Source organism: Plantactinospora sp. BC1 (assembly GCF_003030345.1).
Lineage (GTDB): Bacteria > Actinomycetota > Actinomycetes > Mycobacteriales > Micromonosporaceae > Plantactinospora.
Map to the genome: position 1 here is coordinate 1,266,348 of NZ_CP028158.1, position 56,851 is coordinate 1,323,198.

At 72.0% G+C, this 56,851-nt stretch carries 53 protein-coding genes and 1 pseudogene (2 of these 54 only partly in view); 30 read left to right on the forward strand and 24 right to left on the reverse strand.

Annotated features, from left to right (window positions below; translation table 11 throughout):
• On the forward strand, window positions 1-310 hold the 3' portion of the coding sequence (locus C6361_RS05205) for an extracellular solute-binding protein (RefSeq protein WP_159079187.1). It extends 1,352 nt beyond the left edge of the window; 310 of the gene's 1,662 nt are visible here — the last part of the coding sequence; the start codon falls outside the window, past its left edge; the stop codon is at window positions 308-310.
• A 17-nt stretch (window positions 311-327) separates the two neighbouring features.
• Here the strand turns inward: C6361_RS05205 and C6361_RS05210 are convergent, their stop codons facing one another.
• Entirely contained in the window at window positions 328-1,569 is a 1,242-nt protein-coding gene (locus C6361_RS05210; protein WP_199853251.1) for an MFS transporter, read from the reverse strand.
• A gap of 124 nt (window positions 1,570-1,693) precedes the next feature.
• Here C6361_RS05210 and C6361_RS05215 point away from each other — a divergent pair, with 124 nt between their 5' ends.
• From C6361_RS05215 to C6361_RS05250, 8 genes are all read left to right on the forward strand, one after another.
• Window positions 1,694-2,434 carry a helix-turn-helix transcriptional regulator gene (locus tag C6361_RS05215; RefSeq protein ID WP_107266946.1) on the forward strand — a complete coding sequence of 247 codons (741 nt, stop codon included), beginning with the start codon at window positions 1,694-1,696 and terminating at the stop codon, window positions 2,432-2,434.
• 179 nt (window positions 2,435-2,613) lie between these two features.
• On the forward strand, window positions 2,614-4,029 hold the full coding sequence (locus C6361_RS05220) for an aminopeptidase P family protein (protein WP_107266947.1): 1,416 nt from the start codon (window positions 2,614-2,616) through the stop codon (window positions 4,027-4,029).
• Between the two features lie 264 nt (window positions 4,030-4,293).
• A complete protein-coding gene (locus C6361_RS05225; RefSeq protein WP_234359333.1) occupies window positions 4,294-7,452 on the forward strand; it encodes a glycosyl hydrolase 115 family protein in 3,159 nt (1,052 codons plus the stop codon).
• Window positions 7,453-7,682: 230 nt separating this feature from the next.
• Window positions 7,683-8,897 (forward strand): ABC transporter substrate-binding protein, encoded by a 1,215-nt coding sequence (locus C6361_RS05230; RefSeq protein WP_107266949.1) that lies wholly within the window; start codon window positions 7,683-7,685, stop codon window positions 8,895-8,897.
• A complete protein-coding gene (locus tag C6361_RS05235) occupies window positions 8,894-10,072 on the forward strand; it encodes an ABC transporter ATP-binding protein (protein WP_107266950.1) in 1,179 nt (392 codons plus the stop codon). The genes C6361_RS05230 and C6361_RS05235 overlap by 4 nt, the downstream gene beginning before the upstream one ends.
• Window positions 10,069-11,025 (forward strand): ABC transporter permease, encoded by a 957-nt coding sequence (locus C6361_RS05240; protein WP_234359334.1) that lies wholly within the window; start codon window positions 10,069-10,071, stop codon window positions 11,023-11,025. Before C6361_RS05235 ends, C6361_RS05240 begins: the two co-directional genes overlap by 4 nt.
• The gene (locus C6361_RS05245) at window positions 11,025-11,885 is read left to right on the forward strand and encodes an ABC transporter permease (RefSeq protein WP_107266951.1); all 861 of its coding nucleotides are present in this window, start codon (window positions 11,025-11,027) and stop codon (window positions 11,883-11,885) included. The genes C6361_RS05240 and C6361_RS05245 overlap by 1 nt, the downstream gene beginning before the upstream one ends.
• A gap of 136 nt (window positions 11,886-12,021) precedes the next feature.
• Entirely contained in the window at window positions 12,022-13,053 is a 1,032-nt protein-coding gene (locus C6361_RS05250) for a DUF4331 family protein (protein WP_107256050.1), read from the forward strand.
• 18 nt (window positions 13,054-13,071) lie between these two features.
• Here the strand turns inward: C6361_RS05250 and C6361_RS05255 are convergent, their stop codons facing one another.
• From C6361_RS05255 to C6361_RS05275, 5 genes are all read right to left on the reverse strand, one after another.
• A complete protein-coding gene (locus C6361_RS05255; protein WP_159079188.1) occupies window positions 13,072-15,270 on the reverse strand; it encodes an AMP-binding protein in 2,199 nt (732 codons plus the stop codon).
• Entirely contained in the window at window positions 15,192-16,412 is a 1,221-nt protein-coding gene (locus C6361_RS05260) for a beta-ketoacyl synthase N-terminal-like domain-containing protein (protein WP_107266953.1), read from the reverse strand. Before C6361_RS05260 ends, C6361_RS05255 begins: the two co-directional genes overlap by 79 nt.
• Window positions 16,399-17,628 (reverse strand): beta-ketoacyl synthase N-terminal-like domain-containing protein, encoded by a 1,230-nt coding sequence (locus C6361_RS05265; protein WP_107266954.1) that lies wholly within the window; start codon window positions 17,626-17,628, stop codon window positions 16,399-16,401. Before C6361_RS05265 ends, C6361_RS05260 begins: the two co-directional genes overlap by 14 nt.
• Window positions 17,618-17,878 carry an acyl carrier protein gene (locus C6361_RS05270; RefSeq protein ID WP_107256054.1) on the reverse strand — a complete coding sequence of 87 codons (261 nt, stop codon included), beginning with the start codon at window positions 17,876-17,878 and terminating at the stop codon, window positions 17,618-17,620. Before C6361_RS05270 ends, C6361_RS05265 begins: the two co-directional genes overlap by 11 nt.
• A gap of 270 nt (window positions 17,879-18,148) precedes the next feature.
• Window positions 18,149-19,264 (reverse strand): L-dopachrome tautomerase-related protein, encoded by a 1,116-nt coding sequence (locus C6361_RS05275; protein ID WP_107256055.1) that lies wholly within the window; start codon window positions 19,262-19,264, stop codon window positions 18,149-18,151.
• Window positions 19,265-19,602: 338 nt separating this feature from the next.
• Here C6361_RS05275 and C6361_RS38035 point away from each other — a divergent pair.
• Both C6361_RS38035 and C6361_RS38040 read left to right on the forward strand, forming a co-directional pair.
• Window positions 19,603-20,001: pseudogene (locus C6361_RS38035) on the forward strand (hypothetical protein); the annotation flags it as partial.
• A 30-nt stretch (window positions 20,002-20,031) separates the two neighbouring features.
• Entirely contained in the window at window positions 20,032-20,448 is a 417-nt protein-coding gene (locus tag C6361_RS38040) for a M23 family metallopeptidase (RefSeq protein ID WP_234359563.1), read from the forward strand.
• A gap of 63 nt (window positions 20,449-20,511) precedes the next feature.
• Here the strand turns inward: C6361_RS38040 and C6361_RS05285 are convergent, their stop codons facing one another.
• Window positions 20,512-21,546, reverse strand: a complete 1,035-nt coding sequence (locus C6361_RS05285) for a TRM11 family methyltransferase (RefSeq protein WP_107266955.1) — start codon at window positions 21,544-21,546, stop codon at window positions 20,512-20,514.
• Window positions 21,547-21,777: 231 nt separating this feature from the next.
• Between C6361_RS05285 and C6361_RS05290 the strand changes: the two genes are divergently transcribed.
• Entirely contained in the window at window positions 21,778-24,153 is a 2,376-nt protein-coding gene (locus tag C6361_RS05290; protein ID WP_107266956.1) for a M64 family metallopeptidase, read from the forward strand.
• A 69-nt stretch (window positions 24,154-24,222) separates the two neighbouring features.
• Here C6361_RS05290 and C6361_RS05295 read toward each other — a convergent pair whose 3' ends face one another.
• The gene (locus C6361_RS05295; RefSeq protein WP_199853252.1) at window positions 24,223-25,074 is read right to left on the reverse strand and encodes an SAM-dependent methyltransferase; all 852 of its coding nucleotides are present in this window, start codon (window positions 25,072-25,074) and stop codon (window positions 24,223-24,225) included.
• Between the two features lie 95 nt (window positions 25,075-25,169).
• Entirely contained in the window at window positions 25,170-25,973 is an 804-nt protein-coding gene (locus C6361_RS05300) for a hypothetical protein (protein ID WP_234359335.1), read from the reverse strand.
• A gap of 392 nt (window positions 25,974-26,365) precedes the next feature.
• On the opposite strand from C6361_RS05300, the gene C6361_RS05305 reads away from it, so the two are divergent.
• From C6361_RS05305 to C6361_RS05320, 4 genes are all read left to right on the forward strand, one after another.
• The gene (locus C6361_RS05305) at window positions 26,366-26,827 is read left to right on the forward strand and encodes a (2Fe-2S)-binding protein (RefSeq protein ID WP_234359564.1); all 462 of its coding nucleotides are present in this window, start codon (window positions 26,366-26,368) and stop codon (window positions 26,825-26,827) included.
• Complete coding sequence (locus C6361_RS05310) at window positions 26,824-27,801, forward strand: xanthine dehydrogenase family protein subunit M (RefSeq protein WP_107256059.1); 978 nt, start codon at window positions 26,824-26,826, stop codon at window positions 27,799-27,801. Before C6361_RS05305 ends, C6361_RS05310 begins: the two co-directional genes overlap by 4 nt.
• A complete protein-coding gene (locus C6361_RS05315; RefSeq protein WP_107266957.1) occupies window positions 27,798-30,014 on the forward strand; it encodes a xanthine dehydrogenase family protein molybdopterin-binding subunit in 2,217 nt (738 codons plus the stop codon). Before C6361_RS05310 ends, C6361_RS05315 begins: the two co-directional genes overlap by 4 nt.
• Before the next feature lie 122 nt (window positions 30,015-30,136).
• On the forward strand, window positions 30,137-30,487 hold the full coding sequence (locus C6361_RS05320) for an MmcQ/YjbR family DNA-binding protein (RefSeq protein WP_107266958.1): 351 nt from the start codon (window positions 30,137-30,139) through the stop codon (window positions 30,485-30,487).
• 123 nt (window positions 30,488-30,610) lie between these two features.
• Here the strand turns inward: C6361_RS05320 and C6361_RS05325 are convergent, their stop codons facing one another.
• A complete protein-coding gene (locus C6361_RS05325) occupies window positions 30,611-32,098 on the reverse strand; it encodes an MFS transporter (protein ID WP_234359336.1) in 1,488 nt (495 codons plus the stop codon).
• A gap of 353 nt (window positions 32,099-32,451) precedes the next feature.
• Between C6361_RS05325 and C6361_RS05330 the strand changes: the two genes are divergently transcribed.
• Window positions 32,452-33,042, forward strand: a complete 591-nt coding sequence (locus tag C6361_RS05330; RefSeq protein WP_107266960.1) for a TetR/AcrR family transcriptional regulator — start codon at window positions 32,452-32,454, stop codon at window positions 33,040-33,042.
• Window positions 33,043-33,141: 99 nt separating this feature from the next.
• Here the strand turns inward: C6361_RS05330 and C6361_RS05335 are convergent, their stop codons facing one another.
• The 3 genes from C6361_RS05335 to C6361_RS05350 form a co-directional block, all read right to left on the reverse strand.
• Window positions 33,142-33,471, reverse strand: coding sequence for a multidrug efflux SMR transporter (locus C6361_RS05335; protein ID WP_107266961.1), 330 nt, complete (start codon window positions 33,469-33,471; stop codon window positions 33,142-33,144).
• A gap of 325 nt (window positions 33,472-33,796) precedes the next feature.
• Complete coding sequence (locus C6361_RS05345) at window positions 33,797-35,104, reverse strand: polysaccharide lyase family 1 protein (protein WP_199853253.1); 1,308 nt, start codon at window positions 35,102-35,104, stop codon at window positions 33,797-33,799.
• 443 nt (window positions 35,105-35,547) lie between these two features.
• Complete coding sequence (locus tag C6361_RS05350; protein ID WP_107266962.1) at window positions 35,548-36,366, reverse strand: phosphotransferase family protein; 819 nt, start codon at window positions 36,364-36,366, stop codon at window positions 35,548-35,550.
• Between the two features lie 67 nt (window positions 36,367-36,433).
• On the opposite strand from C6361_RS05350, the gene C6361_RS37500 reads away from it, so the two are divergent.
• On the forward strand, window positions 36,434-37,102 hold the full coding sequence (locus tag C6361_RS37500; protein ID WP_199853254.1) for a hypothetical protein: 669 nt from the start codon (window positions 36,434-36,436) through the stop codon (window positions 37,100-37,102).
• 86 nt (window positions 37,103-37,188) lie between these two features.
• Here C6361_RS37500 and C6361_RS05360 read toward each other — a convergent pair whose 3' ends face one another.
• From C6361_RS05360 to fabG, 3 genes are read right to left on the reverse strand one after another with little or no spacing between them, the layout of a single operon-like run.
• Window positions 37,189-37,665 (reverse strand): MaoC family dehydratase, encoded by a 477-nt coding sequence (locus tag C6361_RS05360; RefSeq protein ID WP_107256066.1) that lies wholly within the window; start codon window positions 37,663-37,665, stop codon window positions 37,189-37,191.
• On the reverse strand, window positions 37,662-38,834 hold the full coding sequence (locus C6361_RS05365) for an acyl-CoA dehydrogenase family protein (protein ID WP_107266963.1): 1,173 nt from the start codon (window positions 38,832-38,834) through the stop codon (window positions 37,662-37,664). The genes C6361_RS05360 and C6361_RS05365 overlap by 4 nt, the downstream gene beginning before the upstream one ends.
• A 26-nt stretch (window positions 38,835-38,860) precedes the next feature.
• The gene (gene fabG / locus C6361_RS05370; RefSeq protein ID WP_107266964.1) at window positions 38,861-39,619 is read right to left on the reverse strand and encodes a 3-oxoacyl-ACP reductase FabG; all 759 of its coding nucleotides are present in this window, start codon (window positions 39,617-39,619) and stop codon (window positions 38,861-38,863) included.
• A gap of 196 nt (window positions 39,620-39,815) precedes the next feature.
• Between fabG and C6361_RS05375 the strand changes: the two genes are divergently transcribed.
• Window positions 39,816-40,496 carry a TetR/AcrR family transcriptional regulator C-terminal domain-containing protein gene (locus C6361_RS05375; RefSeq protein ID WP_107266965.1) on the forward strand — a complete coding sequence of 227 codons (681 nt, stop codon included), beginning with the start codon at window positions 39,816-39,818 and terminating at the stop codon, window positions 40,494-40,496.
• Window positions 40,497-40,584: 88 nt separating this feature from the next.
• Here the strand turns inward: C6361_RS05375 and C6361_RS05380 are convergent, their stop codons facing one another.
• Together C6361_RS05380 and C6361_RS38045 are read right to left on the reverse strand one after the other, a co-directional pair.
• Window positions 40,585-41,328, reverse strand: coding sequence for a GH25 family lysozyme (locus tag C6361_RS05380; RefSeq protein ID WP_107266966.1), 744 nt, complete (start codon window positions 41,326-41,328; stop codon window positions 40,585-40,587).
• A gap of 93 nt (window positions 41,329-41,421) precedes the next feature.
• Entirely contained in the window at window positions 41,422-41,802 is a 381-nt protein-coding gene (locus tag C6361_RS38045; protein WP_234359337.1) for a hypothetical protein, read from the reverse strand.
• Window positions 41,803-42,269: 467 nt separating this feature from the next.
• Here C6361_RS38045 and C6361_RS05390 point away from each other — a divergent pair, with 467 nt between their 5' ends.
• Together C6361_RS05390 and C6361_RS05395 are read left to right on the forward strand one after the other, a co-directional pair.
• Window positions 42,270-43,136: a helix-turn-helix transcriptional regulator gene (locus tag C6361_RS05390; protein WP_107266967.1), complete on the forward strand. Its 867-nt coding sequence runs from the start codon at window positions 42,270-42,272 to the stop codon at window positions 43,134-43,136.
• The gene (locus C6361_RS05395) at window positions 43,136-43,357 is read left to right on the forward strand and encodes a DUF397 domain-containing protein (RefSeq protein ID WP_107266968.1); all 222 of its coding nucleotides are present in this window, start codon (window positions 43,136-43,138) and stop codon (window positions 43,355-43,357) included. Before C6361_RS05390 ends, C6361_RS05395 begins: the two co-directional genes overlap by 1 nt.
• 48 nt (window positions 43,358-43,405) lie before the next feature.
• Here C6361_RS05395 and C6361_RS05400 read toward each other — a convergent pair whose 3' ends face one another.
• Both C6361_RS05400 and C6361_RS05405 read right to left on the reverse strand, forming a co-directional pair.
• Window positions 43,406-44,950, reverse strand: a complete 1,545-nt coding sequence (locus tag C6361_RS05400; RefSeq protein WP_107266969.1) for an alkaline phosphatase — start codon at window positions 44,948-44,950, stop codon at window positions 43,406-43,408.
• A gap of 183 nt (window positions 44,951-45,133) precedes the next feature.
• A complete protein-coding gene (locus tag C6361_RS05405) occupies window positions 45,134-46,018 on the reverse strand; it encodes a fructosamine kinase family protein (RefSeq protein WP_234359338.1) in 885 nt (294 codons plus the stop codon).
• 205 nt (window positions 46,019-46,223) lie between these two features.
• Between C6361_RS05405 and C6361_RS05410 the strand changes: the two genes are divergently transcribed.
• Window positions 46,224-47,246 carry a DMT family transporter gene (locus tag C6361_RS05410; RefSeq protein ID WP_234359339.1) on the forward strand — a complete coding sequence of 341 codons (1,023 nt, stop codon included), beginning with the start codon at window positions 46,224-46,226 and terminating at the stop codon, window positions 47,244-47,246.
• 75 nt (window positions 47,247-47,321) lie between these two features.
• On the opposite strand, the gene C6361_RS05415 is transcribed toward C6361_RS05410, so the two are convergent.
• Together C6361_RS05415 and C6361_RS05420 are read right to left on the reverse strand one after the other, a co-directional pair.
• Window positions 47,322-47,972 (reverse strand): DsbA family oxidoreductase, encoded by a 651-nt coding sequence (locus C6361_RS05415; RefSeq protein WP_107266972.1) that lies wholly within the window; start codon window positions 47,970-47,972, stop codon window positions 47,322-47,324.
• A 117-nt stretch (window positions 47,973-48,089) separates the two neighbouring features.
• Entirely contained in the window at window positions 48,090-48,581 is a 492-nt protein-coding gene (locus C6361_RS05420; RefSeq protein WP_159079189.1) for a hypothetical protein, read from the reverse strand.
• On the opposite strand from C6361_RS05420, the gene C6361_RS05425 reads away from it, so the two are divergent.
• From C6361_RS05425 to C6361_RS05435, 3 genes are all read left to right on the forward strand, one after another.
• Window positions 48,565-48,822 (forward strand): carboxymuconolactone decarboxylase family protein, encoded by a 258-nt coding sequence (locus C6361_RS05425; protein WP_234359340.1) that lies wholly within the window; start codon window positions 48,565-48,567, stop codon window positions 48,820-48,822. The two genes, C6361_RS05420 and C6361_RS05425, sit on opposite strands and share 17 nt — an antisense overlap.
• 468 nt (window positions 48,823-49,290) lie before the next feature.
• Window positions 49,291-50,280, forward strand: a complete 990-nt coding sequence (locus tag C6361_RS05430; RefSeq protein WP_234359341.1) for a glycoside hydrolase family 11 protein — start codon at window positions 49,291-49,293, stop codon at window positions 50,278-50,280.
• Between the two features lie 133 nt (window positions 50,281-50,413).
• Window positions 50,414-50,812, forward strand: coding sequence for a VOC family protein (locus C6361_RS05435; RefSeq protein WP_107266974.1), 399 nt, complete (start codon window positions 50,414-50,416; stop codon window positions 50,810-50,812).
• A 24-nt stretch (window positions 50,813-50,836) separates the two neighbouring features.
• On the opposite strand, the gene C6361_RS05440 is transcribed toward C6361_RS05435, so the two are convergent.
• Both C6361_RS05440 and shbA read right to left on the reverse strand, forming a co-directional pair.
• Window positions 50,837-52,033 carry a hypothetical protein gene (locus C6361_RS05440; protein WP_159079190.1) on the reverse strand — a complete coding sequence of 399 codons (1,197 nt, stop codon included), beginning with the start codon at window positions 52,031-52,033 and terminating at the stop codon, window positions 50,837-50,839.
• On the reverse strand, window positions 52,030-52,608 hold the full coding sequence (gene shbA / locus C6361_RS05445; RefSeq protein ID WP_107256080.1) for an RNA polymerase sigma factor ShbA: 579 nt from the start codon (window positions 52,606-52,608) through the stop codon (window positions 52,030-52,032). The genes C6361_RS05440 and shbA overlap by 4 nt, the downstream gene beginning before the upstream one ends.
• Before the next feature lie 207 nt (window positions 52,609-52,815).
• Between shbA and C6361_RS05450 the strand changes: the two genes are divergently transcribed.
• The 5 genes in view from C6361_RS05450 to C6361_RS05470 are tightly spaced (at most 23 nt apart) and all read left to right on the forward strand, a layout consistent with a single transcriptional unit that may run on beyond the window.
• The gene (locus C6361_RS05450; RefSeq protein WP_304598525.1) at window positions 52,816-53,853 is read left to right on the forward strand and encodes an ABC transporter ATP-binding protein; all 1,038 of its coding nucleotides are present in this window, start codon (window positions 52,816-52,818) and stop codon (window positions 53,851-53,853) included.
• A 23-nt stretch (window positions 53,854-53,876) separates the two neighbouring features.
• Window positions 53,877-54,680, forward strand: coding sequence for an ABC transporter permease (locus C6361_RS05455; protein WP_107270750.1), 804 nt, complete (start codon window positions 53,877-53,879; stop codon window positions 54,678-54,680).
• Between the two features lies 1 nt (window position 54,681).
• The gene (locus C6361_RS05460) at window positions 54,682-55,485 is read left to right on the forward strand and encodes an ABC transporter permease (RefSeq protein ID WP_107266977.1); all 804 of its coding nucleotides are present in this window, start codon (window positions 54,682-54,684) and stop codon (window positions 55,483-55,485) included.
• Between the two features lie 4 nt (window positions 55,486-55,489).
• A complete protein-coding gene (locus C6361_RS05465) occupies window positions 55,490-56,827 on the forward strand; it encodes an MCE family protein (protein WP_199853255.1) in 1,338 nt (445 codons plus the stop codon).
• Window positions 56,824-56,851: the beginning of an MCE family protein gene (locus C6361_RS05470; RefSeq protein WP_107266978.1), read on the forward strand. The gene runs 1,007 nt beyond the window's last position; 28 of the gene's 1,035 nt are visible here — the first part of the coding sequence; the start codon lies at window positions 56,824-56,826; the stop codon falls past the right edge of the window. Before C6361_RS05465 ends, C6361_RS05470 begins: the two co-directional genes overlap by 4 nt.

Here is a 56,851-nt window from a genome sequence, read left to right on the forward strand (position 1 = left end):
CCGCTACATCGTGGACGCCCCCGACGTGATCTTCGTACCGGGAGAGGCGGCGGCGACCCGCAAGTCATACGAGTACCAGAAGTCGATCATTCCGACCGCGGTCAAGGACCCGACCCTCGGACTCTTCTCCGACACCTGGTCCCGGCGGTCCGGTCAGCTCGGCACGATCGTCAACGACGCCCAGATGGACATCCTCAGCGGCCGCAAGCCCGTCTCGGCCTGGGGCGAGGTGCTCAAGCAGTGGCGCAGCACCGGCGGCGACAAGGTGCGGGGCGAGTTCGAGGAGGCGATCGCCAACAGCAGCGACTAGGGTCGGCGAGGCGGTGGTCAGGGGTTGACCGGGCGGTCCCGCAGGGCCCGCCGGACGAGCGCCGGAAGCAGCGCCGCGGCGATCAGGAAGATCGCGGCGACGAAGAGCCAGCCGACGGTGCCGTACGTGCCGACGGCGAGGGTGAACAGGGCGGGTCCGAAGATCTGCACCGTCGCCGTGGCCGCCTCGGCCAACCCCTGGTACGCGCCGAGCGCCCGCTCCCGGGCCAGCCCCAGCGAGAGGGTCCAGCTCGACGCGACGTACCCGAGTTCACCGGCGAGGTGCGCCAGTGCCGCGACCACCACGACGGTGACCGCCACCGGCCCGGCCCCGCCGGCCGTGGTGGCCAGCAGCAGGCAGCTCGCCGCCAGCGCGACGCCCGAGCAGACGGCGGTCCGGGTGGCCGAGGCGGGTGTGCGGGCGAGCCGGGTCGCCGGCACCTGGCCGACGGCGATGCCGACGGAGCTGATCACCACCACGATGCCGCTGAGCACGAGCGGCAGCCGGGTCGACTCCGCGATCCAGAGCGGCAGTCCGGTGGAGAGCATCGCCCAGCAGAGCGAGAAGAGCGCGACGGCGACGCTGACGCCGACGTACGGCAGGTCGCCGAGGGCGGCCCGGACGTTCGCCCGGACCGGTCGGGCCGGGCCGCCGGTCCGCCGGCCGGGGACGGTGGCGGCGACGATCCCGAAGACCGCGAAGGTGACCGCGTTGACGGCGATGGCGACCATGTAGCCGACGGGTCGGTCCACCGCGAGTACGGCGGCGCCGAGTCCCGCTCCGGCGGCGTACCCGACGTGCTGGGCGACCCGTTGCCGGGCCAGTTCCCGCACCCGTGCCCCGTTGTCGCGCACCAGCGCCGCCACCAGGGCGGTACGGACCGCGCTGCCGCCGTTGGCGAGCGCGACGAAGGCGACGGTGACGACGAGGAAGCTCCAGACCCCGTCCACCAGCAGGTAGCCGGCCATGCCGACGGTCCGGACCGCCGCGATCGCCACCAGCACCCGGCGCGGGTCGTGCCGGTCGGCGAGGGCGCCGAGCGGTACGGCCGCGGCGAGGCCGAAGGCGGCGGCGACCGCCATGCCGACCCCGACGGTGCCGGCGGGGATGCCGACGATCCGGGTGAGGTAGAGCGCCCAGATGGTGAACCACATGCCGTCGCCGAGCGCGGAGACGCCCCGGCCCCAGAGCAGCCGGCGCAGTCCGCCGGCGGTCACCTCGTCCGTGTCCGGGTCGCTCGTCACCACGGTCGTCGACACATCCACCACCCTTCAGCTAACTCTGAAAGGTGAACGTAGCGAGGTCCGGCCGGGCCCGCAACCGGAGTTCAGGAAACTATGAATGGTGCTAGGCTGCCGCTACGGACCGGAGGAGGGACGCGGCATGACCGGCTGGGTGGATCCCGACGACCCGACGCTGGCCGCCGCCACCTCGCTGGCCCGCGAACTCGCCGACCCGATCCGGCTGACCGCCCTGCAACTGCTGGCCGTCGAGGGTCCGCACACGATGACCCAGCTCGCCGACGCGCTACGGGTCAGCGCGCCACGGCTCGGCAACCACCTGGCCCGGCTCCGCGCCCGGGGACTCGTCACCGTGCAGCAGCGCGGCCGGCACGTGGTCTACCGGCTGGCCAGTCCGGACACCGTCGACGTGCTCACCGCGCTGGCCCGGCACGGCCGCCCGGAGACGCCGGGCCCGCGACCCGCCCGGCCACCGTCGCCGGCCGAGACCGCCCGCACCTGCTACGACCACTGCGCCGGCCGGCTCGGCGTCGCGGTCTTCGCCGCCCTGGTCCAGCGGGGCGCGCTGCTGCCACCCGACGGGCAGCACGACGAGCTGCGGCTCGGCCCGGACCCGACCGCCTTCGGCGACCTCGGCGTGGACCTCGACGCCGTACGGCCCGGACGGCGCAAGCTCGCCACCGCCTGCCTCGACCGCAACCATCGACTGCCGCACCTCGGCGGCGTGCTCGGTGCCGAGGTGCTCGACGCGTTCGTCGCCGACGGGCTCGTCCACCGTCAGGACGGCGAACGCGCCCTGGCGATCACCGCCAGGGGCGCCCGGAAACTCCCCGCCCTGCTGCCGGAGTTTCCCGCCCCAGCCGCCGGCGGCCGACGGCCCTGACCGCCACCGCCAGCCGGCCCGGAGCTGTCTTCGGACATCTGCCGGAACCCTCCCCCGCCGCCCCGGTACGTCCGTAGGGAGTTGCCGCAACGCCCTTGCGACACCACGGTTTCGCGGCAAAGGTGAGGTGCAGTAGGCGAACCGCCGGCCGTACGGCCGCATCGGCGAAAGGGCCAGGCATGTCGGAGCGTGTCCCCGCCACCAGTAGTCACGACCTGCCGGTGCCTCCGGCGCTCGCCGAGTTCATGCTCGGTGGCTGGGCGCCGAGCGAGGCGCCGGTCCGGGCGGATCCGGGGGTGGCGGCCTGGGCGGCGAAGCGGCGGGCCCGACTGACCGGGATGTTCCCCGGCGAACACCTGGTGGTCCCGGCGGGCGGCGCACCGGTACGCAGCAACGACCAGTACTTCCGGTTCCGGCCCGGTTCGGACTACACCTGGCTGACCGGGGACGGTGACCGGGGTGGCGTGCTGGTGCTGGACCCAGCGGGTGAGCCGACGCTCTACACCGACGAGCCGCCCCGGCCCGGCACGGCCGAGTACTGGACCGACCGGAACGCCGGCATCGTCTGGAACGGCCCCCGGGCCGACCTTGCCACTCTGGGCGAGGCGCTGGAGATCCGCTGCCGCCCGATCGGCGAACTGGCCGAGGCGCTCGGCGCGGCCGGTCGGATCCGGCTCAGGCGCAGCGTCGACCCGGCCGTGGACGCCCTGGTGCCGGTGACGGACCCGGTCGCCGACAGCGAGCTCGTGGTGGCCCTGGCCGACCTGCGGCTGGTCAAGGACGAGTGGGAGGTCGGGCAGCTCCAGCACGCCGTCGACGTCACCGTGCGCGGCTTCGAGGACGTGGTACGCGCCCTGCCGGAGGCGCTGGCCGGCGGCGGTGAACGGTGGCTGGAGGGCACCTTCGCCCGGCGGGCCCGCTCCGACGGCGAGGAGGTCGGCTACCAGCCGATCGTCGCGGCCGGCTCGCACGCGGCGGTACTGCACTGGAACCGCAACACCGGTCCGGTACGCCCCGGCCAGTTGCTGCTGCTGGACGCCGGGGTCGAGGTCGGCACCCGGTACACCGCCGACATCACCCGGGTGCTTCCGGTCGACGGCCGGTTCACCCCGGTGCAGCGGGACGTCTACGAGCTGGTACGCCGGGCGAACGACGCGGCGATCGGGCAGCTCCGGCCCGGGGCGGCGTTCCGGGACTACCACTGGGCGGCGATGTCGGTCCTCGCCGCCGGTCTGGTCGACCTCGGTCTGCTGCGCTGCTCGGTGGAGGAGGCGCTGGACCCGCAGCGGCAGCTCTACCGCCGCTGGTCGCTCTGCGGCTCCGGGCACATGCTCGGGCTCGACGTGCACGACTGCGCCCCGGCCACCGCCGCCCGGTACGTCGAGGGCGAGTTGCAGGCCGGCATGGTGCTGACCGTCGAGCCGGGCCTGTACTTCCAGCCGAACGACGAGCTGGTGCCGGCGGAGCTGCGCGGGCTGGGGATGCGGATCGAGGAGGATCTGCTGGTCACCTCCGACGGCAGCCAGAACCTTTCGGCCGCGCTGCCGCGTACCGCCGACGACGTGCAGAGCTGGATGTCCCGGCTGGCCGGCTGAGCGGAATCACCCCGGCGAATTGCACTGTCGACCGAACGTCGCTGAAACAAATCACTGCCATTCCCGGAATTTTCGCGGCGTACATCGGCGGCAACCCATCGTCTAGCGGCGGCTTCGCTCCGTACCCGAATTCCCCGCCGCACGGATCGCGGGCACTTGACCGTGCATCGATACCTGTTTAGATTGCCTTTCCGGAACTCTTCCGAAAATTTCGCTGCCACACACTCCCGGTCATGCCCACCTCCTTACGCCCCGGAGCGCGGAATGAGCAGGTCCATCCTCGCCGGTCCACCGGCACCCGTCCCCCGCCGATCCGCCGGTCCGAAGGCCTGGCGGATGCTGTTGTCGCTGACCCTCGCCGTCACGGCCACCCCCGCCCTGGTCTCCTCGGCCGCCGCCTCCTCCTCCGGCGGGCGCGGCGTCGACTCCGGACACGATCCCGCCGGTTTCGTCTCCACCCGGTCGAAGCCGAACAGCCTGCCACTGGTCGAACGCGGCCGGGCCGCGACGCTGGTGGTCAGCGCCAGCGACCATCCCGGCGTGGTCCGGGCGGCCGGCGACCTGCGCACCGACGTCGAACGGGTCACCGGGGTACGCCCGGCGGTCGTCACCGACCAGGTGCCGCGGCAGGGCGAGGTGGTGCTCGTCGGCACCATCGGGAAGAGCCCGCTGATCGACCGGCTGATCGCCGCCGGCAAGCTCGACGTACGCGGCATCGCCGGCCGGTGGGAGACCTCGCTCCAGCAGATCGTCGCCAACCCGCTGCCCGGGGTACGCCGGGCCTTCGTGATCGCCGGCAGTGACCAGCGCGGCACGATCTTCGGGACGTACGAGGTGTCGAAGCAGATCGGCGTCTCCCCCTGGTACTGGTGGGACGACGTGCCGGCCCGGCAGAGCGACGAGCTGCACGTGCTGCCCGGCCGGCACAGCCAGGGCACCCCGGCGGTGAAATACCGTGGCTTCTTCATCAACGACGAGAACCCGGCGCTCGGCACCTGGGCACCGAACTTCTTCGGCCCCGGCCTGGCCCCCGGCTACGAGGGCGGCTTCAACCGGCACTTCTACGCCAAGGTCTTCGAGACGATGCTCCGGCTGAAGGCGAACTATCTCTGGCCGGCGGTCTGGGGCCGCGCCTTCGCCGAGGACGACCCGGCCAACCACGCCACCGCCAAGGAGTACGGCGTGGTGATGGGGACCTCGCACGAGGCGCCGATGATGCGCGGCATCGAGGAGTGGAACCGGCACGCCCGGGGCGGCACCGACCCGTACGGCGGGACCGGCGAGTGGAGCTTCCGGCGCAACTCCGCGGCGCTGAAGGAGTACTGGCGGGACGGCATCGAACGGATGGAGGAGCAGGACTTCGAGGGCGTGGTCACCCTCGGCATGCGCGGCAACGGCGACGTCAGCCTGCCCGACGGCGACGGCATCGAGCTGATGGAGAGCATCATCGCCGCGCAGCGGCAGATCCTCGCCGAGGAGAGCGACCGCGAACTGCCCGACATCCCGCAGGTCTTCACGCTCTACAAGGAGGTCCAGCGCTACTGGGACCGGGGCATGCGCCCGCCGGACGACGTCACCGTGGTCTTCTGCGACGACAACTGGGGCAACATGCGGAAGCTGCCGGACCAGAGCCTGCCGGCCCGCCCCGGCGGCTACGGCATGTACTACCACTTCGACTACGTCGGCGGCGGCCGCAACTACAAGTGGGTCGACACGATCAACCTGGCCAGCACCTGGGAGCAGCTCAACCTGACCTACCGCTACGGGGTGGACCGGCTCTGGGTGGTCAACGTCGGCGACATGAAGAACGAGGAGCTGCCGCTGCAACTCTTCCTCGACTACGCCTGGGATCCGGAGAGCATCCCGATCGAGAAGCTCGACGACTGGCAGCGGGAGTACGCGGCGCAGAACTTCCCCGACCGGTACGCCGGGGAGATCGGCGAGATCCTGCACGAGTACGGCCAGCTCCAGGCGCGGCGCAAGCCGGAGCTGCTGAACCGCCGGATCACCGTGGACCCGGCGAAGGATCCGGCCACCGACTCCTCGGCGGTGGTCTACACCGACGACAACCCGTACAGCCTGACCGCCTACCAGGAGATGCGCCGGGTGGTGCGGGAGTGGGCGGAGCTGGCCGAGCGGGCGGAGCGGGTCCGGGCGCGGCTGCCGGACGGCTACGACGACGCCTACTACCAGCTCGTGCACTACCAGGTGGCGGCGACGGCGAACCTCTACGCGCTGCGCGAGGCGCAGTTCACCAACCTGCTCTACGCCGCGCAGGGCCGGGCCGCCACCAACGCGATGGCGGACCTCGCCCAGCGCCACTTCGACACCGACCAGGCGATGTCCGACTACTACAACAACACGCTGGCCGGCGGGAAGTGGCGGGGCTTCCAGACCCAACCCAAGATCGGGTACGGCGACGTCGCGCGCTACGGCCCGAACGCGCCCTGGCAGCAGCCGGAACTGAACAACCAGGCGCTGCCGGACGCGTTCTATCCGCACCTGCGCCGGATCGAGCTGCCGGCCACCGCCGAACTGGGTGTGGCGATCGACGGCTCGGAGAAGTACTGGCCGGCCGAGACCGGTCCGGCGGTACTGCCGACGTTCAGCCCGTACCAGAGCCAGCCGGGGCAGTACATCGAGGTCTTCAACCGGGGCTCGGTGCCGTTCGACTATACGGTCCGCGCCGGCGCGCCCTGGCTGAAGCTCAGCCGTACCGGCGGTCGGGTGACCGACCAGGTCCGGGTCGAGGTACGGGTCGACTGGCGGCGGGCGCCGCGCGGCGACACGACGGTGCCGATCACGGTCACCGGCCCGGACGGCGCCAGCGTGCTGGTGCAGGCCAGGGTGGAGAACCCGCAGGGTCTGCGCCCCCGGGGTCACGTCGAGGCGAACGGCTACGTCTCGATCCCGGCCGAACAGCACACCCGGGCGGTCAACACCGGCGGGGTGTACTGGAAGCGGATCCCGGACCTCGGCCGGACCGGTGACGGGCTGACCCCGTTCCCGGTCACCGCCCCGAGCCGGACGCCCGGCGGGAACAGCCCGCGCCTGGAGTACGAGCTGACGCTGACCTCCGCCGGCCCGGTGAAGGTCTCGGCCTACCTCTCGCCGCGCAACAACGTGCTGCCGACCGAGGGGCTGCGCTACGCCGTCTCGATCGACGGCGCCGCGCCGCAGATCGTCAACGTCACCGCCGCCACCGGGGCGAACGACACCTCGATGAACCGGCAGTGGGAGCGGAACACCTCACAGAACGTCAACGTCACGACGACCACGCACACGGTCGACGGGCCGGGCGTACACACCCTGAAGTTCTGGATGGTCGACCCGACCGTGGTGGTGCAGCAGCTCGTGGTGCAGACCGCCGAGCTGCCGTACAGCTATCTCGGTCCGCCGGAGAGCCGGCGGGTCGGCCGCTGAGACCCGCCTGCGTCGCAGCTGCTCCATCGGCGGTCCGCCCCGGCCCGGACGGGTCGGGGCGGACCGCCCACACACATTGAAACTTTTCAAATCAGCCAGCACGACGCACCCACCCCGACCTCCCTCTGCGGCCAAGACGGACCGCAGCGGGAGGTTGAAAAGGTTCATCAGGCAGCACAGACAGCACGCGCGACAACATAGGATCGCCGAACCGAGAGAGAGGAATGCCCATGCGTCGAAGCCAACGCCGGCTGTTCGCCGCCACGGCCCTGACCGCGCTGAGCCTGGTCGCCGCCGGCTGTGGTGCGCCGGAGAGCGCCGCGCCCGGACCGACCGGGGGCGCGGTGCCGGACAAGCCCGGCTCGCCGGTCGTACTGAACATCCTCGACGTCGCCGGCAACCTGCAACTCACCCAGGCGATGATCGACGACTTCGTCGGGAAGAACTCGGACACGGTGTCGAGGGTGACGTACTCGAAGTCGCCCTCGCCGGAGCTGGTCGGCAAGGTCAAGGCCCAGCAGGCGGCGAACCGGGTCGAGATCGACCTGGTGCTGACCGGGGTGGACGGGCTCGCCGCCGGCATCGACCAGGAACTCTGGACCCCGCTGCTGCCGACCCACGCCGACCGGCTGCCGGGGATGGCGAACTACCTGCCGGGCGCGGCCGCGATGCAGGAGCTGGCCGGCAACCACGGGGTGACCGTCACCTACTACCCGTCCGGGCCGCTGATCGAGTACCTGCCGTCGAAGGTGCCGAACCCGCCGACGACGGCGCAGGGGCTGCTCGAGTACGCCAAGGCGAACCCCGGCGCGGTGCAGTACGCCCGCCCGTCCAACTCCGGCCCCGGCCGGACCTTCCTGATGGGCCTGCCGTACCTGCTCGGCGACTCGAACCCGAAGGACCCGGTCAACGGCTGGGCGAAGACCTGGGCCTACCTGGCCGAGCTGAACAAGTACGTCCGGCTCTATCCGTCCGGCACCGGCGAGACGATGAAGAACCTGGCCAACGGGTCGGCGAAGATCATCGTTTCGACCACCGGCTGGGACATCAACCCCCGGGTGCTGGGCACCGTGCCCGCGGAGGCGAAGATCGGCACGCTGGAGGGCTTCCACTGGGTCACCGACGCGCACTACGCGGTGGTGCCGAAGGGCGTCTCGACGGACAAGCAGGCCGCGATCCTGGCCCTGCTGAACCACATGCTGACGCCGGAACAGCAGGCGAAGGCGTACGACCAGGGGTACTTCTACCCCGGTCCGGCGATCAAGGACGTGCCGCTGTCGATGGCGCCGCAGGCCAGCCGGGACGCGATCGAGAAGTACGGCCGCCCGGAGTACGAGCAGCTGATCGCGAACAACCCGCTGGAGGTGCCGCTCGACGCCAAGGCGCTGGTCGAGGCGTTCAGCCGGTGGGACCGGGAGATCGGCGGCGCGAAGGTGAGCAAGTGAGTTTTACGGAGTTGCGGTTGGAGGGCGTGAGCCGGAGCTTCGCCGGGCGTGACGCGCTGGCCGACCTGCACCTGACGGTCCGACGGGGCGAGTTCATCGCCCTGCTCGGGCCGTCCGGCTGCGGCAAGTCGACCGCGCTGAACTGCCTCGCCGGCCTGCTCCCGCTGACCCGGGGCAGCATCTGGTCCGACGAGACCCGGCTCGACACGATGCCGGCCGAGAAACGCGGCTTCGGCATGGTCTTCCAGAACTACGCCCTCTTCCCGCACATGTCGGTACGCCGCAACGTCGCCTTCGGCCTCCAGATGCGCCGGCTCCCCCGGGCCGAGATCCGGCGGCGCACCGAGGAGGCGATCCGGCTGGTCCGGCTGGAGGAGCACGCCAACAAGCTGCCCGGGCAGCTCTCCGGCGGCCAGCAGCAGCGGGTCGCCATCGCCCGGGCGGTGGTGCTGGAACCGACCCTGGTGCTGATGGACGAGCCACTGTCCAACCTGGACGCGAAGCTGCGGCTGGAGATGCGTACCGAGATCCGCCGGCTGCACCAGTCGCTCGGGCTCACCACGGTCTACGTCACGCACGACCAGGAGGAGGCGCTCTCCCTGGCCGACCGGCTGGTGGTGCTCCGCGAGGGGCGGGTGCAGCAGATCGGCACCCCCGAGGAGCTGCACACCCGGCCGGCGAACTGGCACGTCGCCGACTTCATGGGCTACCGCAACCTGCTGCGGTTGCGGGTGGAGCCCGCTGGCGGCTCCGAGGTGGTGGTGACCGGTCAGGGCATCCGGCTGGTCGGCACCGCCGTCGGGCCGGTCACCGCCGGAGCCGAGGTGATCGCCGGGGTCCGCCCCGAGGACCTGCGGATCACCGGGCCGGAGTCGGGCGTGCCGGCCACCGTGGAGGTGGTCGAGTACCAGGGCCGGGAGGTGGCGGTCGAGGCGCGTACCGCCGAGGGGGTGCAGTTCAACCTGCGTACCGACCAGCGTCCGGCGCTCGGCGACCGGATCGGGATCGCGGTGGATCCCGGGCGACTGCTGGTCTTCCCGCTGGCCGAGCCGTCCGGACGGTCCGACGGGGAACCGGGACCGGCCGGGGCGGCGCCGGACGAGCCCGCCGGCACGCCGGTGGACGACTCCGCCGACGCGCCGGTGGACGAACCGGCCACCGGAGGCTCCCGGTGAGCGCCACCGCCACCCCACCCCGGACCGGCGGGCCGGCCGACGAGCGCCCGACCGAGCCGCGCGCCCCGGCCGGGACCCGGGTGGCGTTGCGGCACCGGCTGGCCGAACGCGGCATCGACCGGCAACTCCTGCTGCTCGCCCCCGCCGCGCTCTTCGTCCTGGTGCTCTTCATCTATCCGTTCGCCTACGGCGTCGGGCTGTCGTTCCAGCCGACCGAGGGCGGGCCGTTCGCCGCGTACCAGGAGTTCTTCTCCGACCCGTACCAGCGGGACACCATCTGGACGACGCTGAAGCTGTCGCTGCCGGCGGCACTGCTCAACGTCGCCGCCTCGGTGCCGATCGCCTACCGGATGCGGGGGCGGTTCCGGGGGAAGCGGCTGCTCACCACCGTCCTGGTGGTGCCGATCACCCTCGGCACGGTGCTCACCGCGCAGGGGCTGCTCAACTTCCTCGGCCCCGCCGGCTGGTTCAACCGGATCCTGCTGAACGTCGGGCTGGCCGACGAACCGGTCCGGCTGACCAACAACTACTGGGGGGTGTTCTTCTCGATCGTCATCACCGGCTTCCCGTTCGCCTTCCTGCTGGTGCTGTCGTACCTGTCGGGCATCGACCCGACGCTGGAGCGGGCCGCCGCGACCCTCGGCGCCGGCTGGTGGCAGCGGTTCCGCCGGATCACCCTGCCGCTGCTGGCGCCCGGCCTGGCCACCACGTTCTGCCTCACCTTCGTACTGGCGTTCAGCGTCTTCCCGTCGGCGATCCTGGTCGGTGACCCGGCCGGTACCACGAGGGTGATCTCGATCGCCGCGTACGAGGCCGCGTACGTCCAGTACGACTATCCGCTGGCGGCCACCATCGCGGTGCTGATGGGGCTGGTCGAACTGCTGGTGATCGCCGCCGTGCTCGGCTGGCGGGCCCTGCTCTACACCGGATCGACGGCGGGAGGGAAGGGCTGATGAGTTCCGTGACGGCCCCGGCGCCCCGCCGCCGTCGCCTGGTCGCCCGGCCGGCGGCCTGGCTGATCTGGGGCGTGGTGGCGTTCTTCTTCGTCAACCTGGCCGGTGTGATCGGCTCGGTGCTGGTCAGCTCCTTCGGCGACCGCTGGTACGACACCTGGCTGCCGCAGGGCTACACCGGCCGGTGGTACGGGCAGGCGTGGCAGGAGTTCGGCCTCTTCCAGGTGCTGCTGGTGACCCTGGAGGTGTCGCTGCTGGTGGTCGGCATCTCGGTGCTGATCGGGGTGCCCGCCGCGTACGTGCTGGCCCGCCGTTCCTTCCCGGGCCGGCGGCTGCTCTACCTGCTCTTCCTGCTGCCGATCCTGATGCCGCCGATCACCTACGGCATCCCGCTGGCCACGGTGCTCTACAAGTACGGCTTCGCCGGGCATCTCTCCGGGGTGGTACTGGCGAACCTGGTGCCGTCGGTGCCGTTCGTCATCCTCACCATGACGCCGTTCATCGAGCAGATCGATCCGGCGGTGGAGCGGGCGGCCCGGATGTGCGGGGCCGGTACCCGGCAGATGTTCGTGCGGATCCTCGCCCCGCTGCTCACCCCGGGCATCCTGGCCGCCTCGATCCTGGTGCTGGTGCGGACGGTCGGGATGTTCGAGTTGACCTTCCTCACCGCCGGGCCGGACTCGCAGACCCTGGTGGTGGCGCTGTACTACTCCATGTCGGCGGCGGGCATCCGGGCCCAGCAGTCCATCGACGCGATGGCGGTCATGTACACCACGATGATGCTGGTGCTGTTGGTGATCGCACTGCGGTACGTCAATCCGACCCAACTGGTCGCCCGGGTCCGGGAGGACATCGACTGAGGACGGGTCGCGGCCCGGGTTCGGCAGCTCCGTTCCCGGGCCGCGGCACCGCCGGCCATTTTCGCGATAACCCTGAAAGCGGGGCGAATCACCTAGTAGACAGGAGTCCTAGCTGCCTCGCCCGCCAGGAGTTTCCGTGTCGCATCATCTCGACTCCCCGCTCGCCCTCCAGGACACCCGGCTCGACCTGACCGACCAGTTCGTCTTTCCGGGCGAGAACGGCACGGTCCTGGTCATGAACATGAACAGTTCGGCGGCCGGCAAGGACGCCAAGCAGGGCTTCCACCCCGAGGCCCGGTACGAGTTCAAGGTCCACCTCGACGGCGCGCCGGTGGAGAACCTCACCTACCGGATCAGCTTCGACGAGGCCGACCAGAGCGGCGATCAGGCGGTCCGGCTGCACATCCTCACCGGTGCGGAGGCGCCGGACGACTCGGCGACCGGCGAGTTGGTGGCGCAGGGGCGTACCCACACCATGATCTCCGGCCCGGACGGGCTGCGGCTCTGGGCGGGCCGGGCGATGGACCCGTTCTATATCGACCTGACGCTGCTCGCCGCGATCGACTCGGCGGTGAAGGACGGCGCCCGGCTGGACCTGACGGGCTGGCGCTCGGACGCCGCCAAGAACAGCTTCGCCGACGCCACCATCCAGTCGATCGTGCTGGAGATCCCCGACGACGATCCGCGGCTCGGCACCGGCCGCGACATCTGCACCTGGATCACCAGCAAGCTCGCCACCGACGCGGGCGGCTGGCGCCAGGTGAACCGCTTCGGCCATCCGATGGTCTGGCCGATCCTGCGCCAACCGGTCGACACCGAGTGGGCCAGCAGCGCCAACCTGGGCCACCCGGAGACCGACGCCAGCGCCGACGGTGACCGGATCGCCCAACTGATCGCCGGGGTGGTGGCCGCCAACGGCACCTCGCTCGACCCGTCCGGGTACGGCGAGCAGGTGGCCCGGCGGCTGCTGCCGGACCTGCTGCCGTACCGGACAGGTACTCCGGCGAACTACGGCTTCAACGGCTTCAACGGCCGTACCCTGGCCTGCAACGCGCCGGAGACGATGTTCTCGCTGATCCTGAACCGGGCGACCACCGCCGGACTGACCGCGCAGCAGAACGCGGGCGCCCGCAGCGACCAGTTCCCGTACGTGGTCGCGGCACGCTGACCCAGGCCCGGGTCGCCGTCAGTCCCGGAACATCCCGGCGAGCACCTCGGCGGTCCGGGCCGGGTTGGTGGCGACGAAGTAGTGGTCCCCGGGCACCATGTGCAGGCTGGCGATCCGGTCGACGGGGATCCGGGCGGTGACCGCGTCCCGGGTGCAGAGCCCGTCGTCGGTGCCGAGCAGCACGTGCACCGACCGGGATCCCACCCCCTGGAAGCCCTCCGGGGCCAGCGCGATGTCCCGGCGGAACCGGGGCAGCAGCAGTCGGGTCACCTCCTCCGGGGTGAGCCCGCTGGTCGGCAGCAGACCGGTGTCGCGCAGCCCGGCGAGCAGGGTCTCGTCGTCGTCGGAGACCAGCGCCGGTCGCTGCGTGCCGGGCAGGACCGGCGGGGCGGAGAGGACCACCGGGGTCGCGCCCAACCCGTCCCCGGCGGCCTCGGCCACCGCGGCGGCCAGCACCGCGCCGAGGCTGTGCCCGAACAGCACCGCCTGGTCCGACAGGTACGGCGTACTCGCCCGCCACCAGGCGCGGGCGGCGTCGGCGATGGTGGCACCGTCGGAGTAGGTCGCCTCGCCGGCCACCACCCGCCAGGAGCCGGGCAGGTGCCGGGCCAGCCGGGTGAACGCTCCGGAGGAGCCACCCGCGTACGGGATGCAGACCAGGGTCCGGCCGGGCCCGTCCCGCAGTACCCGCATCCGGACCGTCACCGGCTCGCCGGCCCGGGCGCGCAACTGGAACCGGGCGAGCTTGCCGGTCGAGGTGGTCGGCAGCGCCTCGACCACCTCGACGACGGCGGGTCGCTTGTGCGGCGGCAGCCCGGCCCGGAACGCGGCCCGGGCCGCCCGGCGCAGCGCGCCCGGGTCGACGCCGGGAGCCGGCACCAGATAGGCGACCGCCTGCTCCAGTCCGGACCCGTCCCGGGCGCCGACCACCGCGCACTGGGCCAGCCCGTCGAGGTCCCGGACCGCCGCCTCGACGTCGAGCGGCGAGACCTTGTAACCGCCGATGTTGATCAGGTCGTCGTGCCGGCAGAGGTATCGCAGCTCCCCGTCCGGGTCCTGCCGGACGATGTCGCCGGTGTAGGCGCCGCCGTCGGCGAAGGTCCGCGCCGCCGACTCGGGCCGGTCCAGGTAGCCGGCGGCCACCGACGGGCCGGCCACGTGCAGCCGGCCCTCCGTCCCGTCCGGCACGACCCGGCCGGCGTCGTCCCGGACGGTCACCGTGGTGCCCGGTACCGGCCGGCCGGTTGAGCCGGGCTGGCTGCCCCGGGTCGCCAGCACGATGTGCAGCACCTCGGTCGCGCCCAGCCCGTTGACCAGCGGCACGCCGAAGGTGCCGGTGAAGTCGGCGCAGAGCGACGCCGGGAGGTGCTCCCCGGCCGAGACGGCCAGCCGCAGCGAACCGAGGTCGGGGATGCCGGTCGGGTCCGTCGGGTCGCCCTGGCCGGCCCGGTCGAGCAGCGCGGCGTAGATCCGGGGTACCGCACAGAGCACGGTCGGGCGGTGCCGGGCGATCGTCGCGGCCAGCCGGTAGACGTCGGGTGGCCCCTGGTTGAGCAGTACCCCGGCTCCGGCGGCGAGCGGGAAGAGCAGCGAGTTGCCGAAGCCGTACCCGAAGGAGAGCTTGGCGGTGGAGAGCACCAGGTCGTCGGGGTGCAGGTCGAGGATCCGGCCGAAGCCGTCCAGCACCCCGGCCACGCCGGCCCCGGTGTGCAGTACCCCCTTCGGCTTGCCGGTGCTGCCCGAGGTGTACTGGATCAGCAGCACCTCGGCGGGCGGATGGCTGACCGGCGGCGGTGAGGGCGGCCCGCCGGGCGCCAGCCAGTGTGCACCTCCCCGGGGCAGTCCGGTCAGGCCGGCCTCATCGGCCCGGGCGGCGCCCGCCTCGTCGGCGTGCAGGAAGCCGGCCCGGCAGTCCCCGGCGATGAAGCCGAGTTCCGCCCCGGTCAGCATCGGGCTCACCGGCACCGCCACGGCGCCCCGCCACCACAGTGCCAGGATCGCCACCGCGGTCGGCAGGTCGTCGTCGGCCACCACCAGGCCCCGGGTGCCGGGGCCGACGCCGGCCTCGGCCAGCCGTGCCGCGTAGCACCGCACCGCGCGGTACAGCTCCGCGTAGCCGAGCCGCTCGCCGGCACCGGTCAGGTAGGCGAGCCGCTCGCCCCGACCGGACGCGAGCGCTCGCCCCACCAGCCGCTCGACGAGGTTGGCGCTCCCCATGATGAGACCTCCAGGATGGCTGCGTTGCCGGACGGTTCGATCGCCACCGCGAGCAGGCTCGTCGGTGCCGGTGCACTGGCGCAGTACGCGACGGCGCAGGCCGCCGCCAGCAGGCCGCCGGCCGCCCCGAAGTCGCCGAGTGCCCGTTCCAGGTGCCAGACCGGGCGGTGCGCCTCCTGCCCGAGCGCCTCGACCAGCTCGGTGTCGACGGTGGAGACGATGGTGCCGACCGGCCCGGCCGGTGCACCGCCGACCGGCGCGTCGTGCTCGGGCGCGCGGCGGGTCGGCGGTGCACCGGCGGGCGGTCCGGCCGTCCTGCCCGATCCCGCGGGGCGGGCGGCGCGGACCAGGGCGCGGCATCCTGCCGCCAGGTCGCTGCGGTCGAGGGTGGTCCGGCGGAACCGTCCCAGCCGGATGCCCGGCTCGTCGTCCGGGCACGGCGACACGGCCAGGCAGGCGGCGCCCTCGGCCGCGACGAAACCGTCGGCGAGGCCGGCGAGGCTCCACCGGCTCACCGTCGCCGAGCCGCCGACCAGGGCCCGGGCCGCCTCGCCGTCGGCGAGCAGCCGGGCCGCCTCGACGAGTGCGGTGAGCCCGGCCGTGCTGCCGCCGGTGGTCGTCTCGTTCGGGCCGTCGAGGCCGAGTCGGATGGAGACGGTCGCGGCCGGTCCGTTGAACGCCGAGGCGGGGCCGAGGATCGGGCTGGTCAGCCCCGGATCCAGGGTGGCGGCCTCGACGCAGACCCGGGCGTACTCGGCCAGCCCGGCGGTCGAGCTGGCCCAGAGTACGGCGGCCGGGCCGGCCTCGACGGGGTCGACCAGCGAGGTGACCTGCCACGGGTCGGGTGGATCGTCGGACGCGGCGGTACCGGCCTCGGCGGCCACGGCGAGCGCGAGCAGGGACTCGGGCGGTACGGCCCGCAGTCCCCGCCCGGCGACGGCGGCCGGGAGTCGGGGCGGGACCGGGGCGTGGGTACGCCAATCGAGCGGGGCGAGGTCGGTCTCCGGGGCGGTGAAGCGGCGTACCGGTGCCGGCGCTACGGCTGCCCCGTCGACCAGTCGGGCCAGTTGCGCCGCGTCGGCCACGCCGGGCAGCCGCAGCCCCAGGCCGCGTACGGCCAGACAGTCGTCAACCGGCGGCACGGTCGTCCTTTCCGAGCAGTACCGTCGAGACGCCGCCGCCGAAGCCGAACGCCTGGCTCAGCACGACCCCGACCGGGGCCCGCCGGCCGGCCGGCTCGACCAGGTCGATGCCGCCGCAGGCCGGGTCGGGTTCGATCAGCGTGACGTTGCCCGGCACCAGGTCGGCGGCGAGCGCCTGCACCGCGACGATCGCCTCCAGCGCGGCGGCGGCTCCCTCGGCGTGCCCGAACTGTCCCTTGATCGAGGAGACCACCGGGCGGCGCCGGCCGGCGAGCGCCTTGGCGACCGCCCGGGCCTCGATGCCGTCACTGGCCTGGGTGCCGGTGCCGTGCGCGCAGACCCAGTCCACGTCGTCGCTGGTCAGCCGGGCCCGGTCGAGGCAGCCGTGGATGGTCGAGACCAGGCCGTTGCCGTCCGGGTGCGGCTGGGTGGGGTTGTGCGCGTCGGCCGCGGCGGCGCAGGCGAGCAGCCGGGCCAGCGGGCGCCCGCCCCGGGCCGCGACCCGGTGGGCCCGTTCCAGGACCAGGACTCCGGCGCCCTCGCCCGGGATGGTGCCGCGCCGGTTGACGTCGAACGGCCGCACGGTGTCGACGGCGAGGGCGCGCAGCGAGGTGAACATGGCGAGGATCTCCAGGGAGAGTTCGGAGACGCCGCCGCAGACCGCGACGTCGACCTCGCCGGCCGCGACCGCCCGGGCGCCGGCCGCGATGGCGCTGTTCCCGGCCGCGCAGCCGGGCGCGAAGAGCACCGTCGGGCCGCTGACCGCGACCGTCTCGCGGAGGGTGTCCAGCAGGGTGTCCGGCCGGGCCCAGGTCCGGCCGGACACGTCGAGCCGGCCGGTCCCGATCCCCCGGTCCAGGATGGGCCGGGTGGCCATCACGGTGCCGGCGAAGACGCCGAGCCGGTGTGTCCGGTCCCGTTCCGGAACTCCGGCGTGCCGGAGCGCCTCCAGCGCGGCCAGCGCGAGGAACCGGGCGGCCAGGGAGTCGTGCCCGGGCACCATCGCGTCGAGGTCGGCGACCGCGCCGGGCGGCACCTCGGCGGCGCACCGGGCCGGGTAGCGGGACATGTCGAACCTGCTCACCGGGCCGGTCAGCACCCGGCGCCCGGTCACCGCCGTCCAGAGCGCGTCGGCGCCGAGGCCGGCGGCGGAGACCGCGCCGACTCCGGAGATCACCACCGCCGGGCGGCCGGCCCGGCTCCGGTCACGGTCCAACGGAGATGCCCCGATCCCGGAGTACGGCGAGGGTGTCGCCGAAGTCCTGGAGTCCGGCCGCCTCCTCGTCGGTCAGCCGTACCCCGAGCTGCCGTTCGATCCGGACGACGAATTCGACCTTCTGCACCGAGTCGATCCCGAGGTCCTCGTAGAAGGCCGCCCCCTCGGTGATCTCGTCCGGGTTGACCTCGAAGATCTCCGCCGCCAGGTCCCGGAGGACGGCGGCCGACACCCTGTCTCGCTCTGCCAAGTCCGGCTCCCTTCCCGATCACCGCTGGCCACGTTTCGTGGAACTTGCGGGTGGGCTCACAGTGAAGTTTTCCAGGAAGGAAACGACGCGGGAATCGCTGGAGATGCGACCAAAGAGCTTGTTCGCACCGACCGAACAGCTCGTTACCGCAACCCGATCAGGTCGGTCCGGAACGGAAAACTCCGTATCGGCACCGGACGATCTTTCACTGTCGGATGATGGTCGGTTCTGCCACAGACATTGTCGTTGATCACTCGTTGATGATCGGATTCACACCGGAGTGGGCAGCAGCGCCACCGGGCCGGCGTCGATATTGATCCGGAACAGCACGTACGGGCGGCGTCGCCGGTCCACCCCGCCGGTGTAGTCGGGCTGTCGGTGCAGCTGGTTGGCGGTGACGTAGAGGTGCCCGTCGACGGCGACGGACATGGTGTCCGGCCAGAGCAGGCGCGGATCACGTACCAGGGTCTCGTACCGGCCGTCCGGGTGCCGGCGCAGTACGGCGTTCTGCTCGTACGCCGTGAGGTAGATCCGGCCGGCGTCGTCGCTCTCCAGTCCGTCGGAGCCGGAGCCCTTGTCGCCCTCGTCGCGGACCGTCGCCGCCACCTCGGCCTCGTCCAGCGACCGGTCGACCAGCGCGTCCACCGAGACGCTGTAGAGCCGGCGGGAGGCGAGCGGGCAGTAGTAGAGGCGGCTGCCGTCGGCCGAGATCGCGATCCCGTCGGCGCCCATCGAGACCGGGCTCGGCGGCCCGTCGGGCGGGCACATCAGGAAGGGACGTCCCTCGACCAGCGGCCGGAACGTCGCCAGCGGTTCGGCCTTGGTGGAGGGGTGGTCGTGCAGCCGTCGCCAGGCCGTACCGCTGGCCAGGTCCACCACGACGATGCCGTTCGGGCCGGAGTTCGACGAGTCGGTGATGAACGCGACCCCGGCCGAGCGGCGGCGCAGGTCGAACCGGACGTCGTTCAGATAGGAGGTGGGCAGCGCGACGTCGGCGGGGAAGACGATGGTCTGGGTGACCAGGTTGGTGTCGAGGTCGACGCAGACCAGTTTCGGGCCGCCGGGGCGGGTCGGCCGGAACTTCGGGCTGCCGGTGTCGAGCACCCAGAGCCGGTCGGTCGGGTCGACGACGACGCTCTGCACCGAGACGAAGGAGCCGGCGTCGTCGTCGCCGGACGGCTGGTTCCAGTCCCGGTCCGGGTAGGGCACGCAGGTCCCGTCGCGCAGTTCGGCGACGGTGGCGTCGACCTGGTCTCCCCAGAGTGGGAAGTTGACGAAGATCCGCCCCTGCCGTGAGACGGTCACCCCGGTCGGCATGGCGCCGGGGAAGGTGTGCACGGTCTCCAGCCGGCCGAACGGCTCGTCGCTGGTCAGTTCGTCGCTCATCCGGCCCCCCGTGGCCCGTCCGCACACCGACCGGTCGAGCCGGCGACCGGCTCGACCACCACGCCACTGTAAGCCGCACACCGCCGCGCAATACCCCAATAGCCAGATTTACCGCAATATCCCGCCGCCGCGCCCGCCGGTATCCGGAGGCACAGTCGGACGTCTATGTAGAAGTCTTTCCAAGAGCGCCTGCGATTGGTTAAATACCTTCAACTTTTCGCCTCGCCTGCGCCGAAGGGCTCCAGATGAAGACCGGATACGCACGTAGCCTGGCCATCCTCGCCGCGGCCGCAATCGCCGCCCCGATCCTGCTCACGGCCACCCCGGCCAGCGCCGCGACGGTGACCGTCGACAACGCCACCGCCGGCCGCTTCACCGCCAGCGCCAACTGGGGTACGTCCACCTGGTCCGCCGACCGACAGGGCCCCGACTACCGGTACGCCACCCCCGACACCACCGCCAGCGACGTGGCCTGGTTCAAGGTCAACGTCCCTGCCGCCGGCAGCTACCTGGTGGAGGTCTTCTACCCGGCCGACTCCGGCTACAACAGCGCCACCCCGTTCATCGTCGCCACCACCAGCGGCAACCAGAGTGTCCCGGTCGACCAGCGGGCCAACGGTGGCCGGTGGGTCAGCCTCGGCACCTTCCCGCTCGCCGCCGGCGACTACAACGCGGTCGGGGTCAGCCGGTGGACCAGCGGCACCGGTTACGTCGTCGCCGACGCCGTCCGGATCACCACCGCCACCGGTGGCGGCACCACCTTCTCGATGCCGCTGCCCCGCACCGCACTGCCGCGCAGCGAGTACGACGACCCGCACCACGACTATCCGGCGATCGACCTGCCCGTGCCGACCGGCACCGCCGCGTACGCCGTCCGGGCCGGCACCGTGGTCCGGATCAACGACACCAGTTGCGGCCAGGGCATCAACCTGACCGGCACCGACGGGGCGATCTACACGTACTGCCACTTCTCCGCCTGGTCGGTGGCCTCCGGTGCCACCGTCACGGCCGGGCAGCGGATCGGCTCGACCGGCAACACCGGCAACTCGACCGGCCCGCACCTGCACTTCGGGATCCGCACCGGCAGCACCCGCCGCTGCCCGCAGAACTTCCTGCTCGCCCTCTACGACGGCGTCACCCCGCCCGCCGCCAGCAGCCTGCCCACCAGCGGTTGCAGCTACTGAGCCGTGCGGAGGGGCCCCTGCTCATCGTCTCCGGTTTGGCAGGGGCCCTCCCCCACACGTTCCTCAGGGCTTTCGGGCGACCAGGATGTCCCGGACGATCGCCTGGTCGACCCGGTGCGCGAACTCCAGGTACGGGCCGTCGGCCAGCACCTCCAGGCCCGCGTCGGCGAGCACCCAGGCCGCCTCGTCCCGGCGGGCCACCTGGGTGTTCCAGGCGACGCCGAGCGCCCCACCGGACCGGAGCAGACCGGCCCAGACCGGCACCGCCTCGGCGAGCAGGGCGAGCGGGCTGCGGGCCAGCCGCTGCCCGGTGCTGCGGCTGCCGTGCTGCACGCCGTACGGGGCGTCCGCCACCAGCAGGTCCTGGGTGCCGGGCCGGAAGAACTCGGCACTGCGGAGCGTGTCCACCTGCACCACGTCCAGCCGCTGGGTCCGGCCCGCCCGGTAGGACTCCTTGTCGGCGGCGAGGTCGACCTGCAACCGTCGGGCCACCACCTGCCGGTTGCGGCGTACCGGCCCCGACTCGGCCCGGTGCTTCAACCGCTTGCGTTTCAACCACGTCTGGATGTACGTCGCGTACGCGTCGAAGTCCGCCCGGTCGTGGTCCACCCCGGCGGCGTCGTAGCCGTACATCAGCGCCTGGTTGAGCGTGGTGCCCCGGCCGCAGAGCGGGTCGAGCACCCGGAACGTCCGCTCCAGCATCTCCGGGGCGAACGCCGAGGAGAGCAGGGTCACGTTGAGCAGCAGCTTGGTGAACTGCTCGTTGGTCTTGCCGGGATATTTCGGGATCGTCAGCAGGTCGTCGTCGAACCGGTCCAGCGGGCGCAGCTCGACCGGCTTGAGCAGCCCGCCGGTGACCTCGAAGAGCACGTAGATCGACGACAGGTTGGCCAGGTAGCCGACGTCGCGTTCGTCGAGCCGGTCCGCGGTGAAGGTGACGTAGCGGGCGCCCCCGAGCACGGTCTCGGTGATGTCGCCGAGCCGGCCGCCGAGCACCGCCCGGTCGAAGACGGCCAACTCGGCCCGGGTGAGCGCCACCGACGCGTCCGCGTAGACACGGTTCGACGACGGGGAAATCAACAACGCGTACTGGGTCATCTGCCCTTCCGGCACCTCGCTCGGCTGCGACCGGTCGATGTTAGTCGCCGGCCCTCCGGACGCTTCCGCCGAGGTCAACCGGGGTGTCGGTACGGCGGCGAATACTTGCGGCAGTTGATGGATGACCGGCGCCGACGCGGCGGGTTAGCCTGCCCCGATGATCTGTGCCGACCGTCGTCGTCCCGGGTCCGCGCCCGGAACCGACCACCCCCGATCCGGCAGGTGACATCGATGAGACTGACCGCGTCGAGAAGGCCGACATTCGCCACCCTCGCTGCGCTGGCCCTGGTGGCCGGGACGCTGAGCCTGGCCGAGCCCGGTCGGGCCGCCGCCGAGCCCGAGGTGGGCAGCGCCCGGCTCGTCCCGCTCCAGGTCACCGGCCCGGCCAGCGAGCGGCTCAACCTGATCCTGCTCGGCGACGGCTACACCGCGGCCGAGCTGCCGAAGTTCCACGCCGACGTGGACCGGCACATGAACGTGCAGTGGAGCATCGAGCCGTACCGCAGCTACCGCAACTACTTCAACGTCTACGTGATCGAGATCGTCTCCGGCGAGTCCGGCATCCGCTGCGACCCGGACGACGACCCGCCGGACCCGGACCGGATCACCCCGCTCGGGCTGCACTACGCCGACGGCTGCACCAACCCGCTCGCCCGGGGCATCACCTTCCAGCAGTACGGCACGCAGGCGCTGAACCGCTATCTCCAGCAGCTCGTCGCGCCGCTCGGGGTCACCGCCAGCAACCGGCAGATCCTGGCGATCGCCAACACCGACACGTACGGCGGGATCGGCGGCACCAACGCCACCACCTCCGGCGGCGCCCCGCAGGGGCCCCTGATCAGCCCGCACGAGCTGGGGCACTCGCTGGGGCAGCTCCAGGACGAGTACCCGTACTCGAACCGGCCCGACCCCGGCGGGCCGTACTGCACGGACGACTGCGCCGAGCCGAACTCGCGGCACCACACCCGGCTCACCGAGCAGCAGATGGTCGACCAGCAGGCGAAGTGGTGGCGCTGGCTCGGCGAGGAGAGCGAGTCCGGCGGCACGATCGGCCGCTACGAGAGCGGCATGTACGCCACCTCCGGCGTCTGGCGGCCGAGCGAGCACTCCATCATGCGCTGGATCGGCTTCCACTACGACCAGGTCAGCCGGGAGATCATGACGCAGCGGATCTCCGGCCGCCGCGACACCAACGCGATGGCGCTCTCCGCCACCCCCACCGACCGGCCGGTCGGCCGCACCGACGTGCTCTGGGTGGAGACCCAGCATCCGGTCTACCACGAGCTGGACGTGCGCTGGACGGTCAACGGCGTGGCCGTGCCGGAGACGCAGAACAGCCGCAACCTCGACCTCGCCGACCTGGGCGTGCGGCCCGGCGACATGGTACGGGTGACGGTCTCGGATCCGACCGGGTTCGTCCGGGACCCGGCGATCCGCAACGGGCCGGCGCTGACCCAGAGCCGGCAGTGGACGGTCGGCGCCGAGCCGAGCCCGCCGTCGGAGGTGGCGGTGGCGTTCACCGCCTCGACCCCGACCGGCGAGCGCGCGGTCGGCGGCCAGGACGTCGTGTACGTCGAGACGACCCACCCGGTCGACCGGGTCCTGGACGTGACCTGGCGGCTGGACGGCAGGGTGCTGCCGAACCCGCACAACAGCCGCAACCTCGACCTGGGGGCGCTGCGGCTGGCCCCGGGCAGCTACCGGCTCACCGCCACGGTCACCGACCCGGCCGCCCCGGACGGTGACTCGGAGACCCGCACCTGGACGGTCGACAACGTCGAGGCGGGCACCACGGCGACGCTCTCCACGCCGGCCGCCACGCTCCCGGGCGAGACCCCGCACCACGTCTACTTCGAGCGCTTCACCATGGGACTGGACCCGACCGACGACCGGCCCGGGTTCACCGTCGGCGAGTTCCGGCTCGACCGGGACGGCTGGTTCAACTACTTCGGCTGGCCGGACGCCCCGGCCGGTACGCCGTTCCTGTTCACCCCGACCGGCACGGTGGTGAAGTCGCTGGTCTACGGCAACCTCGGCTCGGGCGGCCTCTCCAAGGCGGTCTTCGAGGAGACCGAACCGGGTTACGGCACGCACACCGTGGAACACCGGGCGATCGACGCCGCCGGCAACATCGGCTCGGCGGACGAGTTCCGGGCCACCGTGCTGCCGGGTTCCGCGCCGGCCTGCACCCGGACGATCTCCGGCGCCCAGGCCGGCAACCTGACCGTCGCCAGCGGGGTGACCTGCCTGCGGGACGCCCGGGTGGCGGGCCGGATCACGGTACGCCCGGGGGCCTCGCTGGTCGTCTCCGGCGGGACGGTCGCGGGCGGGATCAGCGCCGACCGGGCCGCGGTGGTGCAGTTGCTCGGCACCACTGTCAGCGGATCGGTGCAGGTCAGCGGGACGACCGGGTCGGTGACGAGTGCCGGCAGTACGTTGCGCGGCGCGGTCCGGCTGACCGGCAACGCGGCCGGCGAACACGGGCTGGCGCTGGTCGGCAACCGGATCACCGGGGCGCTCTCCTGCACCGGCAACGGCCGGGTGGCCGACTTCGGGGCCCGCAACGAGATCCGTGGACTGCGGTCGGGTGACTGCGCCCGGCTCTGACCCGACCGGCTGACGCCTGTGTGGTGGGACGGTGCTCCGGCATCGTCCCACCACGGCCGAGCCGGACCGTCAGGGTCGGCGCAGCACGCCGCCGTACTCGTAGAACCGGGTCTCCTCCGCGCCCTTGCCCAGGTAGGGCCGGAGCGCCTCGTCGACCGGCGCCAGCGGCGGCTGGGTCGGGTCCGGGCGCCAGGTCTTCACGTTGACCAGCCCCGGCTCGACCGGCTCGAAGTCGCGGACGAACTCCGCCACCTCGTCGACCATGCGGTTCTTCCAGGTGATGCCCATCTTCTTCACCATCGCGTTGCCGGCGTCCACCCCGGCCTGGTCCGTGCCGGCCAACTGCGAGTAGCCCAGGTAGCTGTCCGGGGCCATCGCCTCGCGCAGCACCGCGAGCAGGTGGCGGATCTTGTCGTCGTCGACGATGGAGTGGGTCACCGAGAAGAGCAGCACCGCGACCGGCCGGGAGAAGTCGATCATCTCGCGGACGTCCTCGTCGGCCAGGATCTTCTCCGGCTCGGTGACGTCGGCGGCGATCACCCGGGTCGTCGCGTCGTCGGCCAGCAGCGCCCGCCCGTGCGCCAGCACGATCGGGTCGACGTCGACGTAGACCACCCGGGCGTCGGGCTGGAACTCCTGCGCCACCTGGTGCACGTTCGCCTGGGTCGGCAGCCCGCTGCCCAGGTCGAGGAACTGCGTGATGCCGAGGTCGCGGGCGAGGAACCGGACGGCCCGGTAGAGGAAGAGCCGGTTCTCCCGGGTCACGTCCAGACTGGCCGGGTACTGCGAGTTGACGAACTGCACGGCCGCCCGGTCCACCGGGAAGTTGTCCTTGCCGCCCAGCGAATAGTCGTACATCCGGGCCGAGGTCGGGACGTCGATCGGGAAGGCGGGGTAGCCTCCGTCGTTTGGCGCGGTCACGAGATCAGCTCCGTACGGATCGAGGGGACGGAACACCAGGGTAGCGGTTCCGTCGACCCTCCCTTTGCGAGTGTCGGCCAGAGTGCGTGTCCCGCTCAGCGACCGCAGCCCACCCGGTGGGACGCCAGCGCGATGTCGTCGAGCCAGAGGTCGAAGTGGTCCGGGGTGGGACCGCCCTGGTAGAGCTGCCAGCCGATCTTCACCGTGTCGGCCTGCGGCAGGACGAAGTCGACCGGGTTGCCGCCGTGCTCGGTGGTGGTGACCGTCATCTCCGGCTGGGCGACGCCGTCGATCCAGACCGCGACCCGGTTGTCGGTTGCGTCCCACTGCCACTCGAAGCACTGCCAGCGGTCCTCGACGGTGGGCGCGGACTCCCGCCAGTTGGTCCAGTCACCGGTGGGGCCGCCGTCGGCACCGACACCCCAGTACGAGCCGCCGAGCGGTGGCGCCCACTGGCCGCCGATCGGGCGTACCACCTCGGCACTGCCCGACCCGGTCGCCTCGACCAGGGTGAAGTGGGCCCAGTCCGGCGCGGTCGGGAAGGCGTCCACCTTCAACCGGATCCGGCCGTAGAAGCTGTTGCCCGGCGCGGCGAAGTCGTCCACCCTGAGGAAGGCCCGGCCGTTGCCCTCGGTGTGCACCCGCAGCACCTTGTCGCGCCGCTGCCGCTCCACCGTCAGGGTGCCGTCCTTGGTGTCGATGCCCCAGGCCAGCGAGGCGGCGCCACCGGTGGGCAGCCGTTCGAAATCCTCGCAGAAGAGCAGCGTACGGGGACCGCAGCCGCCGTGGCCGCCACCGTGCCCGGCCGGGCCGCCGCCGGCCTGCGCGGCGCCGCCGCTGGCCAGCACCGCGGCGGCGGTGAGGAGGATGAGGGGAAACCGTTTCGTCAGCCGGACCATGGCGCAAGAGCATGACAGATATCGATGAATGGCGCCACCCGGTGCGACCGGTTCCGCACCCAACGCATCGACATCGACCATGTTCTTTGATTCACTGGGAGGCCCCGGCCGTGCTCCGGTGCCGCACCGCACCGCGCGTACCCGTACGTGCCCGCACCGGCCGGCGGCACGTGGCGGAGGTGTGTCTCATGAGCAGTGGGTCCGGATCGGACTCGCCCACGGTCGACGTTCCCACCCCGGGGGTGTCCCGGCGTGGAGTGCTGCACCGGACGGCGGTCGCGTCGGCCGGGCTGGCCGTCGGCGCGACCGCCGGGCCGGCGATCGGCGCCGGGCTGGCCGAACCCGCCGGGGCGGCGCCGGCACCCGAACCGGCCCGCGCCGCGACCGTCGAGATCACCCTGCTGGTCAACGGCCGCACCGAGCGGCTGCGGATCGACTCCCGGGTGACCCTGCTCGACGCGCTGCGCGAGCGGCTCGGGCTGACCGGCTCCAAGAAGGGCTGCGACCGGGGCCAGTGCGGCGCCTGCACGGTGCACGTCGACGACCGCCGGGTGCTCGCCTGCCTAACCCTGGCCGCGACCACCGCCGGCCGACGGGTCACCACCGTGGAAGGGCTGGCCGACGGCGACCAACTGCACCCGGTGCAGCAGGCGTTCATCGACTGCGACGCCTTCCAGTGCGGGTTCTGCACCTCGGGGCAGATCATGTCGGCGGTCGCCCTGCTCGACGAGGGGCACACCGGCTCCGACGACGAGATCCGCGAACACATGTCCGGCAACATCTGCCGCTGCGGGGCGTACGAGAACATCGTGGCCGCCGTCCGGACGGCCCGGCGCAGTGGGGTGGACCGATGAAGCCCTTCGACTACACGACCGCGCAGGACGTGTCGCAGGCGCTGGCCGGCGGCGGTGCCGGCACGGCGTACCTGGCCGGCGGGACCACGCTGGTGGACCTGATGAAGCTCGAGGTGATGACCCCGCGCCAGGTGGTGGACATCAACCGGCTGCCGCTGCGCGGCGTCTCCGCCGACCGGGACGGGCTGCACGTCGGCGCGCTGGAACGGATGAGCGACGTCGCCGGGCACCGGCTGGTGACCGCCGGCTACCCGGTGATCGCCCAGGCCCTGCTGCGCAGCGCCTCACCGCAGTTGCGCAACATGGCGAGCATCGGCGGCAACCTGCTGCAACGGGTCCGCTGCGGCTACTTCCGGGACACCAGCACCGGCTGCAACAAGCGCCAGCCCGGCTCCGGCTGCCCGGCCGTCGACGGCGAGAACCGCGGCCACGCGATCCTCGGCACCAGCGACTCCTGCGTCGCCACCCACCCCAGTGACCTGGCGGTGGCCCTGGTCGCGCTGGACGCCCGCGTCCGGCTGGTCGGCCGGGGCGGCACCCGGGACGTCCGGCTCGCCGACTTCTACCTGCTGCCCGGCGACACCCCGGAGCGGGAGCACGACCTGCGTCCGGGCGAACTGGTCACCCGGGTCACCGTGCCGCCGCTGCCCTGGGCCACCCGATCGGCGTACCTGAAGATCCGGGACCGGCAGTCGTACGAGTTCGCCCTCGCCTCGGCGGCGGTGGCGCTGGACCTGCGCGCTGGCGTGGTCCGGGACGTACGGGTGGCGGTCGGCGGGGTCGGCACCCGGCCCTGGCGGTTGCCGGCGGTGGAGGACGCGCTGCGCGGCAAGGCTGCCCGGCCGGAGGTGTTCGAGGCGGCCGCCGCCCTGGCGGTCGAGTCGGCCCGGCCGCTGGCGCACAACCGGTTCAAGACGACGCTGGTCCGGCGCACCATCGTGCGCGCCCTGACGAACCTGGTGGGGTCGAAATGAGCGGCGCTGCACGGACGGTATCGGTCAACCGGGTCGACGGCCGACTCAAGGTCACCGGCGCAGCCCGGTACGCCGCCGACCAGCCGGTCGAACGGCTCGCCCACGGTTACCTGCTGGTCAGCACGATCGCCCGGGGCACCATCCGGGCGATGGACGTGGCCGCCGCCGAGGCCGCCCCGGGGGTACTCGCCGTCTACACCCCGTTCCGCTCGCTGGCGCTGCTCGGCACCGGCACCCCGTTCAGCGTCGGGCACAGTTGGCTGCCGTTGCAGGACACCGAGGTGCACTATCACGGCCAGGCGATCGGGCTGGTGGTGGCGGAGACGTTCGAGCAGGCCCGGGACGCGGCCGCACTGGTCCGGGCCGACTACGACGTACGGCCACCGGCGGTCTCGCTCGTCGACGGCATTCCCGGGGCCACCGACCCCGGCCCGATCACCGGCGAGCCGGCCCGGCTGGAGTTCCTGGCCGACGGGGTCGGTTCGATCGACGAGGCGCTGGCGGCCAGCGAGGTGACCGTCTCCGGCACCTACCAGCAGCCGGGCAAGCACCACAGCGCGATGGAGCCGCACGCCTGCGTCGCCGCCTGGCAGGACGGCGCGCTGACCCTCTACACCGGCACCCAGAGCGCGTCGCTGACCGTCGGCGCGATGGCGGCGGCGCTCGGCGTCGAGGCGGCCAAGGTGCGGGTGGTCAGCCCGCACGTCGGGGGCGGCTTCGGCAACAAGATCGCCACCTGGGCGCATCCGCTGCTCGCCGCGGCTGCCGCGCGTACGCTGGGCCGGCCGGTGAAGGTGGTGCTGACCCGGGAGCAGACCTTCACGGTCAGCGGAAACCGTTCCGCCGTACGCCAGACGGTGAGCCTGGGTGCCCGCCGGGACGGCACGCTGGTCGCGATCAAGCACCAGGTCTGGTCCAGCCAGTCCGCCTCGGGCGGCATCTTCGAGAACTCGGCGCACACCACCTCGCGCTACCTCTACAAGACGGAGAACCTGCACCTCGACCAGAAGATCGTGACGCTGGACGTACCGCCGCCGACCTGGATGCGGGCGCCCGGCCAGGAGTCCGGCTCCTTCGCGCTGGAGACCGCGCTCGACGAACTCGCCGCCGAGCTGCGACTGGATCCGGTCGAGCTGCGGCTGCGCAACAGCGCCACGGTCTTTCCGGGCCGGAACGTGCCGTGGTCCAGCAAGCACCTGGACGAGTGCTACCGGGTCGGCGCGCAGCGGTTCGGCTGGGCCCGGCGCAACCCGACGCCCGGTGCCGTCGTACGCGGCGAGTGGCTGGTCGGGATGGGGGTGGCCACCGCCAACTATCCCGGCGAGCGGTTCCCGGCCTCGGTGCAGGTGCGGTTCCGGCCCGACGGCGACGTCTCGGTCGCCAGCGCCACCGCCGACCTCGGCACCGGAATGTGGACGGTGCTGGCGGTGCTCGGTGCGGAGGCGCTCGGCCTGCCGGTCTCCCGGATCCGCAGCGACCTCGGCGACTCCACCCTGGCCGCCAACATCGGCTCGTTCGGCTCGGCCTCCACCGCGAGTACCGGCCCGGCGGTGGCCGCCGCCGCCGAGGCGGCGAAGACGGCGCTGATCACCCTCGCCGTGACCGACGAGCGGTCGCCGCTGCACGGGGTGCCCGCCGCCGACGTCCGGTACGACCGGGGTGAACTCGTCGCCCCCGACCGGCGGATCGGCTTTCCGGAGCTGCTCCGCGCGGTCGGGTCGGAGGGCGTCGAGGCGACCGGCAGCGCGGGTCCCGGCCCGGAGCACGGGCAGTACGCCTTCACCTCGTTCGGCGCGCACTTCTGCGAGGTACGGGTCAACCGGTTGACCGGTGAGCCCCGGCTGAGCCGGATGACCACGGTGATCGACGGCGGCGCGATCATCAACGCCAAGACCGCCCGCAGCCAGATCATCGGCGGTGTCATCTTCGGCATCGGCCAGGCGCTGCTGGAGGGTGCCGCCGTCGAGCCGGAGACCGGCCGGATCGCCAACGGCAACTTCGCCGACTACCTGCTGCCGGTCAACGCCGACGTACCCCCGATCGACGTGCATTTCCTCGACCATCCGGACCTGCTGTTCAACCCGCTCGGTGCCCGGGGGATCGGCGAGATCGGCACGGTCGGGGTCGCCGCCGCGATCGGCAACGCCGTCTACAACGCCACCGGGCGGCGGATCCGGGAGCTGCCGATCAGCCTGGACAAGCTGCTCGACTGAGCAGGGCACGTCGACCGGACGCGAATCCGGAAGGACGCTGGTTTCGCCAGGGACCCCGCCGGGGTCGGCTCGTCTGCCAGGATGGGCGGATCATGCCCGATCCACCCACGGGGAGGAGACCGGTGACCTGGTCCGAGATGCTCGCCTACTGCCTGGCGAAGCCGGGTGCCTGGCAGGACGAGCCGTGGGAGGGCGACGTGGTGGTGAAGGTCGGGCCGAAGGTCTTCGCCTTCCTCGGCCAGGAGTCGCGGTCCAGCGTCGGGGTCAAGTGCGGCCCGAATCGGGAGGTGGCCGACGAGTGGCTGCACCGGTTTCCGGACGACGCGTCGGTGATGGCCTACATCGGGCGGTCCGGTTGGAACACCCTGCGGCTCGGTGCGGGGATCCCCGACGACGAACTGCGGGAGGCGGTGGACGCCTCCTATTCGGCGGTCGTCGCCAAGCTGCCCAAACGCGACCGCCCGACGGCCTGACCCGCCGCAGCTCGCAGCGGGAGGCCGCCGGGCGGGGTCGCGGCGGGTCAGCGGTCGGGCGGATCGCGGCGGCTCAGCCGCCGGGCGGTCGCAGCAGCTCAGCCGTCGCGCGGTCGCAGCGGCTCAGCCGTTGGCGGGGGCGGGCAGCGCCGGCCCGGGGAACCCGGCGGGCAGCGGTGCGTCGGCCGGTACCGGTTGCTCGGTCTCGGCCCGGCGGCGTTCGCGGACGGCACGGCGTCCGGAGGGCACCAGCAGGGCCGCCACCATGGCGGCCAGGGAGAGCACGGTGAGCATCGCGAAGCCGTGGGTGAAGCCGGCCTCCCGGGGCAGCCCGCTCGGCTGCGGGTTCGCGGTAACGACGCTGCTCATCACCGCCGCGCCGATCGCGCCGCCGATGGTGCGGATGTTGGCGTTCATTCCGGTCGCGGCCCCGGTCTGGCTGGCCGGGACGTTCCGGACCACCAGGTTGGTCATCGAGGAGAAGGCGAGCCCGATGCCGAGGCCGAAGAGGCCGGCGGCGAAGCCGATCTGCCAGCGCGCGTCGTGGGCGACCACCAGGGAGGCGCCGGAGAGGGTACTGAGTGCGGTGCCGGTGGCGAGTTGGGCCCGGGCGCTGAACCTCGGCTCCAGCCGCCCGCTGACCAGCCCGGCCACGAACATGGTGACCAGCATCGGCAGCATCAGCAGGCCGGCGGCGGTGATGCTGGCGCCGAAGCCGTACCCGGCGCTCGTCGGGGCCTGCACGAACTGCGGCAGGAAGGCGTAGATGGCGAACATGGCCGCGCCGTAGAGCAGCGCCACGAGGTTGGTGGTCCAGACGCCGGGGTGGCGCATCATCCGCATGTCGATCAGCGGGTTGGCCGAGCGGCTCTCCAGTACGACCCAGCCGAGCAGGCCGGCGACGGCCAGGACCAGCAGGCCGAGTACCCGACCGGAGCCCCAGCCCCACTCGGGGGCCTTGCTGACCCCGAGCAGGAGCGCGACCAGCCAGCCGGCCAGGAGTACGGTGCCGGGCCAGTTGATCCGTCCGGGGGTGCGCACCGGTGACCGGGGTACGAACAGGTACGCCGCCACCGCGGTCGCCGCGACGACGATCAGCGGAATCCAGAACAGCCAGCGGTAGTCGAGCGCGGCGACGATCGGCCCGGCCGTCACCACGCCGAGCCCGCCGCCCACGGCGATGATCGCCGACATCGCGCCGATGGCCGAGGACATCCGGCTGGCCGGGAACTCGTCCCGGATGATCCCGAACGAGAGCGGGAAGACGGCGCCACCGACGCCCTGCACCACCCGGGCGACCAGCAGTACGCCGATGTTCGGGGCGAGCGCGGCGACCAGCGAGCCGGCGGCGATGGCGGCCAGCGAGACGACCAGCATGCGTTCCTTGCCGACCATGTCCCCGATCCGGCCCAGGATCGGCGTGAAGATCGACGCAGACAGCAGGTACGCGGTCAGCACCCAGGTGACGGTGTTCGGCGAGGTGTGCAGGTCGTGCTGGATCGTCGGTAGTACCGGGCTGATCAGCGACTGCAACATCGCGAAGAAGCCGGCGCCGGCGGCGAGGACGGCGAAGGTCGCCCGCCGGGAGGCGGGGCGGATGAACCGGGTCACGGATGGAACTCCCATGTGTTGGTGCTTCGAGGCCCGATCGGGGATCGGAGGCCGGCCGGGTTCACCGGTCGACGGTCCGCCCGTCGGCTGGGCGTGGGTCCGTGCGCCCTGGGTGCTTCGGCCCGGTGTTGCGCGTCGTCCGGTCGATCGCGCTGCCGGGCCCACCCGAGGTAGGCACTGCCGGGCCAACCCGAGGTAGGCACTGCCGGGCCCACCCGAGGTAGGCGCCGTCGGACCCGCCCGAGGTACGGTATGCGGAGGCACGACTCCGGTATGCGTTCCGGAGGGGTGCCTCCGCATCAACGTAGCGGAGGGATGCCTCCGCTTGCAACCGGGACGGGGTGACGTGTGCCATGACCAGCTCCGGTTCGACGCCCGCGAACCTCGCCGGCCGGCCCAGACGGGCGGATGCGCGGCGAAACCGCCAGGCCCTGGTCTCGGCCGCCCAGGAGGTGTTCGCCGAGCACGGCGCGGCCGGTTCGCTGGAGGAGGTCGCCCGGCGGGCGGGGGTCGGCATCGGCACCCTCTACCGGCACTTCCCCACCCGGCGGGACCTCTTCGAGAGCCTCTATCTCGACGAGGTCGAGGCGCTCGCCCGCACCGCGACCGAGCTGGCCGACCAGCCACCCTGGGAGGCCCTCGCCGGCTGGCTGCGGCGGTTCGTCGGATACACGGTGACGAAACGGGCGCTCGCCGAGGAGCTGTCACACGATTCGGAGTTTTTCCAGAGCTGCCGGATCGAGATCTACGCGGCCGGCGAGCCGCTGCTGGCCCGGGCCCAGGCCGCCGGGGTCGTCCGGGCGGACGTGAGTTTCGACGACACGGTACGGCTGCTCAGCGGGATCACCAAGGTCCAGTACACCGATCCGGGGCAGTTGGAGCGGGTGCTCGGGGTCGCCCTCGACGGCCTGCGCGCCCCCGGCTCCGACCAGCCCGGCAGATAACACTCCGGCTGCGGGATCGGTGGGTGCGGGACCGGCGGGCCGACGGGGGTCGCGCGGGTCAGCGCCGGGCCACGCGACGACGCGGCGGGCGGCGGACGGTCAATGTGTCATCCCTCCGCCCACGTTGAGCACCACCACTCCGGCGACGATGAGGCCGATTCCGGCGATCTTGGTCAGGGTGATCGGCTCGCCGAGGAAGGTGGCGCCGATCGCGACGATCGCCGCCGTACCGAGGCCGGACCAGATGGCATAGGCGACGCCGACCGGCACCTGCCGGACCGCCTGGGAGAGCGCCACGAAGGAGACCAGGTAGCCGACGAGGCAGGCCACCGTCGGCCAGAGCCGGGTGAACCCGTGGGTCGCCTTGAGGGTACTGGTCGCGAAGACCTCGGCACCGATCGCCGCGAACAGGAACAGGTAGGCGAGCATGAGATTCCTCCCGGCCGGTCTTGCCCAAGGTACTAGCCAGGCAGGCGTCGGAGTCGGGTAGCTGGGTCAGGTTGGACTGCGGGTAGAGGTCGCCTCTCGGCTGGCAGCCCTGCTAAGACGGAAGCCGCTGGCCATCGTCTGTTCCATGATCCTCCGCCACATCACCGTTGACCCTGCCGACTCGTACCAACTGGCGACGTTCTGGAGCAGCGCGACTGGATGGCCCATATCGGACGTGGAGGAGCCGGGTGACGACGAGGTGCTCATCGTCGACCGATGGCACCAGTAATTTTCTCGGATCGATAGAGCGCCGTGCCGGGAACGGTCAGCGGGCCAGGCTGTTCAGGTACCGCTCGACGTTGGTGTAACCGTCCGCGCCGTAGTCGTCGCCGTCGGCGGCGTTCGCCGGGTTGAGCCCGGCAGACCGCTCCCAGACGTCCGGCATGCCGTCCCGGTCGCCGTCGGCCGGGACGGTGCCGCCGACTAGCGTCCCGAACCCGCCCACGGCGGCGGGGTCGGTGATGATCGCACCCGTCTGGCGGGTCAGTTCGGCGATCAGCCGACGGTCGACGGCGTCCCGGCGCAGGGCGGCGCCGGCCTGCTCGACGACCGCCGCGTGCGCCGCCGCCGCCGAGGACGTCGGTACGGCCGGGAACGCGAACGGTACCGGCTCCACCACGACGGTGCCGAGGTCTGCCGTGGTCGTGGCCCGGCCGTCCAGGGTGCCGTCCCTGTCCTCGTCGTAGTAGTTGCCGGCCGCGTAGATGTGGAAGTTCAGGTTGCCCCGGGTGAACGGGCCGCCGGAGCCGGTCGACGGGCCCTTGACGAAGTAGTTGCCGATGACGTTGGCGTCGCTGCGACCGGCCGAGTCCCCCTCGATGTACGCGTCGGAACCCCAGTTGTAGACGACGTTGTTGACGAACTGGTTGCGGCCCTTGACCTTGGGGTTCCGGGTCTTGTTGTGTGCGTACAGGTTGCGGTAGAGGGTCACCCCGTCGCTCTGGATCAGTCCGCCGCAGGAGTGCGGGTCGAGCCCTTCGGAAATGATCGAGTTCTGCACGGTGATGTTCGTGCTGCTGTTGATGGAGAAGTTCTCGTCCCGCCCCCAGGACACCGACACGTGGTCGAAGATCTGGTTGCTGCCCTCGTTGATGGTGATGCCGTCGCGGTTCTGGTTCGGCGTCAACCCGTGCCGGAACCGCATGTAGCGGACGATCACGTTGTCCGCGTTGGAGAGCGACACCTGGTATCCCCGGGTCGCGACGCCGTCACCCGGCGCGGTCTGCCCGGCCACGGTGATGTTGCTCTTGATGCTCAGCGGCGAGGCCAGGTCGATGTACCCGCCGACGTCGAACACCACGATCCGGGGGCCCTGGCTGACCGCGTCCCGGAACGAGCCGGCACCGGAGTCGTTGAGGTTCGTCACGTGGTAGACCGCACCACCCCGCCCACCGGTCACGGCGGCGCCGAACCCGACCGCGCCGGGGAAGGCCGGCGCCGCCGCCAGCGTCCCGGGCTGCTCGGCCGGTGCGGCGGCGGGCGGGGCGGCAGTCGACGACACCGGGGTGGCGGCCAGCATCACCGCTGTCCCGTAGCACACGAGCAGGGTGCGGTTGCGGGCTCCTCGCGACACGACACTCTCCCTGACAAACGTCGAAGGGCTTCGATATTGAAAGGTATCAAGCCTTCTTCCGGCAGGTCAACGCCCCGGAACCCGCCGACGTCCGGACAGGGTGCCGGTCGGAACGGTCCCGTCGCCGCGACACCGGTCCGACCCGTCGGTGTTCAGATCCAGACGTCGACCGCGCCCGCCCACCGCTGGTCACAGGCCCGGCCCCATGCGCCCTGGTCACACCCCTCCACCATCATCTGGCGCCAGCCGAGCGCGGCCGGCGCCCGATTCTGCCTCCGCTCGTCCCGGTGCGAAGGCGGACGACAGCAATGGCCCACCCCACCACAGCGCCACGACCGAGGAGCCGCCGCCCGTGCGCGCCACCCAACTGGGAGGCGTACGCTCCGTGGCCTGCCTCCTGCGTCGGCCGAGGTCCGAGTGTGCCGATGACGGGACTCGGTAACTTACCGGGCCGCCTCCCGGAGTTCGCTCAGCCACTCGATGCCGAGGCTCTGGCCGTCGGGGAATTGGTCGTCACGATCCCAGCGCCAGGTAGTGATCATCGCCAGCATGAGGGTCCGGCAATCTCGGAGCAGGTGGTGATCGACGCCCGGGTAGGAATTTCCGACCTCGTCGGGTGCGTGGGCCAGGTCGAACTCGATCGGCCCCCGGCAGCACGTCTCGAAGTCGATGAAGAGCAGGCCGATCGGGGTCGAGAGCAGGTTGCCCGGGTGAGGTTCGCCGTGCAGCAGTTGTTCGGGTCGGCCGCTATCGCCGACCGTTTCGCGCAGGCGGTCCAACGTGCCGGCGAGAAAATTCCGGTCCGCGTCGGCCAGCTTCGGCGTTCGGTCGTGGTCCGCCACGAGCGTCTGGGCCTCGGAAACCCGGTCCGTGAAGTGCGGGGTGGGCAGGTCGACCCGGCGCATTCCGGCGTGCAGACGTTCGAGCGCTCTGGCGTAATCCGCGGGTGGGATCGCTTGAGTAGTCACCGGTTCGTAATAGGTCCACAGAGTGACCACGTAGTCGTCCCAGACGAAGACCTCGGGTGCTTCCAGCGCGGCCACCGGGCTCCCGACCTCGAACAGTCGCTTAGCGATATCCACTTCAAGCTGGGCGCACTGGTGCGCCGCCGGTGCCACCTGTGCCAGCACGTCGCAGGGCTGCAGACGCAGGGTGAGCTTGTTCGAGTTGTGCAGGACTGCGGCGTCGTAGGCGGTCAGGCCGAGCGATGAGGCGATCGACATGGCTGCCTGTGTTGCCCGCCGGGCCGCATGCGCCTGCATCGGAGCACCGTAACTCAGCGCTTTCGGCGCAGCAGCGCCATTCGGTCCCCTGCGGCAGGAAGCCCGCGTGACCAGCACGGTAGACGTCACCGCCACCGAGCTGGCTATCCACTGCGACGACGGCACCCGCACCATCCGACGCATCACCAAGCAACCCCTCACCCAGACCGAAGCCCACCGACCCGCAAACAGCATCCAGTCACCGCATGACAACGAGCCAGCCTCCCGGGCCGGCGAATGTTTCAATCTGCACGTGGAAGAGCAGGAGATCTGGTTGCAGCGCCTACCCGCCGAGGTCAGAACCCAGGCACGACAGTTGGCAGCCGTACTGGAAGAACTCGGCTGCGCCGACCCCCACGGGTGGACCCGTTCCGAGATCGAGGAGAACCTTCCGCAGCTTGCCCGCTACCGATTCCTACGCACACTCTGGCCACGGATGATCGACGGCTGGCACGACGGCATCACAAACATCCCCGCTGCCAGGCGGGCCCTCGATGCGGGAGCAAGCCGGCCCGATCTCACCCAGCTAGCCCGAGCCGTGGCCTACGAAACAGTGTTCGCGATGCTCCAGCACCTCGGCGACGACGAGCGGGCCACCGCCGAGGTCCCGTCCTGGACGCTGGCCGAGATCAGCCGCACCGGCCACATCACCGGACGACAGCTCGACGGCCTCCACGAAGACCTCCTCGCCCTCGACCCCTCCGGCCGAGAAGGCCAGGACCTCTGGAGTTGGTAACAACCCCGCAAGGTCGACCCGAGCGCACAGATCACCTGTCAAACATCAGGTGGCACTGGGCAGCAGGGCAGGACCGAGAACCGCAGCTAGGGCGCGCCCAGCTCCTCCTCGGCGTAGAGCCGGGTGACGGTCTCGGCGACGCAGCAGGGCTTGCCGCCCCGCTCCGGCTCGACGGTGACCCGGAGGACCACCTGCGCCCCGCCACCGGCGACCGGATCCACCTGGAGCAGTTCCGCGCCGGCCCGAACCGCGTCCCCGGTACGCAGCGGCGCGGGGAAACGCACCCGGTTCAGCCCGTAGTTGATCGCCAGCCGGATCCGCTCGACCCGGTAGAGCTGACCGACCAGCACCGGCAGCAGGGAGAGGGTGAGGAAGCCGTGCGCCACCGTCGTCCCGTACGGGCCGGTGGCCGCCCGCTCCGGGTCGACGTGGATCCACTGGTGGTCCCCGGTGGCGTCGGCGAACGCGTTCACCCGGTCCTGCTCGATCCGGTGCCACGGGCCGGGTCCGAGCTGCTCGCCGACCGCTCCGGCGAGTTCGGTGAGGGAGGCGAAGGTCCTCATTCCAGATGCCCTCCGAGCTTGGTGTAACCGCGGAGCAGGTCCCGCGAGATGATGAGCCGTTGCATCTCGTCCGTGCCCTCGAAGATGCGCAGCAGCCGGACCTGCCGGTACCAGCGTTCGATCGGCAGTTCCCGGGTGTAGCCCATGCCGCCGTGGATCTGCATCACCCGGTCGACCACCCGGTTGACCATGCCGGCGCCGTAGAGCTTCGCCATCGAGGTGGCGTGCCGGGAGTCGCTTCCGGTGTCGACGGTCCAGGCGGCCCGGAGCACCAGCCAGCGGGCCGCCTCCAGCTCGGTCTCCGAGTCGGCGATCATCCACTGGATCGCCTGGTTGGCGCCGATCGGCTTGCCGAAGGTCTGCCGGGTGTTGGCGTACTCGATCGCCATCCCGAGGGCGCGTTCGGCGATGCCGAGGGCGTGCGACGGGATCAGGTAGCGTCCCTTGCCGATCCAGCGCATGCCGAGGGCGAAGCCCTGGCCCAGCTCGCCGAGGATGTTGCGGTGCGGCACGCGTACGTCGTCGAAGACCAGCGACGCCGGCCCGCCCTCCCCCATCGTCTGGATGGGTTCGGAGGTCCAGCCCATCGCCCGGTCCACCAGGAACGCGGTCGCGCCGCCCTCGTGCACCTTGCGGTCCGGGTCGGTCACCGCGACGACGATGGCGAAGTCCGCGTCGTTGCCGTTGGTGATGAAGGTCTTCTCGCCGCGCAGCACCCAGTCGTCGCCGTCGCGCCGGGCCCGCAGCCGGATGTTGGCCACGTCCGAGCCGGCGCCCGGTTCGGTGATGGCGAAGCAGGAGATCCGGTCGCCCTCGATGGTGGGGATCAGGAACTCCTCGCGCTGTGCCGGGTCGGCCTCGAAGAGGATGTTGTCCGCCTCGCCGCCGAACCGGAACGGTACGAAGCTGCGCCCGATCTCCGTCCAGATCAGCGACTGGGTGACGGCGGGCAGCGCCATCCCGCCGTACTCCTCGGGGGTGTCCAGGCCCCAGAAGCCGAACGCCTTCGCCTTGAGCTGGAGTTCCCGCAGCTCGTCGCGGCGCAGTCCGGGCTGGTGGGCACGTTCCCGGCGCAGCACCTCCGATTCCAGCGGCATCACCTCGTTGCGGATGAACGCCCGGGCGGTGTCCCGGATCGCCCGCTCCTCGTCACCGAGCGAGAAGTCCATGGTGTCGTCCTCTCCCCGAGCAGCGGTTAGCGTGCGCCGCCGTTGACGTAGAGCGTCTGGCCGCTGACGTAGGAGGCGTCGTCGCTGGCCAGGAAGGCGATCACCGCCGCGACCTCCTCCGGCTGGCCGACCCGGCGCAGCGGGGTCTGCTCGGCCGCGTACTTCTGGTGCTCGGCGGGAGTGGCGCCGACCCGCTCGGCGGTGGCCGCGGTCATCGCGGTGGCGATGTAACCGGGTGCGACGGCGTTGACGGTGATGTCGAAGGGGCCGAGTTCGATCGCCAGGGTGGCGGTGAGCCCCTGCACCCCGGCCTTGGCCGCCGCGTAGTTGACCTGGCCCCGGTTGCCGAGCGCGGAGCGGCTGCTGAGGTTGACGATCCGGCCGTACTTCGCCTTCACCATGTGCCGCTGCGCCGCCTGGCAGCAGTGGAACATGCTGGTCAGGTTGGTGGTGATCACCGCGTCCCACTCGTCGGCCGGCATCTTGAACAGCAGGTTGTCCCGGGTGATCCCGGCGTTGTTCACCAGCACGTCGAGCCGGCCGTACGCCGCGACGACCTCGTCGAAGGTGGCCGACACCGCCGCGCCGTCGGTGACGTCGCAGCCGTACCCGCTGGCTTTTCCGCCGGCCTGGATGATCTCCTCGGCGGTCTGCCGCGCCCGCTCGGCGGCCAGGTCGACGACGGCCACGGTGGCGCCCTCGGCGGCCAGTCGCCGCGCGGTGGCCGCACCGATCCCCTGGGCCGCCCCGGTGACGACGGCGACCCGGTCGGCGAATCTGCCCACGTTGCACTCCTCGCTGGTGACTTCGGGTGACCGGGAGCGCGTCTCGGAGCGAAGCGCCGCCCTGCCGGCAACCCGGGCCGGCGGTGTCCCGGCCGTTGCCCGCTAAACTAGCGCTGGAAGTTTTCCCGCGCCAGTCCCCCACCCGACCCCCCAGCCAATGGCCCGTCCATAGCCCCGAGCAGGAGGGCGACCGAGCATGCCGCGACCTCGTCAGGCCCTGTTGAGCCGGCAGCGGATCGTCGAGGCCGCCGCCGCGCTGATCGACGCCGAGGGGCTGGCGGCGCTCTCCACCCGCCGCCTGGCGACCGAACTCGGGGTACGCGGCCCGTCGCTCTACAACCACTTCGCCACCAAGGACGAGATCCTCGACGCGGTCGCCGACGCCATCACGGCAGAGGTCGACGTCTCCTACTTCGCCAGCCACGACTGGCGGGACGCGCTGCGGCTCTGGGGGCACTCCTACCGGCGGGCGCTCGCCGCGCACAGCAACATCGTGCCGTACCTGGCCCAGGGGCCGGGGCGGCGGCCGGCGGCGCTGGCGATGGCGGACGCCGTCTACGGGGGGTTGGTCAGGGCGGGCTGGCCGCCGGCCCGGGCCACCCACATCGGCGCGCTGATGCGCTATTTCGTCGCCGGTTCGGCGCTCGGCTCGTTCGCCCGGGGCTTCGTCGAGGACCCGCGGCTCTACGCCGCGCATCCGCACCTCGGTCAGGCACACCGGCTCGCCGAGCACCAGCGCAGCGTCGACGAGGGTGCCTTCGCGCTCGGCCTGGACGCCCTGATCGACGGTCTGGCCCGGACCTACGAGCGGATCGTCGGCCCGCTGCCACCGCTGCCGGAAACACCGCTGCCGGAAACACCGCTGCCGGAAAGCTGACCGGCGTCCCCGTCGCGGCCGGGGGTTCGCCGCGACGGGGACGCCGATCCGCTTGGCTGTCAGGTGTTGTTGGCCAGGGCCTTGGCTGTCAGGTGTTGTTGGCCAGGGCCAGCAGCCGGTCCCGGGCGCCGTTGAACCAGTCCCGGTCCACCGCGCCGGAGATCCCCGGCACGCTGCCGGTCGAGGTGTACTGCCACATCGTGTAGAAGCCCCAGCCGGCGGGCAGGGCGCCCGGCGCGCTCGCCCAGCGGGCGATCCACAGCGGACTCGTGCCGGCGAAGCCGGAGTAGTTGCCGGTGCAGCTGCTCCACCAGCTCGTGGTGGTGTAGATGACGGCGTGCCGGCCGGTACGCGCCCGGTAGGTGTTCAGGAAGTCGCGGATCCAGGCGACCATGCCGCTCTGGGAGAGCCCGTGGCAGCCGGCCTCCAGGTCGAGCGCGCCGGGCAGGGTGAGGTTGTCCGCCGACCAGGCACCGCCGTTGCTGGCGAAGTAGTTGGCCTGGGCGGCGCCGCTGGAGGCGGCCGGGCGGGCGAAGTGGTAGGCGCCCCGGATCACCCCGGCGGCGTGCGCGGCCGGATAGTTGGTGTTGAACCGCGAGTCCTTGAAGGTCGTGCCCTCGGTGGCCTTGATGTAGGCCCACTGGATGCCGGCGTTGCGCACGCTGGTCCAGCTGATCGCGCCCTGGTAGTGCGACACGTCGATGCCGGGGGTCGTCGCGGCCTGGGCGGGGCCGGCGGTGACCGCGAGGGTGGCGGCGACCAGCGCGGCCACGGTGAGCACGGAGCTGAGCAGGTGGCCCGGGCGGTTGGCCCGGCGTCCGGAGTCGCTCATCGATCCTCCCGATGGGGGTATGGAGGGTATCGACGCCCATAGTTGAAGATATCTGTCTATGATCACAAGAGGTTTCGTAGTTAATTTTCCCGATCAGTCCGCCGGCTCGGCGGCGCACGGCCCGTCGTGGTCGGCCCGCGACGCGCAGCGGCGACCACCGGGCAACAGCAGGTCACAGCAGACCCGATGGTGTACGTGCGGTGCGTCCTCCGCGCAGACCGTGGCCCGCCCCGCCTCGATCTCCGGCAGGAAACCGATCGACCGGGCGAGCGCGTACGCCAACTCGACCGCCCCGGCGAGGTCGGCACTGGTCGCCGGGAGGCGGATCAGATACCGGGGTGCCGCCCCGTCCCGCCCGCCGGATGCCGGTGCCGCGTCCCGGGGCGACGGATCGAGGACCCGGTCGGCGATCTGGTTCGGTGGCGTACGGCGCCGCGCCGGCACCGGGCCGCCGATCGTTCTCAACAGGCGCATCGGACTCACGCTGATTCCTCTCCGCAGAACTGTCCGGCATTGGAAGGGGCGACCCGGCCCGATTGCCGAGCGGGCCGGGTCGCCCCGCCCTGACACCGCAGCCTTTCCGGCGGTACGGCACCAGGGCTGTCCGAGGGTGGATCGGTCGATTGAGTAATGCTCGGGGTCGCGCCCCGCCACCTTTCCGTGATAGGTATTCGGCAAGTCGGTTCGGAGCCGGGGTCGTGACCCGATCCCGACGCTCTAGTGGAGACCCGACGAGGTCCGGTAGTGCGGCTGCCACCCGCGACGCCCGCCCTCGTCACCTTCTCGGCTGTTGGCCCAGCCGCGGTTGCCGTGCTTGCACCGGAGTTTCCCGGGGGCCGGTGATCACCCTTCACCCGGAGACCACGTTTCCAGCGGCTCCGGGATTGGTGCAAGAGACACCAATTCCCTGACTGCGGCCAATCGCGTCCGAAAGGTGGATCATGCCGACGAGAAACGAATCCTTCGTGCAGACCCTGCGTGCCCAGTGGCTCGGGCAGCAGATGCGCCAGTTGCGCGAGCAGCGCGGCTTCACCCTGAAACGCGCCGCCGAATTCCTGGAGCGCGACTACTCCTCGGTCGCCCGCTGGGAACGGGCCGAGTGGCCGTTCCGGCGTGGCGTGGTCGTCTCGCTGCTCGACCTCTACGGCGAGCACGATCCGCGTACCCGGGCGCACCTGATCCAGCTCGCCGAGGACGCCTGGCGGACCGACCGGTGGGACGACGACTACGACGAGATCGTCGACGCCTCGTTCATCGACTTTCCCTGGCTGGAGACCCGGGCCGAGCAGATCTGCTCCTTCGACGCGATGCTGATGCCGGGCCTGATGCAGACCCCGGAGTACGCCGAGGCGGTGATCCGCAACGCCGAGGGGAAGCGGGCCACCCCGTTCTCGGTGGCGAAGTGGATGCAGTTGCGGCTGGACCGGCAGCGGGTGCTGGAGCCCGATTTCGGGGTCACCGTCTCGGCGGTGATCGACGAGAGCGTGCTGCGCCGCCCGGTCGGCGGCCCGGCGTTGATGCGCGGCCAACTGAAGCACCTCGGCGAGCTGCTGCGCCGGCCCAACGTGCAGGTCCGGGTCCTCCCCGCCACCGTCGGCCTACACCCGGGCCTCGACGGCTCATTCGTCCTGTTCAGAATGCCGAAGCCCTACCCCGAAGTGGCCTACGCGGAGACACTCGGCGGCCGGCTCTTCATGGAAGCGCCGAAATCCAAACGGTACGCGGAGGCGTACGCTCGGTTGCAGCAGATGGCGCTCGACCCGACCGGGTCGGCGAGGCTGATCGCGACGATCGCAGAGGAGCTGTGATGAGCGAGTCCCTGCCGGCGGTTGCCTGGCACATCAGCACGAAAAGCAACAGCAACGGCGGGAGCTGTGTCGAGGCGGGTCCGCTGCTGGACGGCTCCGGCCGGGTCGCCGTACGGCACAGCAAGGCACCGGACGCGGCGGTGATCGTCTACACCCGACCGGAGTGGGACGCCTTCCTGGCCGGCGCCAAGGAGGGCGAGTTCGACTTCCCGCCCGCCTGATCCCGGCGCCCGACAGGCTCCGCTCAGCCACTCGACGGCGCGGTCGGGTCAGAGCGGGACGGCGCCGGGCCGCCCATCCTCCACCACGTACGACGCGAGCGTACGGACGTCCGCGTCGGGACTGGTCACCTGACCGCGCCAGCCCTCGGTGCGTACCGCCCGGACGTCGGTACGCCACCGCTGCCGGTCGAGCTGGCAGAGCAGGTAGCCGCGGTCGTACCCGGCGAAGTAGCGCACGTGCGGCATCTCGGCGGCGATCAGAGCCCGGGTCCCCGCCTCCTCCCCGGCGGTCGTACCGCGACTGCTGATCGCGGCGCCGGTGAACTCGGTCGCCACGGTGGGCGACCCGGGATCGTCGAAGTCGACCCTCAGGTCGCTGAAGATGTTGACGTGGATGTCACCGGAGAGCATCACCGGGTTGCGGACGCCCCGAACGGCGATCGTGTCGAGCAGCCGCGTCCGGCTCTCCGGGTAGCCGTCCCACTTGTCCGCCGAGAAGGTCTGACCGGGGCCGGGCTGGTAGTCGAAGCGGGCCATCAGGACCTGTGCGGTGGTGACGTTCCACCGGGTGCCGGCGTTGGCGAGGCTTCCGGTCAGCCATGCCTCCTGCGCGGCGCCGAGCATGTCTCCCGGGGCGCGGTAACTGCGGGTGTCGGTGATGTTGAGCCGGAGCAGGTCGCCCACGGTGAGGCTGCGGTAGAGCCGGAACTGCGGGCCGGGGCGGGCGGCGGGGCGCAGCGGCAGGTGTTCGTAGTACGCCTGCCGGGCCGCGGCCAGCCGGGCGGCGAAGACGGGATCGGCGGCCTGGCCGCCACCCCAGTTCGGGGCGACCTCGTGGTCGTCCCAGGTGAGTGCCCAGGGCACCGCCGCGTGCGCCTGCTGCAACTGCGGGTCGGTCTTGTAGAGGGCGTGCCGCAGCCGGTACTGCTCCAGCGTGTGCGGCTCGGCCCGGACCGGCTCCGGCGGCAGCGCGGCGCGGGCATAGCCGGGGGTGTCCTCGGTCCCCTGCGGGGTGATCTCGCCCCCGTAGAGGTAGTCGCCGAGGTGCAGGACGAGGTCGATCTCCTCCTCGGCGATGTGCCGGTAGCCGGCGTAGTAGCCGTTCTGCCAGTCCTGACAGGAGACCACCGCGAACCGGTACGCCGAGGGTGCCGAGCCGTACCCCGGAAGCGTGCACGCCCGCCCCGCCGGACTGATCCGGCTGCCGACCCGGAACCGGTAGTGGTACGGCCGGCGCGGCGCCAGTCCGGTGACCTCGACATGCACCGAGTGCGCCCAGTCGGCGACCGCGGTCGTGGTGCCGCTGCGGACGATCCGGCGGAATCCCGCGTCCTCGGCGACCTGCCACTGCACCCGCACCGGCCCCGGCGGCATGCCCCCGCCCGGTTCCAGGGGCTCGGGTGCGAGCCGGGTCCAGAGCACGAACCCGTCCGGCGCGGGGTCCCCGGAGGCGACGCCGAGGGTGAACAGCTCCGCCGGCACAGTCGGCCGCACCCGGCGGGTCGATGCCGCCGCCGGTCGTCCCGCCGCCGCCACCAGACCGGCCGCGGTACCCGCGACGAGTACGCCCCGCCGGGTCAGCTTGGAAGTCATGACCGGCACGGTAGCCGCGCTATCTAGATAGCACAACCATCTAGCATTCAGGCCGAGGATGCGCACCAAACCACGACGGACCGGACCGGACCAGACCGGAGCACGATCGACGGCGGCGGCCCGCGCCAACGCCGCGTCAGCCGCGCGTCGGCGACTCCGCTACTCTCGGTGATCGGCCGCTGCTCAGCCTCGGGCCCGGAACGGGGCGAGGGTGGCCCGGATCTGGTCGCCCGCGCCCCAGTCGTCGTCGAACTGGGCCAGTACGGCAAGGTGCTGGCGGAGCTGGACGATCGGCATCCGGACCTGCCAGTCGGCATCGAGGGAGGTCAGCTCGGCATAGACGTCGAAGAACCGTTTCGCCTCGGGCGGCGGCGAGGTGGACCAGACGTGGGCGAGGTCGACCTCGGCCCACATGTAGGAGACCGCCGGATCGATCAGCGCCGGCCGCCCGTCCGGAGTGGCCAGGATGTTCTGTGCCCACAGGTCACCGTGGGTCAGGCAGGCCGGCCGCTCCGGCAGCAGGTCGGGCAGCCGGTGGCAGAGCCGCTCCAGCGCCGCCCGGTCGTCGCGGTCGAGTGCCGCCTCGACGCGGGGCTCCCCCAGCCATCGAAGCAGCCGGTGCTCGGCGAAGAACGCGAAGCCGTCGTCACGCCAGGTGTTGAGCTGCCGGCGGCGGCCCAGCCAGTTGTCGCGGTGCCAGCCGAAGCGCGGATGGGTCGTACTCGTGTGCAGGCGGGCGAGCATGTGCGCGAACCGCCCCCAGAAGGTCTCGCTGCGCGGCCTCGGCCGCAGCACCGACAGGACCAGCAGTTCCCGGTCCGCCAGGACCACCTCGGGGGTCGCCACGCCGCCCAGCTCGCGCAGCGCGGCCAGCCCCTCGGCCTCGGTGACGAAGACGTCGTCGGCCGGCGCCTCGGCGAACGCCTTGACGAAGACCGGCGGCGCGTCCCGGCGGGTGGCGATGCCGGCGAGCGCCGCCACCCCACCCGTCGCCGGCTCCACCGTGACGACGTCCCGCATCCCGGCCCCGTGCATACGCTCCAGCAGGAACGTCGTCGAACTCGTCACGACAGGCTCCTCCCTGCACGGCCGCCAGCCCGCCTGATCTTGCTGCTGGCCTGCCAGATCTTAAGGCGAGCGCGGACAGCGGCCGGAGCCGGTGCGTTTCCGCGCAGCCGTCGACGCCGTCGACACTGAAGCGATGACCACCGAATGCTCGGGCCGACCTGCCGGCCACCCCACGTCCACCCCGGCCGGCCCGAGGCGCGGGTCAATGCTGCGCGGGATCGCCACGATGATCGGCAGCGGTACGAGCAACCAGGTCGGAGCCGCCGTGGGTGCGCACGCGTTCGGCACGCTTGGCCCGGCCGGCGTCGTCGCGGTACGCCAGTTCGTCGCGGCGGCCGTACTGTGGCCGGCGGCCCGCCCGAACCTGCGCCGCTTCACCTGGGCGCAGTGGTGGCCGACGCTGCTGCTCGGGCTGGTCTTCGCCACGATGAACCTCAGCCTCTACACCGCGATCGACCGGATCGGGCTCGCGCTGGCCGTCACCCTGGAATTCCTCGGCCCGCTCGCCGTCGCCCTGGCCGGCTCCCGGACCCGACTCGACCTGCTCTGCGCGGCGGGCGCCTGCCTCGGCGTCTACGTGCTGGTCCTGCCCGGCCCGGCCAGCGACTACCTGGGCGTGGGGCTCGGCCTGCTCGCGGCGGCGTGCTGGGCGGCGTACATCCTGCTCAACCGGCTGCTCGGCGCCCGGCTGCCCGGCCTGGAGGCACCGGCGGCGGCGACCCTGGTGTCGGCGACGCTCTACCTGCCGGTCGCGGCGATCCTGCTCGCCCGGGGACGCCTGGAGGGCACCGCCATCCTCTACGCGGTCGCGGCGGGCGTGCTCAGCTCGGTCGTGCCGTACGCCGCCGACCTCGTCGCCCTGCGTACCGTTCCGGCCCGGCTCTTCGGAGTGTTCATGAGCGTGCACCCGGTACTCGCCGCGCTGGCCGGCATCGTGATCCTCGGTCAGCTCCTCGCACCGCACGAGTGGGCCGGGATCGCCGTCATCGTGACGGTCAACGCCCTGGCCGTGCACTCCGCGTCGACACCACGCCCCAGGTCGACGGCGCGGCATCCGCTGCCGTCGGCGGCGCGGCACCCACTGCGGTCAGCGGCGGAGCGGCGCCGGGGGCGGTCAGCGGCGTCGCATGGCGTACCAGGCCGCGCCGGCCACCACGACGGCCAGCGGCACGAGGCAGCAGACGAGGGTCAGGAGATGCCACGGCTTGATAGCGCCCATGGCGGGTGACCCTAGTCGACGGATCGGCGTCGGGTGCGGCAGGCTACCGCCGACCCCACCCGACGCGCACGGTGCATCGACGCCTCAGCGGGCCCCGGCACCCGATTCCTGGTGCGCGGTACGCAGCGCCGAGAGGAACGCCTCGACCGGCTGCGCACCGGAGATGCCGTACCTGCGGTCCAGCACGAAGAACGGCACGCCGTTCGCACCGAACGCCCGGGCCTGCGCGATGTCCGCCTCGACATCCTTGGCGTACTCGTCGCCGGCCAACACCCGGCGGGCCGCCTCGGCCGGTACTCCGACGTCGGTGCCGAGCCGGACCAGGGTCTCGGGGTCGTCGACGTTCTCCGCCTCGATCAGGTTGGCCCGCATCAGCCGCTCGTGCAGCTCGGTGCCGAGCCCGTACTCCCGGGCGAGGTGGGTCAGCCGGTGCGCGTCGAAGGTGTTCGCCATGATCGACCGGTCGAGGTGGTAGTCCAACCCCTCCTCGGCGGCGAGCGCGGTCACGTGCCCCTGCATCGCGGCGACCTGGGCCGGCGAGGCGCCGAGCTTTTCCCGCAGCGCCTCCGGAACGGGCCGGGGCTCGCCCTTCGGGTAGGACGGGTCGAGCTGGAAGCTGCGCCAGACGACCTCGACCTCGTCGGCGTGCTCGAACTGCCCGAGCGCCGTCTCCAGCCGCCGCTTCCCGAGGTAGCACCACGGGCAGACGATGTCGGACCAGACTTCGAGTTGCACTGATCTTCTCCTCGGTTCTACCGGCAGGTTCCGTCCGAGCACACCGGGGCGTCGTCACCGCCGGTGAGCATCACCAGCCCCGGGACCGCCGGAAGCGGTGCCGGCTCTGTCGGCTCGTCACCTGGTACGTCCGGTTCGGCGGCCGGTCGGGCAGCCGACCCGGCTGCCGCCAATTCCGCCTCCGACCTGGTCAGACTCATCAAGGCTCCCTTGCTGCTCCTTCTCGGTAACCCGATGTGCGTCGGGTTCATTCCAGGGGTGCGGCCCGGGACACCAGGCCACATCGGTGACGTCGAGTTCGCCCAACTGCTCCGGGTCGGCGACCGCGTCCACGGCGATGATCCGACCGTTGCCGACGACGAAGCTGATGGCGATCCGGACCCGGCCGCCGACCACCACCACCGCACCCGGCGCGCCGTCGATGACGGCCGCCCGCGCGCCCTGCGCCCGGCCGGCGAAGAAGCCGGCGACCTGCTCCGCGCCGCGCATCTCGGCACGGCCGCCGAGCCGGACGGCGGCGCGGTCGGCCCGGATCACCACGTCCGGGTCGAGCAGGGTGAGCAGCGTGCTGACCTCGCCGCCGCGTGCGGCGGTGAAGAAGGCGTCCACGATCTCGCGCTGGCATGGCAGGTCCGCCTCCGGAGTGGCCGGCGCGGCGCTGGCCCTCGCCGAGTCGGCCACCCGGCTGGCCGACCGGGCCGACGCCGTACCGGACGAGATCTGGGCGGACGCGGCCAAGCACTTCGACGAGCGGGAGCTGGCGGCCCTGGTGCTCTGGATCGCCACCACCAACTTCTTCAACCGGATCAACGTCACCACCCGGCAGCCGGCCCCGCAGAACTGGGGCTGACCGGCGTACATGGTCCGGAAGTTCTCCGTAACTTTCGGTCACGTCCCTCCGGATCTCGGGTACCCGACCGTCGTTCCGGCCGACGCGCCGCTGTCCCGACCGGTCAGCCGACGCACTGACCTGCTGAAACGATCTCGGAGCGAATCGCTACCAGCAGAGGGTTTCCGCAATATTTCCGGGAAGCGTTGACATGTGACCGGAAGCCGACCAATACTGTCGCCATCAACAGACCTCCATATCTGTCGATGGCTCACCACCACGGATCGCTCCTCCGGTCGTCGACCGCGCGACGACCGGTCCACCACCACCACCGCGCGTACGACTCCGACGTCCCACGCCCGTCACGGGCCACCGGCGGCCCCGCCGGGGGCGTACCGCGCTGCTGGCCCCGCGCCAGCCGTCCGAGGAGGATGCAAGTACATGAACGACCTGAACCAGACCCCCACCAGACCGAGAGGACGCGGCCGCATGCGGCTGCTCCTCGGTGCCACCTGCGCCGCAGCGATGGCCGTCGCCGGCACGGTGGCGGTCAGCACTCCGGCACACGCCGAGGCCGACCGGACCCTCACCTCGAACGCCACCGGCACGCACAACGGGTTCTACTTCTCGTTCTGGAAGGACAGCGGCAACGCCAGCATGACGCTGCGCGAGAACGGCCGGTACTCCAGCTCGTGGAGCAACAGCACCAACAACTGGGTCGGCGGCAAGGGTTGGTCCAGCGGTAGCCGGCGGACGGTCAGCTACTCCGGCACCTACAACCCGGGCAACAACAACACCTACCTCGCCCTGTACGGATGGACCCGAAGCCCGCTCATCGAGTACTACGTCGTGGAGAACTTCGGTAGCTACAACCCGAGCAGCGGCGCCACCCGGCTGGGCACCGTCACCACCGACGGCGGCACCTACGACATCCTCCGCAGCCAGCGGGTGAACCAGCCGTCGATCGACGGTACCGCCACGTTCTACCAGTACTGGAGCGTCCGGCAGCAGAAGCGCAGCAGCGGCACGATCACCTTCGGCAACCACATGGACGCCTGGGCGCGCGCCGGCCTGAACCTCGGCACCAGCTGGGCCTACCAGGTCATGGCGACCGAGGGCTACCAGAGCAACGGTAGCTCCGACATCACCGTCCGGGAGGGCGGCGGCGGGTCCAACCCGGGCCCCAACCCGACCACCCCGCCGCCTGGTGGCGGAGGCAACTGCTCGGTCAGCGTGAGCCGCGCCGACGAGTGGAGCGACCGGTTCAACGTGAACTTCTCGGTCAGCGGCGCCAGCAACTGGGTCGTCAGCATCCGCACGAACGGTAGCCAGAGCCTCCAGAACAGCTGGAACGCCTCGGTCAGCGGCAGCAGCGGCACCCTGACGGCACGCCCGAACGGCAACGGCAACAACTTCGGGATCACGCTCTACAAGAACGGCAACAACACCACACCCACCGCGAGCTGCTCAACCGGCTGACCCTGGGTGGGGTGGGATGCGGTGCCGACGGTGACTCGCGGCGCGGATTGACCCGAACACCGGAACACCGCTCCTGTGGCGCGGCGGCCATCGGCCGCCGCGCCACACTGCTGTTTCCGGCTAGGCTCCCGGCGTGACGAGGATCAGCCAGATCTCGCTCGGGGTGACCGACGACAAGCGGGCCGGAGAATTCTGGCGGCAGGCGCTCGGCTACGTACGCCGGCCACCCCGGTACGCCGGGGACGACTGGATCGTCCTCGAACCGCCCCCCGGTGTCTCCGGCAGCGCCATCGCGATGGACGTCAGCGAGAGCCCCGCCGAACGATTCCCCCGGATCCACCTCGACCTCACCGCCGACGACCGCGACCTGAACGAGGAGGTCGACCGGCTCGTCGCACTCGGCGCCCGGCGGGTCGACTGGCCCCACTACCCCACCGACGCCGACCCGGAGCCACCGGGAGCCCGCCTCCGCTACGTCGTACTGGCGGACACCGAGGGGAACGTCTTCTGTGTGGAGGAAGGCGCCCGCTGATTCCGGCCACACCACGTCGGCCGGTCAGTCGTCGGGTGGGCAGAGCAGCACGCAGCCGCTGGGCAGCAGCGGCAGCCCGGACGGCAGCAGCGACGGCAGTACCGGCGGCAACGGCAGCGGCAGCACCTGCCGGTCGGACGGGCTCGCCGGTGGCGGCTGCGCCGGACCGGACCGCACCGTCGGCGGTGCGGCGCCGCCAGGGGTACGCGCCGGAGCCGGCGTACGCCCCGGAGCGGGTGTGGTCGGCGCCGGTCGCTCCGGTGTCGACGGCTCGCCGGCCGGCGCCTCCGAGCGGTCCGCCACCCCGGGCAGCCCGAGCCGGACCCGCTCGATCTCGGTACGCAGCCGCCCGGCCTCCGCCGGGTCACGGATCTCCGTCACCTGCACGGCCGCCCGGTCCAGTTCGGCGCGCGCCTGCGCGTAGCGCTGCTCCGCCAGCGCCTCCCGGGCGAGTTGGATGGTGTGCTCGGCGGCGCGGACCGCGGACCGGTCCGGATAGACCGCCGCCGCGACCGGCCAGAGCGGACTGGCCGGCCCCGCGTGGTTGACGCCGAGGCCGAGCAGGGCGGTCACGACGACACCGACCACACCGGAGAGGACGAGCCGGCGGAGGAGCCGGCCGGGGCGCAGCGGCGGGCGGGACCCGGCTGGCCCGGAGCCGTCGCGGGCGGAGCCGGATGGCGCGGCACCGGGGCGCCCGGGAGGCGTCCGGCCGGCGGCCACACCGGGGCGCGGCCGGCGGGCGGGGACCGCCGGACGGGGCGGGCGAAGGCCGTCCGGACGCGTTCCAAGCCGACGCGGCGCGCCATCGGCGCCGAGGGCGGGCAGGTCGGCGGGGCCGAGGGCGGGCAGATCGGCGGGTCCGAGCGCAGGGAGGTCGTCCAGGCCGAGGGCGGGCAGATCGTCGAGGTCGAGGGCGGGGAGGTCGTCGAGGTCGAGGGCGGGCAGATTGGCGAGGTCGAGGGCGGGGAGGTCGGCGTCGAGTTCCGCGCGCCAGGCGGCGAGCGCCCCGGCCAGCGGGTCGTCGCCGGGCACCGGTCCGCCCCGCCCCAGCGCGTCGAGCAACAACTCGTCGGCGTCGACCACCGCCGGACCGGGGTCGGTCGTCGGATCGAGGTGCGGGTCCTCCCGACCGGTCAACGTCCCATCCCGCCCCGGCACGGCGTCGCTGCGCGCGTCCGTACCGTCGTCTCGCTCTGCTCCGCTTCGCAGCGTACTCATGCGGCGACCTCGTCCAGGGCGGTGCCGGCCAGCGCGCGGAGCCGGGCCAGCGCGCGGGACTGGGTCACCCGGACCGCGGCGGCCGACATCCCCACGATGACGCCGACCTCGTCGGCGGTGAGGCCGACCGCCACCCGGAGCAGCACGATCTCCCGGTGCACCTCGGGGAGCCGGGCCAGCAGCGCGGAGAGCCGGCGGGCGAGGTCGGTGGCGACGGCCCGCTGCTCGGGGCCGGGTTCGGCGTCCGGCTCGTCCGGCAGCGGGGCGTCCGTGGTGACCGCCGAGTCGCGGATGGCGGCCCGCTGCGCGTCGGCGACCTTGTGCGCGGCGATCGTGTAGAGGAACGCGGAGAAGGGCCGGCCCTGGTCCCGATAGCGGGGCAGCGCCCGGAGCACTGCCAGGCAGACCTCCTGGGCCACGTCGTCGGCGGTGGCGTACGCGCCGCCGATCCGGCCGAGCTTGGCGCGGCAGTACCGGACCAGGCCGGGGCGGACCTCGGTGAGCAGTGCCGCCGTCGCCTCGGGGTCACGCCGAGCCGCACGTGCGACGAGATCTGTCTCGGGTGCTGCGGTCATCTATGCGGTCGCACCTTCGTCGGGGCCACACCTTCGTCCGGCACCACGCCTGGAGTTACCGGCGGGTCAACCGCACCGTATCGGGAGCCGCCGGATCGCACCACCGCCGGGGTGCGCTCCGCCGGGCCGGCGGGCTCGACGGCGTACCCACGGAAAGTGGTCGAAGAATTACCGGCCCTCGCTGTTACGCGCGGCGTGCCCGACGCGATGTCCACCAGAGACGGCGGTGGACGGACGGTCCACCGGGAGTTGCGGCGGGCGGGTGCGCGGATGGGCGTCGAGGTACGGGTCGAGGGGCTGACGAAGTCCTTCGGCGGGCAACCGGTCTGGTCCGACGTCAGCCTGACCCTGCCGGCGGGCGAGATCTCCGTGCTGCTCGGCCCCTCCGGCACCGGCAAGTCGGTCTTCCTCAAGACGCTGGTCGGGCTGCTGAAGCCGGACCGTGGGGCGATCTGGATCGAGGGCCGGGACCTCCCCCGGCTCTCCGAACGCGCCCTCTACGAGGTCCGCAAGCTCTTCGGCGTGCTGTTCCAGGACGGCGCGCTGTTCGGCTCGATGAACATCTACGACAACGTCGCCTTCCCGCTGCGCGAGCACACCCGCAAGTCGGAGTCCGAGGTCCGGGCGGTGGTGCACGAGAAGCTGGAGATGGTCGGGCTGCTCGGCGCGGAACGGAAGCTGCCCGGCGAGATCTCCGGCGGCATGCGCAAGCGCGCCGGGCTGGCCCGGGCGCTGGTGCTGGATCCGCAGATCATCCTCTTCGACGAGCCGGACTCCGGGCTCGACCCGGTGCGCACCGCCTATCTCAACCAGCTCATCATCGACCTCAACCAGCGGACCGGTGCGACGTTCCTGATCGTCACGCACGACATCAACACCGCCCGCACGGTGCCGGACAACATCGGGCTGATCTACCACGGTCGGCTCGCCATGTTCGGGCCGCGCGAGATGCTGCTCTCCAGTACCGAACCGGTGGTGCGGCAGTTCCTCAACGCCCAGCGGATCGGCCCGATCGGGATGGCCGAGGAGAAGGACTCCGACGAGTTGGCGGCCGAGGCCGAGGCAGGGGTCGAACTGCCGCCGCTGCCGCCGATCCCGCTGCAACTCGCCCCCTCCGACGGGCGGTCCCGCCCGGCCGAGCAGCCGCCCGGCCGGTGGTGCGAGGAGCACGGCGTCACACCGCCGGCCGGCTCGTTCCAGGGTGTGCAGGGCAGCGTCTGGCAGCCGACCGAGGCGCTGCGATGAACCCGCCGACCGGCACCGGGCGGATGAACCCGCCGACCGGCACCGGGCAGACCGGTCCGGCCCGGGTCACCGCCGGGCTGCGCGGCTCCGGCCACTTCTTCGCCTTCTGCCTCGACGCGCTGCGCGGGCTGGTCCGGCGGCCGTTCCAGGTCCGCGAGTTCGTCCAGCAGGCCTGGTTCATCAGCTCGGTGTCGATCCTGCCGGCCGCGCTGGTGGCGATCCCGTTCGGTGCGGTGATCGCGCTACAGCTCGGTTCCCTGGTACGCCAGCTCGGCGCCCAGTCCTTCACCGGCGCCACCTCGGTGCTGGCCGTGGTGCGCGAGGCCAGCCCCATCGTGACCGCGCTGATCATCGCCGGGGCGGGTGGCTCGGCGATCTGCGCCGACCTCGGCGCCCGGAAGATCCGCGAGGAGCTGGACGCGATGCAGGTGCTCGGCATCGACCCGGTGCACCGGCTGGTGGCACCCCGCATCGTCGCCGCCGCACTGGTCGCGGCGCTGCTCAACGGGCTGGTCAGCGTCGTCGGGGTGGCCGGCGGCTACTTCTTCAACGTGGTGATGCAGGGCGGCACCCCGGGGGCGTACCTGGCGAGTTTCCAGGCGCTGGGTCAACTCTCCGATCTCGTCGTCGGCGAGGTGAAGGCGCTGCTCTTCGGCGCGGTGGCCGCGCTGGTGGCGTCGTACCACGGGATGACGGCGCGGGGCGGGCCGAAGGGGGTCGGCGAGGCGGTCAACCGATGCGTCGTACTCACCTTCATGCTCCTCTTCGCCCTGAACTTCGTGATCACCGCGATCTACTTCCAGCTCGTACCGCAGCGGGGGATGTGAGATGCCGATGCTGCGTACCCTGGACAACCTCGGCGGCCAGCTCGCCTTCTACCTGCGGGCGTTCGCCTGGACGCCACGGACGCTGCACCGCTACCGCCGCGAGGTCGTACGACTCCTCGCCGAGATCAGCTTCGGTCGGGGTGCCCTCGCGGTCGCCGGTGGCACGGTCGGGGTGATCTGCTTCCTGACCTTCTTCACCGGCACCGAGGTGGGTCTCCAGGGGTACCAGGCGCTCGACCAGCTCGGCAGCAGCGCCTTCACCGGGTTCGTCTCGGCCTACTTCAACACCCGGGAGATCGCGCCGCTGGTCGCCGGGCTGGCGCTGTCGGCGACGGTCGGCTCCGGTTTCACCGCCCAGCTCGGCGCGATGCGGATCTCGGAAGAGGTCGACGCCCTGGAGGTGATGGGGGTGCCGTCGCTGCCGTTCCTGGTCACCACCCGGATGATCGCCGGTTTCGTCGCGGTCATCCCGCTCTACGTGGTCGGCCTGCTATCCAGCTATCTGGCGACCAGGAGCATCGCGGTCTTCTACTTCGGACAGTCGGCGGGCACCTACGACTACTACTTCCACCTCTTCCTGCCCCCGGTGGACGTGCTCTGGTCGTTCGGCAAGGTGCTGGTCTTCAGCGTGATCGTGGTGCTCGTGCACTGCCACTACGGCTACCACGCCAGCGGCGGGCCGGCCGGGGTCGGCATCGCGGTCGGCCGCGCGGTGCGTACCGCCATCGTGGCGATCAACATCGTCGACTTCTTCCTGTCGCTGGCCATCTGGGGCGCGACCACGACCGTACGGATCGCGGGGTGAGCGGGTGAACACGCGAGGATCGACACTGGGCCGGCGCTTCCTCGGCATCGTCTTCGTCGTGGTGCTCGTCGCCGCGCTGACGCTCGCCGTGTTGCAGTACCGCAAGGTCTTCACCCCGGTCGCCCGGGTGACCCTCTACACCGCCCAGACCGGGATGCAGCTCAGCCCCGGTGCCGAGGTGAAGCTGCGCGGCGTGCCGATCGGCGAGGTACGCGAGGTCGACAGCGACGGGGCGCGGGCCCGGCTGCGGCTCGCGCTCGACCCGGACCGAATCGGGCAGGTGCCGTCCGACGTCACCGCCCGGCTGCTCCCGAAGACCCTCTTCGGCGAGCGGTACGTGGCGCTGCTCACCCCGGCCGGCTCCACCGCCGCCCCGCTGCGCGACGGTGCCGTGATCAGCCAGGACCGCAGCCGCAACGGCGTCGAGCTGGAACGGGTTCTCGACGAGGCGCTGCCGCTGCTCCGGTCGATCCGCCCCGACAAGCTCGCCAGCACCCTGGCCGCGCTGGCCACCGCGCTGGACGGTCGCGGCGAGCAGCTCGGGCAGACCCTGGAGACCCTCGACGACTACCTGAGCGAACTCAACCGCGAGCTGCCGACGCTCACCGAGGACGTCCGGCGGCTCGCGGCGGTGCTGGACTCCTACGACGCGGCCCTGCCGGACCTGCTGGCCATCCTCCGCGACGTCACCCCGACCGCCCGGACCGTCGCCGACCAGCGGACCCAGCTCGCGGCCTTCCTCGCCGAGTCGACCGACGCCGCCGACGTGGGCCGGCTCTTCCTGGACCGGCACGGTGACCAGGTGGTCCGGCTCGGCGAGCTGGGCCGGCCGGTACTGGAACTGCTGGCCGCGTACTCGCCGGAATATCCGTGCCTGATGCAGGGGCTGGTGCGGGCGCAGCCGCGCGCCGAGGAGGTGTTCCGGAACGGCCGGATGCACGTGACGCTGGAGGTGACCCGGGACAACGGCGCCTACCAGCCCGGCCGGGACGCCCCGGTGTACGCCGCCTCGACCGGCCCACAGTGCCGGGAACTGCCGAACCCGACCCCACCCGCCCCCGAGGTGCGGATCGAGGACGGCTACGACCACGGCGGCTCCCGCCCCGGCCCGGTCAAGCTGCCGGTCGGCAAGCCACCGGCGAACTCCACTGCCACCGGCACCGGTGATGCCCCGGTCGCCGGCAACCCACCGACGATGGGGTCCGCCGGCACCGAGGAGGAACGGAACCTGCTCAAGCCGATCATCGGGGCCGCCACCGACACCCTGCCGGTGCAGGTGCCCGACATCGCGGTGCTGCTCTGGGGCCCGCTGCTGCGCGGAGCGGTGGTGAACGTCAAATGAGCCGGGTACCCGTCGGGCCGCTGG

Excerpts from the sequence above, each read along its gene's own strand:
- C6361_RS05380 (WP_107266966.1), bottom strand. The coding sequence starts at position 41,328 with ATGAGCGACTCCGGACGCCGGGCCAACCGCCCGGGCCACCTGCTCAGC.
- C6361_RS05395 (WP_107266968.1), top strand. The coding sequence starts at position 43,136 with ATGAGCGAGTCCCTGCCGGCGGTTGCCTGGCACATCAGCACGAAAAGC.
- C6361_RS05335 (WP_107266961.1), bottom strand. The coding sequence starts at position 33,471 with ATGCTCGCCTACCTGTTCCTGTTCGCGGCGATCGGTGCCGAGGTCTTC.
- C6361_RS05430 (WP_234359341.1), top strand. The coding sequence starts at position 49,291 with ATGCGGCTGCTCCTCGGTGCCACCTGCGCCGCAGCGATGGCCGTCGCC.
- C6361_RS38040 (WP_234359563.1), top strand. The coding sequence starts at position 20,032 with ATGCCGCTGCCCCGCACCGCACTGCCGCGCAGCGAGTACGACGACCCG.
- C6361_RS05440 (WP_159079190.1), bottom strand. The coding sequence starts at position 52,033 with ATGAGTACGCTGCGAAGCGGAGCAGAGCGAGACGACGGTACGGACGCG.
- C6361_RS05375 (WP_107266965.1), top strand. The coding sequence starts at position 39,816 with ATGCCGCGACCTCGTCAGGCCCTGTTGAGCCGGCAGCGGATCGTCGAG.
- C6361_RS05400 (WP_107266969.1), bottom strand. The coding sequence starts at position 44,950 with ATGACTTCCAAGCTGACCCGGCGGGGCGTACTCGTCGCGGGTACCGCG.
- C6361_RS05350 (WP_107266962.1), bottom strand. The coding sequence starts at position 36,366 with ATGCAGGCGCATGCGGCCCGGCGGGCAACACAGGCAGCCATGTCGATC.
- C6361_RS05215 (WP_107266946.1), top strand. The coding sequence starts at position 1,694 with ATGACCGGCTGGGTGGATCCCGACGACCCGACGCTGGCCGCCGCCACC.
- C6361_RS05225 (WP_234359333.1), top strand. The coding sequence starts at position 4,294 with ATGAGCAGGTCCATCCTCGCCGGTCCACCGGCACCCGTCCCCCGCCGA.
- C6361_RS05290 (WP_107266956.1), top strand. The coding sequence starts at position 21,778 with ATGAGACTGACCGCGTCGAGAAGGCCGACATTCGCCACCCTCGCTGCG.
- C6361_RS05330 (WP_107266960.1), top strand. The coding sequence starts at position 32,452 with ATGACCAGCTCCGGTTCGACGCCCGCGAACCTCGCCGGCCGGCCCAGA.
- C6361_RS05365 (WP_107266963.1), bottom strand. The coding sequence starts at position 38,834 with ATGGACTTCTCGCTCGGTGACGAGGAGCGGGCGATCCGGGACACCGCC.
- C6361_RS05390 (WP_107266967.1), top strand. The coding sequence starts at position 42,270 with ATGCCGACGAGAAACGAATCCTTCGTGCAGACCCTGCGTGCCCAGTGG.
- C6361_RS05245 (WP_107266951.1), top strand. The coding sequence starts at position 11,025 with ATGAGTTCCGTGACGGCCCCGGCGCCCCGCCGCCGTCGCCTGGTCGCC.
- C6361_RS05450 (WP_304598525.1), top strand. The coding sequence starts at position 52,816 with ATGTCCACCAGAGACGGCGGTGGACGGACGGTCCACCGGGAGTTGCGG.
- C6361_RS05220 (WP_107266947.1), top strand. The coding sequence starts at position 2,614 with ATGTCGGAGCGTGTCCCCGCCACCAGTAGTCACGACCTGCCGGTGCCT.
- C6361_RS05410 (WP_234359339.1), top strand. The coding sequence starts at position 46,224 with ATGCTGCGCGGGATCGCCACGATGATCGGCAGCGGTACGAGCAACCAG.
- C6361_RS05310 (WP_107256059.1), top strand. The coding sequence starts at position 26,824 with ATGAAGCCCTTCGACTACACGACCGCGCAGGACGTGTCGCAGGCGCTG.
- C6361_RS05300 (WP_234359335.1), bottom strand. The coding sequence starts at position 25,973 with ATGGTCCGGCTGACGAAACGGTTTCCCCTCATCCTCCTCACCGCCGCC.
- C6361_RS05230 (WP_107266949.1), top strand. The coding sequence starts at position 7,683 with ATGCGTCGAAGCCAACGCCGGCTGTTCGCCGCCACGGCCCTGACCGCG.
- C6361_RS05285 (WP_107266955.1), bottom strand. The coding sequence starts at position 21,546 with ATGACCCAGTACGCGTTGTTGATTTCCCCGTCGTCGAACCGTGTCTAC.
- C6361_RS38045 (WP_234359337.1), bottom strand. The coding sequence starts at position 41,802 with ATGCGCCTGTTGAGAACGATCGGCGGCCCGGTGCCGGCGCGGCGCCGT.
- C6361_RS05315 (WP_107266957.1), top strand. The coding sequence starts at position 27,798 with ATGAGCGGCGCTGCACGGACGGTATCGGTCAACCGGGTCGACGGCCGA.
- shbA (WP_107256080.1), bottom strand. The coding sequence starts at position 52,608 with ATGACCGCAGCACCCGAGACAGATCTCGTCGCACGTGCGGCTCGGCGT.
- C6361_RS05255 (WP_159079188.1), bottom strand. The coding sequence starts at position 15,270 with ATGGGGAGCGCCAACCTCGTCGAGCGGCTGGTGGGGCGAGCGCTCGCG.
- C6361_RS05455 (WP_107270750.1), top strand. The coding sequence starts at position 53,877 with ATGAACCCGCCGACCGGCACCGGGCAGACCGGTCCGGCCCGGGTCACC.
- C6361_RS05275 (WP_107256055.1), bottom strand. The coding sequence starts at position 19,264 with ATGAGCGACGAACTGACCAGCGACGAGCCGTTCGGCCGGCTGGAGACC.
- C6361_RS05360 (WP_107256066.1), bottom strand. The coding sequence starts at position 37,665 with ATGAGGACCTTCGCCTCCCTCACCGAACTCGCCGGAGCGGTCGGCGAG.
- C6361_RS05460 (WP_107266977.1), top strand. The coding sequence starts at position 54,682 with ATGCCGATGCTGCGTACCCTGGACAACCTCGGCGGCCAGCTCGCCTTC.